We start from the raw sequence: 57671 nt of genomic DNA on the forward strand, positions 1-57671 counted from the left end.
TGTCCCCACGGGGCAGGATCAGCGAGCACCGCCCTCCCCCTGGATGAGCGCGGCACTGTCGAATATGCGGTGCACATCGATGCCCAGGAACCCCGCGATCCACTCCAATTCGGAGACGTCGAAGGGCTCCGAGGCATCGAGGCGTCGCAGCAGTGCTTCAGGACTCATCCCCAGCATCGCCGCGACCTCAGTCGGCGTTGCTTCATGGCTTGCCAATTCCCGGCGTACCGCTTCGGCGACCGCCGCTACCCAATTCCCCTTGTGAACATTTGCGGGCACATTGAGTATGCTTGCACACATTTGTAAGCAAAATGATCCGAGATCGTGAAATCGCGGTAGGCGGTCGCTCTCGGGGACCTGAGTACGCTTGAGACATGGCACAACCAGGCAAACGCCGCTCCACCCTCGGGCCGACCCCGTTCGCCAGGCACCTCGGCTCCTACCTGTGGTCACTGGTCAGAGCGGAGAACGGCGACCGGTCGGGCCGGTGGCTCGCCGCCCGCACCGATCGGTCGAACGGGTACTGGGAGAAGATCCTGAATCTCCGTCAGGCCATGACCACGAACGATATCGCCATCGTGGCCGAGCTGTTCGGCGTCTCGCCCTACCAGTTCGTGCACGAGGCCAGGGAGTGGGACGGCGAAGCGCAGGAGCGCTCTCATGCTCCCGTCGTCCCTCTCGCCTCTAAGAACGTCGGAGGCTCCACGCATACTGAAGAGCACCAGGACCGCGAGCCCCGCGTCGCCTTCCGCGACGACAGCGGCTCGGGCGAGCTCATCGACGAATAGGAGCCCCGATGGATCCCCTCGACCGTTACGCGCAGCAGTTAGGGGTGACCATCGAGTGCACGCCCGACCTCGACCCGGATTTTCCAGGCGACTACTCCCATCGCAGCCGTCACGTGCGCATTCTCGACGGCATGACGGCGGTCAAGACGCGCACCGTGCTCGCGCACGAGCTCGGTCACGCCAGCTATGGCGACGAACCCAGCCCGTGCCTCCGCACTGCCGAGTCGCTCGAGCGCCGAGCCGACGAGTGGGCGGCGCACTTCCTCATCGACGCGGAAGAGTACCGTCTCGCGGAGCAGCGCTTCGGCAGCAATGTGGTGTGGCTGGCACAGGAGCTCAGCGTCATGCCGCGTCTGGTGCGCGCCTACCGGCGAACCCTGAGACGCGTCGGCGACAGCGTGTGCGTCGACCCCGGCATCACGTCCGCGATCCCGCGGAGTCGATACGAAGCGGAACCCTGAGCAGCAGCCTTCGACGCGATTCGAGAGCCGCGTCAGCGGGCTGCGAGGGCGGCACGCGGGCTGGGGTTCAGAGCCCCGTCTGCGCGGTCGATCAGGCGCAGCAGGATCCGCCGCAGCAGGAGCCGCCGACCTCGCCCGAGTTCAGGAGATTGAGGATCTCCCTCGACTCGGCGTCGGCGAATCCCGCCGCTCCCCCGACCCCGGCCTCGCCCGAACCCGCCTCGGGGTCGAGCTCGGCCGCGATCTCCGCTTCGACGGCTGCGCTCGCGATCGACTGCTGCTTCTCACTCATCATGGTTCCTTTCAAGCCTGGTCGGCGTGGTGGTTCTCGGGTGCCTCTGCGGCACCGGTGCTCGTGTCGGCACCGGCGTTCGGGCCCACACCGGCACCCGGGCCGTCGGCGCTAGCGCGGAACCCGAGCACCTGCTCGAACGCCCCCGCGAAGGCCTCGCTGCTCTGCGCCCCCGAGACGCCGTACTTCTGATCGATCAGGAAGAAGGGCACCCCGCTCACCCCGAGCATACGGGCACGCGCGATGTCGCGCTCGACGGCCTGCCCGTACCCCTCGTCGTCGAGCGCCGCGCGCACCGCATCCGGGTCGAGCCCCACCTCGGCGCCGAGCCGGGCGAGAGTGCCGGGATCCGACATATCCTCACCCTCCGCGAAGTACGCGCGGAAGAGGCGCTCCTGCATCTCCGTCTGCAAACCCGACTCCGCTGCGAGGTGCAGCACCCGATGCGCCCGAGCGGTGTTCGTATGCCTCACTCGCGAGAAGTCGAACTCGATGCCCTCGGCCGCCGCGAGCTCCGTCATCTGGGCGAGCATCTGCTCCACCTGCGCGGCGGGCATACCCTTGTGCCGCACCAGGAAGTCGACCTCGCTGCCCGAGAAGTCGAGCGGCGTGTCGGGGGCGAGTTCGAAGCTGTGCCCCTCGACCTCGAACTCGACATCGGGACGCCGGGCACGGAATGCCGCGACACCGGCCTCGAAACGATGCTTGCCGATATAGCACCACGGGCAGGCGATGTCGGACCAGATGTCGACGCGGATCGTCTCACTCATGCTCGCCTCAACCACCTTCGACGGCTCATTATTCCTTGCGCTCCCCACAAAGCACCGCGGCGGCGGATCGGGGTCTCCGATCCGCCGCCGGTCCCTCCCGATTCGCCGGGAGCCATGCCGCAGCGAGGCCGTCGCGGCGCTACCGGTTCGAGGCAGAAGCCTGCTCCTCGTGCTCCAGATCGCCGCTCGGCTGATGCAGGAGGTAGCGCTCGCGCGAATCGTCGAGCTCATCGAGCCATCTGGTGTGGTGCTCGACGGCCATAGTGCCGGTCATCACCGAGCGATGCGCTTTGTCGCGGTAGGTGAGGATGTCGCGCTTCTTATCCTGCTTCCACGCGAGGAAGATCTCGACCACCGCGTCGAGATCGAACATCGGGTAATCGGTCGCCTCGATGAGATCTCGGATGTAGTCGGCCTGGAAGCGCACCGCCGCGGGGTCGTCTTCGAGGGCTTCATGCCGTCGCAGCCACTCCTCCATGTGCGCGACGCGCTCCTCCGGCGAGGGCAGCTCTGCACGACCGAGGATGAGGTCGCGCGCGTACCAAGCCTGAGCATCGAACATGTTGAAGGTGAACCACTGATCCTGCGCCCCGAGGTAGTACAGGTGCGGGTTGCCCTGCCACACCACACCGCGGTAGAGGCCGATCGGGTACAGGTTGTTCGGCGAATCGATGCGCATCTCGTTCGGCAGGAACGGGTAGTGGTGCAGGTAACCGGTGCAGAGCACGACCGCATCGAACTCTCGGCACTGCCCGTCGACGAACGAGACCTCGGCACCGTCGAAACGGAGGATCTCGGGAACCTCGTCCACCCCGTCGGGCCAGGCGAAGCCCTGCGGCCGGGAGCGGTAGCTCATCGTGACGTGTCGGGCACCCATCTTGTGCGCCTGCACCCCGATGTCCTCGGCCGAGTACGAGCCCCCGATGAGCAGCACACGCTGTCCGGCGAGGCGCTCGGCGCCGCGGAACTCGTGAGCATGGATGACCTCGCCCGGGAACGTCTCGATCCCGTCGAAGTTCGGTACGTTCGGGTACGAGAAGTGCCCCGTCGCGACGATGACCTCATCGAACACCTCGCGCGATGTGCGCCTGTTCCGCAGGTCCTCGACAGTGAGGGTGAACCGCTCGGCGGTCTCGTCGTAGTCGATCCAGCGCACTGCGTGGGCGAACCGCACCAGGTCCTTCACCCCCGACTGCGAGGCCCGTCCGTCGATGTAGTCCCACAGCACCTCGCGCGGCGGGTACGACGAGATCGGCCGACCGAAGTGCTCGTCGAACGTGTACTCGGCGAACTCCAGGGCCTCCTTGGGCCCGTTCGACCAGAGGTTCCTGTACATGCTCGAGTGAACCGGCTCACCGTAGTGATCGGTGCCGGTACGCCAGGTGAAGTTCCACTGGCCGCCCCAGTCGTCCTGCTTCTCATAGCAGATGATTTCGGGGATCTGCTCCCCCTGGCTCTCCGCTGCCGCGAAGGCCCGCATGGCCGCCATTCCGCTCGGCCCAGCTCCGATGATCGCTATTCTTTTCTGCTGCACATAGGCCTTTCCACCCTCAGGAATCTCCCTCGGGCATCCGTGAGTATGTTCGTTCGGGTAACAAACACCGCGCAGCGTGGAAACGCGCTCGACACTCTGCGCAGGCTCCCCCTCACACTTTGGCCACATGTGCGTGAAGAGTCAAGTTGGCCGGGGCGACCCCGTTCGCCTCACCGATCCTCCCCGGCCCTCACCGGTCCCGTCCGCCCCAGCCCACCTGCCGATGTAGACCTCTCGCACGGTTGTAGATATCTCGCGCGGTACGGGAGGTCTACAACGGCACAGGAGGCCTACAATGGCGAACGGATCATTTAAGACCGATCCCGGGCTGGTGAGCCCGGCGCGGATCGCGGGAAAACGCTCCGCGTTTTCCCCTAAACGATCCGCGCCCCAGGAACCGGGCCGGTGACGGTGAGCGCCCGCACCCCCGCGCGGTTCAACACGCCGCGCAGCTCGGCGGCCTCCTGAGCATTTCCTACGAGGAACGCGACCGTGGGCCCCGATCCCGAGACGATACCCGCACGAGCGCCCCGCGACTCCCCCAGCTCGAGCAGCTCGGTCAACTCCGGAGCGAGCTTGAGGGCCGCGACCTGCAGATCGTTATGCATCGCATCGGCGAGCGAATCGGCATCCCCGACGCGCACAGCCTGCAGTACTGCAGTGTCGACCTTCACCTGATCGGGCTGCCTGCCGAGGTCGCGCACGTGCGCGTCCCGGTGCCGGTCGAGCATGCGGTACACCACAGGGGTGCTGAGACCCGCGTCGGAGAGGGCGAGCACCCAGTGGAAAGTTCCCTTCGCGAGCGCGGGGCTGAGCTCATCACCGCGACCGGTGCCGACTGCCGTGCCGCCCTCCAGCGCGAACGGAACGTCGGCCCCGAGTTCGGCGGCGATCGGCAGCAACCCAGGTCGCCCCAGATCCGTGCCCCACAGCTCGTCACACGCGACCAGGGTTGCAGCAGCGTCAGCGGATCCCCCGCCCATGCCGCCGGCGATCGGCACGCGCTTGAACACCGTCAGGTCGACACCGCCCGAGTACCCCGTGCGCTCGGCGAGCAGCTTCGCCGCCCGAACCGCCAGGTTGGAGCCGTCAGTCGCCAGGCCGCTGCTGTCGATCGGCCCCGTGAAACGCACCGAGAACTCATGAGCCGGAGTCGCGGTCACCTCTTCGAACAGCGAGACCGCCTGATACAGCGAAGCGACATCGTGATAGCCATCGTCCTGCAGCGCGCCCACGCGGAAGAACACGTTGATCTTGCCCGGTGCCCGCACCGTGATCGATCGCCCCCGAATCGCGCTCATGGTTACACGCTAGCGCACGCCGGAGCGCCCGAGATGCACGCGAGCGATCGCAAGGAACTCGTCGATCCCCAGCTGCTCCGCGCGAGCGGTGGAAGCGACTCCTGCGGCTTCGATCGTCGCCACAGCCTCGTCGAGCGGCCCGAGCACCGCCTGCAGCGCCTGACGCAGCATCTTGCGGCGCTGAGCGAAAGCGGCGTTCACCAGTTCGAACACGAGCATGCGCTCGGTCTCGTCGCCCCTCGGCTCTGCAAGCTTCTCATACGCCACCAGCACCGAATCGACGCCGGGCACCGGCCAGAAGATGCGGCGGCTCACATTGCCCGCGATCCGCCACTCCCCGTACCAGGCCGCCTTGGCGCTGGGAGCACCGTACTCCTTCGAACCGGGGCCGGCCGCGATCCGGTATCCGACTTCCGACTGCACCATCACAAGGCCGCTGCGCAGCTCGGGAATCAGCTGGAGCAGGTGCATCAGGATCGGCACCGAGACGTTGTAGGGCAGGTTGGCGACGAGCACGGTCGGCATCGGAGAACCGTCGTGCTTCGCCGCTTCGCCGGTGGCCGGATCGCCCGACCCGGCGAGTGCGCGCAGGAGGACCGCGCGGCTCAGGTCGAGGGCGTCGGTGTTGACCACCCGCAGGCGCGGGGCTCGCTCGTCGGCGAAGATGCCCGGCTGCATCGCGCGGGCGGTGGCGAGCAGCTCGTCCGCGAGGCGGCGGTCGATCTCGATCGCAGTGACATCGGCGCCTACCTCGGTGATCCCGAGAGTGAGCGAGCCGAGACCCGGGCCGACCTCGATCACGCGGTCGCCCGCCTCGACGCCGGCGAGCCGCACGATCTTGCGCACTGTGTTGGGGTCGATCACGAAGTTCTGGCCGAGCTTCTTCGTGGGCGAGACCTCGAGTCGCGCCGCGAGCTCGCGGACCTCGTTGGGCCCGAGCAATCGGCCGCCCGCCCCGACGGAATCGGGCGACGCCGACTCAGTCATCGCTGTCCTCGTCCCAGGACCCGTAGACCCGCTCGGTATTCGCGGCGATGCGCGCGCACACGTCATCGAGCGGCTCCTCGAGCGTTTCCGCCATGCGACGCACGGTGTGGGGCAGCAGGTAAGGCGCATTCGGCCGCCCGCGGAACGGTTCGGGCGTGAGGAAGGGAGCGTCGGTCTCGGCGAGCACCAGCTCGGGACGAGCGACGGCGAGCGCCTCGCGCAGCGCGGGGGCGTTCTTGAAGGTCGAGGTACCCGAGAACGACATGTACCAGCCGTGCTCGTTGCAGATGCGCGCGAGGCGCGCATCGCCCGAGAAGCAGTGGAACACCGTGCGCTCGGGCGCGCCGACCCGCAGCAGCGTCGCGACGACCTCGTCGTGGGCGTCGCGATCGTGGATCTGCAGAGCGATCCCGTTGGCTTTCGCGATCTCGATGTGGGTCTCGAACGACTCGATCTGAGCGGCCCTGCCGTCTTCGCCGGTGCGGAAGAAGTCGAGACCGGTCTCGCCGACCGCGCGCACCCGAGGCTGACCGGCGAGGCGGGCGATCTCAGAGAGGTGAGAGCTCAGCAGTCCCTCTGCGAAGAGGCGGGGCGCCTCGTTCGGGTGGAGCGCGACTGCGGCGAGCACGCGCCGGTCGCCCGCCGCGAGCTCGGCGCTCCACCGACTCGTCTCGAGGTCGGTGCCGACCTGCACGATGCCGCGCACGCCCACCGCCGCCGCCCGGTCCAGCGAGTCGAGCGGTTCGAGCTGGTCGACCCCGTCTTCGAACTCGAGGTGGGCGTGGTTGTCGTAGACCGGGGCCGGCAGCGGCTCGGGACTCTCGGGCCGTGTCGTGTCGCGCGATCCGCCGTCCTTCCGCTTGCGCAGGCCGCCAGTGGGCGCCTGCGCATCGCGCTGCGCGGGATCGGTACTCACTTGTCGGCCTCGATGCGCGGGAACAGCGGGGGAAGCTCGTGCTGCTCGGTTCCGGCGGCGAGCCGGCCCCAGCGGCCGGCCTCGCGGATCGGCTGCTCGGAGAGCGCGCCCAGAGCCGCCTCCGCGCCGAGCGCGGTCCACAGCTTCGTCGCCGCCTGCGGGATCACCGGTGCGAGCAGCTCGGCGAGCACGCGCAGGCCCTCGGTCGTCGTGTAGAGCACGGCGCCCAGGCGATCGCGCTGCTCGGGATCCTTGGCGAGCGCCCACGGCTGCTGCTCGGTGATGTAACCGTTGAGGGCGTCGACCAGCTCCCACACCGCGGCGATCGCCTCGTGGATCGCGAAGGCTTCGATCCGCGCATCGGCGCGCGCGGACACGTCCGCCGCAAGGTCGCGGATGGCGACGTCGTCGGCGTACTCCGCCGCGCCGGACGCGACCTCGGGCACGCGGCCTTCGAAGTACTTCTTGTTCATCGCGAGCACGCGGCTGGCGAGGTTGCCGAAGCCGTTGGCCAGTTCGGCCTGGTAGCGAGCCGCCAGATCCTCCCAACTGAAGGAGCCGTCATGGCCGAACGAGATCGCCCGCATGAAGTAGTAGCGGAACGCATCCGAACCGAAGGTGTCGGTGATCTCGTTCGGCGCGATGCCGGTGAGCTTCGACTTCGACATCTTCTCGCCGCCGACGAGCAACCAGCCGTGCGCGAACACGTGCTCGGGCACCTCGAGCCCGGCCGCCATGAGCATGGCCGGCCAGATCACCGCGTGGAAGCGCAGAATGTCCTTGCCGACGATGTGGGTTGCGGGCCAGCGCCGCTCGAACTGCTCGGGATCGGCGCCGTAACCGGTCGCGGTGACGTAGTTGAGCAGCGCGTCGAACCACACGTAGGTGACGTGCGAGGAGTCCCAGGGAATCGGGATGCCCCAGTCGAACGAGGTGCGGGAGATGCTCAGATCCTCGAGCCCCTGCTGCACGAACGCGATCACCTCGTTGCGGGCGCTCGCGGGCTGCACGAAATCGGGGCGCTCCTCGTAGAGCGCCAGCAGCCGATCCTGGAACGCGCTCATCTTGAAGAAGTAGTTCTTCTCCTGCAGCAGCTCGAGCGGCTTCGAATGGATCGCGCAGACCTTCTCGCCCTCGAAGGCGCCCTCGCCGTCGACGATCTCGCTCTTCGGTTTGAACTCCTCGCAGCCCACGCAGTACAGCGCCTCGAACTCGCCGGCGTAGACGTGGCCGTCGTCGTAGAGCTTCTGCAGGAACTTCGCGACACCCTCCTCGTGGCGCGCATCGGTCGTGCGGATGAAGTCGTCGTTGGAGAGGTCGACGGTGTCGAGCAGCGGCTTCCACGCCGATTCGACGAGCCGATCCGCCCACTCCTTCGGAGCTACGCCGTTGGCGGTCGCGGTGCGCAGGATCTTCTGACCGTGCTCGTCGGTACCCGTGAGGAACCACGTGTCGTCGCCCGCCTGCCGATGCCAGCGCGCCAGCACGTCAGCCGCCACCTCGGTGTACGCGTGCCCGATGTGCGGAGCGTCGTTGACGTAGAAGATGGGGGTCGTGATGAAGAACGAGGAGGGCTGTGCCCGGTGGTCGAGTGCCATGGGTTCCATTGTATTCGGAACGACTGACACGCTCGTCCGTGTTACCCACGGGCCGCGATCCCCCAGCCTGCCGGAGTAAGATCGAGTGCATGAGCGAAGAAGCGACCGCCACCGAATCGTCCGTCCCTCAGAAGCGTCTCGTCGTCACCGAGATCCCCGGTCCCCGCTCACGAGAGATCCATGAGCGCCGCCGCGCGGTCGTTCCGCCCGGGGTTCACAGTGTGCTGCCGGTCTACGTCGAGCGCTCGCACGATTCGATCATCGTCGACGTCGACGGCAACCACCTCATCGACGTCTGCGGCGGCATCGGCGTGACCACCATCGGTCACACCGACGGGTCCGTCGTCGCTGCGGCGACCGAGCAGCTGAACAAGGTCACGCACACCCTGTTCACCATGACCCCGTACGAGCCGTACGTGCAGGTCGCCGAGCACCTCGCCAAGCACGTGCCCGGATCCACCCCCGAGAACCCCTACAAGACCCTGCTCATGAACTCGGGCGCCGAGGCCGTCGAGAACGGCGTCAAGATCGCCCGCAAGCACACCGGCCGCCCCGGCGTGGCCGTGCTCGAGCACGCCTACCACGGCCGCACGATGCTGACCTCGACCATGAACCACAAGGCAGCGCCCTACGCACTCGGCTACGGACCGCGCGCCGGCGATGTCTACAAGGCGCCCAACTCGTACCCGCTGCACGACGGCCTGAGCGGCTCCGACGCGGCGGCTCGCACGATCGCGCACCTCGAGAAGATCGCGGCAGCCGAGGATCTGGCCTGCCTCGTCGTCGAGCCGATCCAGGGCGAGGGCGGCTTCATCGTGCCCGCCGATGGCTACCTGCCCGCGCTCGCGCAGTGGTGTCGCGAGAACGGCATCGTCTTCATCGCCGACGAGGTGCAGGCCGGTATGGCACGCACCGGCACCGTCTTCTCGATCGAGCAGTTCGGGGTCGAGCCCGACATCGTGCTCTCGGCGAAGGGCATCGCGGGCGGCCTGCCGCTCGCCGGCATCACCGGCCGCGCCGAAATCATGGACAAGTCGCAGCCCGGCGGGCTCGGCGGCACCTTCGGCGGCAACCCGGTGTCGTGCGCCGCGGCGGTCGCGGTGTTCGAGCAGATCGAGCAGGAGGGTCTGCTCGCCGAGGCGAAGCGGATCGAGGCCACCTTCACCGCGGGCCTGAACAAGCTCGCGAAGAAGTACGACAGCATCGCCGAGGTGCGCGGCCGCGGTGCGATGCTCGCTATCGAGCTCGTGAAGCCCGGCACCCTCGAGCCCGACGCCGCGCTCGTCTCGCACGTCATCGACTTCGCGGCGAAACAGGGGGTCGTACTGCTGAGCACCGGTATCTACAACCAGGGCATCCGCTTCCTGCCCTCGCTGAAGATGACCGACGAGCTCATCGAGGACGTCATCGGCGTGCTCGACAGGGCATTCGCAGCCGCGTAGCTCCCGCCCCGGCTGACTTCCGTTCTGCACATCGAAAGGCGGATATTGCATGAGGATCCGTGGATCCTCATGCAATATCCGCCTTTCGAGTGTGACGGGCCTCCGACCCGGGGCGAGAACCGGCCCGCTCCTCCAAGCCCTATGCAGTGATCTCGAGGCCTGAAGCCTCGAAGCTGCCCGTATCCACCACATCGCCGACGGCGTGCACGTCGATCACGATCACCGTCACGTTGTCGCGTCCCGCGTTGTCGAGGGCCTGCTGCACGAGCGTCCGCGCCGCCTCCTCCGCTGTCGGCTGCGAGGCCAGGTAGTGCTGAATGCCGATGTCCGTGAGCTCCTTGATGAGCCCGTCGGAGCAGATGAGGAGGCGCTGGCCGGGGATGAGGGCGAGCGACGTGTAGTCGGGGATGGGCGGCTCGTTGAACCCGACCGCCCGGGTGATCACATTGGCGTGAGGGTGCACCTCCGCCTCCTCCTCGCTGATCGCACCCGTGTCGATGAGGTGCTGCACGACGGAGTGATCCACGGTGATCTGGCTGAGAGCGCCCTTGAAGTACTGGTAGACACGTGAATCGCCGATGTTGAAGACCCGCCAGGTCGGCTCGTCCTCGGTGCTCAAGCACACGCCCGTCACGGTCGTGCCCGCCCCCAGCTCGGTCTCCCCCGCATCGAGTTCGATGTCGTCGACCGCGTCGCCGAGCACCTCATCGATGTCGTGCTCCGTGACGTTCGCGGTACCCCCGAGCTCCGCGAGGCGCCGCACCACGGCTGCGGAGGCGATCTCGCCGGCCGAGTGCCCGCCCATCCCGTCGGCGACGGCGAAGATCGGCGGGATCGTGACGTAGCTGTCCTGATTCGTATCGCGTCGTCGTCCGACGTCGGTCAGCCCGAACCACGAGAGCTCGATCTCGAGGTCGCAATCCTTGCGGTAGCGCAGACGACGCCGCGATGCATTCTCACCGCGCGCGGTCACTGCTTCCACCTCCGAGACACCCGAGTATCCTACCGCGCTCCGGTGGCCGCCGACGACCCGGGAGCGGGTGCCCCGAGCTCCGTGACCAGCGTGACGGTGCCCGAACTCGCGTCGAGACTCATCTCGAGGTCTTCGTCGGCTGCCCAGGCGAGAAGCTCATCCGCGGAGTCGATGTCGGCTCCGGATCGGGCGAGACGACGCACCAGGTCGCCCTTCGCAGCCTTGTTGAAGTGGTTGAGGGCGCGTACCTCGCCGTCGGCGCCGCGCTGCACGACCTGCAGGAAGAAGCCCGCGCCAGACGGCAGCGGGGCGAGCGCGACGTAGTCCTTCGACCGGAGATCGAGCACGAACCCCGCCCGGTTCCACTCGAGTCGCGCGTGGGCCTGCGCCCAGAGGCGCTTGAGCGGTGCGCCGAGGGCGGGCAGGCGCGAGCCGGCGGAGAGACGATATGCGGGGATCGGATCGCCCGCCCCCACCAGGCCGAGCAACGCTGATTGCACGAGCACGTGCTCCGAGAGCCACTCGCGCGCCGCCTCGTCGAGCGAGGCCACGTCGAGCGCGTCGTAGAGCACCCCCGTGTAGCGTTCGATCGCGGGCATCACGCCGCTCTCGTGCAGGCGCAGGTTGTGCTGCAGTTCGGAGCGGTTCTTCACTCCCAGTTTGAGGGCCTTCGCCGCGGCCTCCTCGTCGCCGCGGCTCAGCTCCTCGAGGGCCTCGCGCACTCTGCGTCGCACCAGGCGCATCTCCTCGTGCTGGTGTCCGTGCAGGGCCCCCGGCTGCAGCACGCCCTCGCCGCCGACGCGTTTCGTCTCGGAGGGCGGCAGCAGAATCAGCATGAAGGTCTCCTGTTCTGATTCGCACGGGCATAGCGGAGCCTCCGCCGCGAACCGGAGTCGGGGCCGGAACGGGTGACGACAGACGAGAGGCCGGAGCCGCTCACGAAGAGCGGATCCGGCCTCGACGTCGGAGGGAGGGATTAAACGATCTGGCGCGGTGGCGCCAGCAGCAATCGTGGAAAAACGCTGGCGCGTTTTTCTCTAAACGATCTGGCGCGGTGGCGCCAGCGTCGATCGTAGAAAACGCGATGCGTCTTCTTTAAACGATCGACGCCCTTCCCGCGACGATGGTCACGGTGTCGTGATCGACCGAGAGGAAACCCCCCTCGGCGTCGACCGCGATCTTCTCGCCGCCGGCGGTGGTGACCCGCACCTCACCCTGCGCGAGCAGGGCGAGCAGCGGCTCGTGCCCACCGAGGATGCCGATCTCGCCCTCGACCGTCTTCGCGACGACCTGGGCGGCTTCGCCGGCCCAGACCTCGTTATCGGCCGAGACGACACTCACGTTGAGCGCCATGGCTTAGGCCAGTTCCTTCTGCATCTTGGCCCAGTTCTCCTCGACGTCGGAGATACCGCCCACGTTGAAGAAGGCCTGCTCCGCGACGTGGTCGAACTCGCCCTTGCAGATCGCGTCGAAGGACTCGATCGTCTCGGTGAGCGGCACCGTGGAGCCCTCGACACCGGTGAACTTCTTCGCCATGTAGGTGTTCTGCGAGAGGAACTGCTGGATGCGACGTGCGCGCGCCACGGTGATCTTGTCCTCTTCGGAGAGCTCGTCGACACCGAGGATCGCGATGATCTCCTGCAGCTCCTTGTTCTTCTGCAGGATCGCCTTGACCGTGGTGGCCACCCGGTAGTGGTCCTCGCCCAAGTAGCGGGGGTCCATGATGCGGCTGGTCGAGGTCAGCGGGTCGATCGCGGGGTACAGACCCTTCGAGGCGATCTCGCGCGAGAGCTCGGTGGTCGCGTCGAGGTGCGCGAAGGTCGTCGCCGGGGCCGGGTCGGTGTAGTCGTCCGCGGGCACGTAGATGGCCTGCAGCGAGGTGATCGAGTGGCCTCGGGTCGAGGTGATGCGCTCCTGGAGGATGCCCATCTCGTCCGCGAGGTTCGGCTGGTAGCCCACCGCGGAAGGCATGCGGCCGAGCAGCGTCGAGACCTCGGAGCCCGCCTGCGTGAAGCGGAAGATGTTGTCGATGAAGAGCAGCACGTCCTGCTTCTGCACATCGCGGAAGTACTCCGCCATGGTCAGCGCCGACAGGGCGACACGGAGACGGGTCCCCGGGGGCTCGTCCATCTGGCCGAACACGAGGGCGGTCTTGTCGAAGACGCCCGCCTCGTCCATCTCGTGGATGAGGTCGTTGCCCTCACGGGTGCGCTCGCCCACACCGGCGAACACGGAGACGCCGCCGTGATCCTGCGCCACGCGCTGGATCATCTCCTGGATCAGAACGGTCTTGCCGACGCCGGCGCCGCCGAACAGGCCGATCTTGCCGCCCTGCACGTAGGGGGTGAGGAGGTCGATCGACTTGATGCCGGTCTCGAAGAGCTGAGTCTTCGACTCGAGCTGATCGAAGGCGGGCGGCGTGCGGTGAATGCTCCAGCGCTCGTTCACCTCGATGGTCTCGCCCTCGGGGAGGTTGAGCACGTTGCCGGTGACGTCGAACACCTTGCCCTTGGTGACGTCGCCGACGGGCACGGTGATCGAGTCACCGGTGTCGACAACCTCCTGGCCGCGCACGAGGCCGTCGGTCGGCTTCAGTGCGATGGCGCGGACGAGGTTGTCACCGAGGTGCTGAGCGACCTCGAGCACGAGCTTGAAGGGCTCGGCGCCCTCGCCCATGTTCACGGTGGTCTCGAGAGCGTTGTAGACGGCGGGGATCGCGTCGTGCGGGAACTCGATATCGACGACGGGGCCGGTCACTCGAGCGATCCGCCCGACGACCTTCGTTGCGGCCTCAGTCGCCACTGCGGCGGTTTCGGTCATGTTTCTCTCTCTTCGTGCTTTCTAGCTCGACAGCGCGTCGGCGCCGCCTACGATCTCGGAAATCTGCTGGGTGATCTCGGCCTGGCGAGCGTTGTTCGCGAGGCGCGTGTAATCGCGGATCAGCGCGTCGGCGTTGTCGCTCGCCGACTTCATCGCCTTCTGCGTGGCCGCGTGCTTGGCGGCGGCCGATTCCAGCATGGCGTTGAAGATGCGCGACTCGATGTAGGCCGGCAGCAGCTGGTCGAGCACCGTGTCTGCATCGGGCTCGAACTCGTACAGCGCTTCGGGTGCGTCGGTCGCCTCTGCGACACCCTCGACGACCTGCAGCGGGAGCAGGCGGTGCACCTCGGGGACCTGGCTCACCATGCTGATGAGCCGGTTGTAGACGAGGTGGATCTCCTGCGCGCCGCCCTCTTCGGCCGGGCGGGCGAAGATCTCGAGCAGAGACTCCGCGACCTCCTTCGCCGTCTCGAAGGCGGGGTTCTCGGTGTCGCCGGTCCACACGCGCTCCGACGGGCGACGACGGAAGGAGAAGTACCCCTGGGCCTTGCGGCCGATCAGGTAGTACACGACTTCCTTGCCCTCGTCGTGGAGCAGCTCGGTGAGCTCCTCCGCCTCGCGCAGCACCTGCGAGTTGAAGGCGCCCGCGAGACCGCGGTCAGAGGTGAAGATCACCACTGCGGCGCGCTCGACCTTGTCGGCCTCGACGAGCAGCGGGTGGGCGGTGTTCGAGTGCGTGGCGACGGCGGACACCGCCCGGGTGATCGCGGTGGCGTACGGCGTCGACGCCTCGACGCGGGCCTTCGCCTTCTGAATGCGAGAGGCTGCGATCAGCTCCATCGCACGGGTGATCTTCTTGGTCGTCTGGGCAGAACGAATCTTCTGCCGGTAGACCCGAAGTTGCGCTCCCATGTCTCTCCTGTACTGGTCGGGGCTGGCTGGTCGAGATAGTTCGGGATCGGCGGGGGCTTGCGCCCCCGCCTGGATCCGTCGCTACTTCTTGACGACCAGCTGCTCCTGCTTGATCTCTGCCTCGTCGAGCGCGTCGAACTGCTCGTTCAGGCTCTTCCCGGACGAGGTGCGGAACTCGCTCTTGAACTTCTCGATCTGCGCGGTGATCTCGGCGACGGTGTCGTCGTCGAGCACGTTGGTCGCGCGGAGCGTGTTCAGCGCCTCGGAGTTGCGGCCGAGGTAGTCGAGGAACTCGCGCTCGAAGCGCAGGATGTCCTCGACCGGGACCTCGTCGAGGAACCCGTTGGTACCGGCCCAGATCGACACGGTCTGCTCCTCGACCGGGTACGGGGTGTACTGCGGCTGCTTGAGCAGCTCGGTGAGGCGGGCGCCTCGCTCGAGCTGACGGCGGCTGGCAGCGTCGAGATCGGATGCGAACATCGCGAACGCCTCGAGCGCGCGGTACTGGGCGAGCTCGAGCTTGAGGGTGCCGGAGACCTTCTTGATCGACTTCACCTGCGCGTCGCCGCCGACTCGCGACACCGAGATGCCCACATCGACCGCGGGGCGCTGGTTCGCGTTGAAGAGGTCGGACTGGAGGAAGATCTGGCCGTCGGTGATCGAGATCACGTTGGTCGGGATGTAGGCCGAAACGTCGTTGGCCTTCGTCTCGATGATCGGCAGACCGGTCATCGATCCCGCGCCCAGCTCGTCCGAGAGCTTCGCGCAGCGCTCGAGCAGGCGGGAGTGCAGGTAGAAGACGTCACCCGGGTAGGCCTCGCGCCCCGGCGGGCGGCGCAGCAGCAGCGACACGGCGCGGTAGGCCTCGGCCTGCTTCGAGAGATCGTCGAAGATGATGAGCACGTGCTTGCCGTCGTACATCCAGTGCTGGCCGATGGCGGAGCCGGTGTAGGGAGCCAGGTACTTGAAGCCCGCGGGATCGGAGGCGGGCGAGGCGACGATGGTGGTGTACTCCATCGCACCCGCGTCCTCCAGCGCGCCCTTCACCGAGGCGATGGTCGAGCCCTTCTGGCCGATCGCGACGTAGATGCAGCGCACCTGCTTGGTGACGTCGCCCGACTCCCAGTTGGCCTTCTGGTTGATGATGGTGTCGATCGCGATCGCGGTCTTGCCGGTCTGGCGGTCGCCGATGATGAGCTGGCGCTGGCCGCGACCGACCGGGATCATGGCGTCGATCGCCTTGATGCCCGTCTGCAGCGGCTCGTGCACCGACTTGCGAGCCATGACGCCGGGAGCCTGCAGCTCGAGCGCGCGGCGGCCCTCGATGCCGGAGATCTCGCCGAGGCCGTCGATCGGGTTGCCGAGGGGGTCGACCACGCGGCCGAGGTAGCCCTCGCCCACGGGCACCGAGAGCACCTCGCCGGTGCGGGTGACCTGCTGGCCCTCTTCGATGCCGGTGAACTCGCCGAGCACGACGACACCGATCTCGTTCTCCTCGAGGTTCTGGGCGAGGCCCAGGGTGCCGTCTGCGAAGCGCACCAGTTCGTTCGCCATTACGCCGGGGAGGCCCTCGACGTGGGCGATGCCGTCTGCGGCGTCGACCACCGTGCCGACCTCGGTCTTCTCCGCCTGGGCCGGCTCGTACGACGCTGCGAAGTCATTCAGCGCGTCGCGGATCTCGTCCGGGCTGATTGAGAGTTCTGCCATTTCGTTTCCTCTGTCTGATCCGGAAGCGCCGCCCCCGGGGTGAAAAGTTGTGCCCTATGCTGCGAGCTGCTGTCGAAGGTCGTCGAGGCGAGCGCGAACGCTGCCGTCGATCACGTCGTCGGCGATCTGAATGCGCACACCGCCGATGAGCTCGGGATCGATGACGGTGGTGATCTTCACCGGACGACCGGCGGACTGCTCGAGTGCCCGAGCGAGCCGCTCCTGCTGTGCAGCCGAGAGCGGTGCCGCAACCGTGACGGTCGCGAGATCGCTGCCGTTCTGGTCGGCGGCGATACGAGCGGCGCTGCGGAGCGAGGCGTCGAGCCTGCGGCCGCGCGGGTTCGCGACGAGGTGGCTGACGACCGAGACCGCGGAGGCCGACGTCTTGCCGGCGAGCAGGCGCTGCACGAGCGCGACCTTGCCCGTCGGGTCGACGAGCTTGCTGCCCAGGCTGAGCTGCAGCTCGTGGTTGCGGTCGACCAGATCGGCGACCGCGAGCAGTTCGTCGGAGAGCGCCGGGTTGGCGAGGCCCTCGGCGCGGAGGCCGAGCTCCTCGACGCCCGAGACGAACTCGTCGACGTTCGACCAGCGCGCCTGGACGGCGGCGGTGAGCACGGAGCGCGCGTCAGCGGTCAGCCCGCCGAAGAGCCGTGCGACGATCTGCCCCTTGCCCTCGGCGCTCGCCGAGGCGTCGCCGAGCGCCGAGGCGAGTGCGGGGCTCTCGGCGATCCGATCCGCCGCCAGCAGCAGTTCGCCGCCGGTGGCCGGGTCGATTCCCGCCCGCAGCGCGGTGCGCGCCTGGGCCAGTGCTTCGCGTGACGCGCTTCCCATCAGTTCGCCGCCTTCTCGGATGCTTCGAGGTCAGCGAGGAAGCGATCGACGAGCGCCGACGCCTTCTGGTCGTCGGCGAGGCTCTCACCGACCACGCTGGAAGCGAGACCGAGGGCCAGCGAGCCGACGTCCTTGCGCAGCGAGACGACGGCGCTCTGGCGCTCCGCCTCGATCTGCGCCTGAGCCGCCTGCGCGATGCGGGCCTGCTCGGCGATGGCCTCTTCGCGGGCCTTGGCGCGGATCTTGTCGCCATCGGCGCGGGCGTCCTCGCGGATCACACCGGCCTCTTCGCGAGCGCTGGCGAGCTGCGCGGTGTACTCCTGCAGCGCCGCCTCCGCCTTCGCCTGGGCCTCATCGGCCTTGGCGATGTTGCCCTCGATGGCCTCTGCGCGAGCATCGAGCATCGCCTGCATCTTGGGAAGGAAGACCTTCCAGAATGCGATGAGCAGGATGACGAAGATGACTGCCGACCATACGATGTCGTACGTCGCGGGGAGCAGCGGGTTGTGGTCCGCGGTCTCAGCAGCAACAACGATTGTGTTGATCATCGCTGCCTCCTCTCATGTCAGTTACGAAACGTGTTGTAGAAGAACGTTTCTTAGTAGCCGAACATGTAGGCGGTGCCGATGCCCACGAACGCGAGAGCCTCGGTGAACGCGATACCGATCCACATCAGCACCTGCAGACGGCCGGCGAGCTCGGGCTGGCGAGCGACGCCCTCGATCGTCTTGCCGACGACGATGCCCACGCCGATGGCGGGGCCGATGGCGGCGAGACCGTAACCGACGGTGGCGATGCTACCCGAAACTTGAGCGAGAACAGACACAGTATGTGTTTCCTTCCGTGTGTTGAGTACGGCGGTTGCCGAACCCGGGTTGGTTTAGTGCTCTTCAGCCAGCGCGAGCTGGATGTAGACAGCGGTGAGAAGCGTGAAGACGTAGGCCTGCAGCACGGCGACGAGGATCTCGAAGAGCGTGAACGCGAAGCCGAAGCCGAAGGTGAAGACGCCGAGCACCGGGAAGAACCCGCCGGCGTAGAGGATGAAGAAGTTGGTCGCCGCGAAGAAGAGCACGAGCAGCATGTGGCCGACCATCATGTTCATCAGCAGACGCAGCGTGAGCGTGACGGGGCGGATCACGAAGGTCGAGATGAACTCGATGGGCGTGACGATGATGTAGATCGGCTTGGGTACGCCCGCGGGGAAGAGCGAGTTCTTGAAGAAGTTCTTCGGGCTCTTCTTGATGCCCGCGTAGATGAAGGTCACGTAGGAGACGACGGCGAGCACGAGCGGCGTGCCGATCACGGCGGTGCCGGCGACGTTGAGGCCCGGCACGATGCCGGTGACGTTGAACGCCAGGATCATGAAGAACATCGCGCACAGGATCGGCAGGAAGCGACGGCCGTCGACCTTGCCGAGCAGATCCTCGGCGATGTTGACGCGCACGAAGTCGAGCGCCATCTCGGTGAGCGACTGACCGCGGGTCGGGATCACGCGCATCTTGCGCGTGCCCAGCCAGAAGAGCAGCAGCACGAGGAGCGCCATGATCACACGGATGATCATGATGCGGTTCATCTCGAAGGGGGTGCCCTCGAAGAGCACGGCGTCGGGGAAGAACTCCGCGATCGACGGCGGATGGAATTCACCCTCTTCCGCGGTAAAGACAGTAGGGGCCACGAGTTGCACAGCGTTAGCGAACAGCGCCATTCTCCTGATTCGGGGTGCAGATCGAAACTGCACAGCGGCGAACGATGGTCGTGCCCCCAGGGCCCGCAGGCATACGCATAGCGCGTCCAGGCTGGGAACTCTTCAATCCTAGCAAGGTTTTCGACTCAGGTGAAACCGAACGGGCAGCTCTACGACCGCCGCAGCCTCACACCGATCCGGAGATGATCGGGATGCGGGATCGGGTCACCACGATCACGTCCAGCACGAGCGATGCCAGCACGCTGGCGATCAGCCCGAAGAAGAGGATGTTCGTATCCAGCCAGGGCTGACCGCGCAGCAGCAGCACGGAAACGATGAACGCGATGAACTTCAGCAGCCAGCAGCCCAGCACGATCCCGAAGAAAACTCCGATGTACACGGGGCTCTCGACGAACCGATTGGCGAAGGCGATGCTGCCGATCGTCAGCAACAGGAAGAACCCGCCCATCGCGGTGCCGATGAGCCCGCCGACGACGCCTTCTCCCCCGGAGACCAGCCAGCCGATACCCGCGAAGACCGCCATGAGCACGATCGTCGCGATGATCCCCCACCGCAGCGCCCGCAGCAGAACCGGCTGCGATGCCGGCATGGGCCGGGGGCCCTGGTCGGGCGTCTCCTGCGGCTCGGGCTGGGTTGCGTCGCTCACTCGAGGATCCTCTCATCCGGTTCCGCCCCGGCCGTGCGCTCGGTGCTCGGGGCGTCGACGGGTGTTCCCCGCCTCGGCAACGCTATCAAGTCGCGCTGTGCGAATCGTGCGCGCACCCGCACCGCGGGGAAGAGCAGCAGCAGCACGCAGGCGATCCCGCCCACCACGAGCACCACGACCGGCAGTACCCAGCTCTGCAGCGTGAACACCAGCAGCACGGCGACCGACAGCACCGCGGTGCCGAGGTAGAAGATGAACACCGCCTGCAGCGGCGAGTGCCCCATGTCGAGCAGCCGGTGGTGCAGGTGCTGCCGATCCGCGGTGAACGGGCTCTTGCCCGCCTTCAGGCGCCGCACGACCGCCAGCGAGAAATCGGCGAGCGGCAGGGCCAGCACCGCGATGGGGAGGATGATCGGGATGTAGCTCGCCAGCACGAGCTTCTGATCGAGCGCCGCCGGGTTGATCTGTCCCGTCACCGACACGGTCGAGGTCGCCATGAGCAGTCCGACGAGCAGGGCCCCCGTGTCGCCCATGAACATGCGTGCGCGATGCCAGTTGAACGGCAGGAAGCCGACGCAGATCCCGACCACCACGATACCGATGAAACTCGCGAAGACCACGGAGTCGACACGGCCGCTCTGCTCGTTCAGCAGACGCGTGTAGATGAAGAAGAGCGAGTTGGCGATGATGGCGACGCCCGCCACGAGCCCGTCGAGGCCGTCCACGAAGTTGACGGCGTTCATCACCAGCGTGATCAGGAACACCGTGATCACGAAGTTGGCCGCGGGCGAACCCACCACCAGGGTGTCGCCGAAGGGCAGCGAGACGATCTGCACCCCGTTCCACGCGAGCAGTCCGGCCGCGGCGAGCTGCGCCGCGAGCTTCACCATCCAGTCGAGGTCGAGCAGATCGTCGAGGATCCCGACGGCGGCGATCAGCGCGCACGCGCCCAGGAGGGCCCACATCTCCGGACCACGGGTGAACAGCCCCGAGAACTCGGGCTGCGCGCCCGCCACCGCGAAGGAGGCGAGGATCCCGATGAACATCGCGATGCCACCGAGACGGGGTGTCGGCGTGCGATGCACGTCGCGCTCGCGCACCTCGGGGGCGAGCCGGTAGCGCCTGCTCAGCCGCAGCACCGCGTACGACGCCGCCGCCGTCACGAGCACGGCGACGGCGGCGACTACGAGGTAGGGCGCCATTTCGATCCCCGGCTCAGTCGGCGAAGGTCGCCTGCGGCAGCACCTCGGCGAGCGCCTCTCGACTCACCCCGCCCTCTCTCAGGATGCGCAGCTGCCCGCCCTCCTCCGTGAGACCGGTGGCGTCGATGATCGTCGACGCCACTCCGTCGCCGGGCGTCTCGCCGGCCTCCAGGTAGACCTCCACCGAGTCGCCGAGCATCTCGTGCGCGGCCGCGGCGGTGCGGGCCGCGGGCTGGCCGGTGAGGTTCGCCGATGAGACCGCCAGCGGGCCCGTCTCCTGCAGCAGCTCGAGAGCGAGCGGCTGATCCGGAATCCGCAGCGCGACCGTGCCCCCCGTCTCGCCGAGATCCCAGCTCAGCGAGGGGTTGGCCTGCGTGATGATCGTGAGCGGGCCGGGCCAGAAGGCCTCTGCGAGGGCCGTGAGCGGCGCCGTGACCTCCGCAGCGAGGGCGGAGAGCGTGCTCGTGTTCGGGATCAGCACGGGCGGGGGCGACTGCCTGCCGCGACCCTTCGCATCGAGCAGCCGCTGCACGGCCTCCGGCGTGAACGCGTCGGCGGCGACGCCGTAGACGGTATCGGTCGGCAGCACGACGAGCTGCCCGCTGCCGAGCGCGCGCCGCGCCGTGCGGGTGCCGGTCAGCAGTTGGGAGCTATCGGAACAATCGAACACCTCGGCCATAACGGACCATCTTACTCCGGGAGCCCCACCGGAGCCTGGGCGCCAGTGTGCCAGGGCGCCAGGGCGCCCGGGCACTGCGTGCCTGCGTCCCCACTCCGCGAGGGGGCGCCAACTGCTCAGATGTATCGAGTTCCGAACAGTCCCTCCGAGATACGGATCTCGCATGCCTGATCGCGATCAGACGTGCGAAAGTCGTATCTCGGCACGCGTTCCCGGCGGTTTCGCCCCTTCGACGAGTTCAGACGCAGCACAGGCTGAGGGGGCGGAGCCCCGCCCCCTCAGCGACGGGCCAGCGTCGCGCGATCCCGGCCCGTGAGGTCGGGGCGGGTGACGGCCTCGCGCCAGCCGTCGGCTGTCAGCAGCTGCCGGATCGCCGCCCCCTGCGTCTCGGCGTGCTCCAGCACGAGCAGGCCGTCCGGGCGCAGAAGGTCTCGGCCGATCCTGCTGATCACGCGGATCAGGTCGAGGCCGTCCGCACCGCTGTAGAGGGCGAGCCCCGGGTCGTGATCGCGAACCTCGGGATCCCGGAGCACCATGTCTTGCGGCACGTACGGCGGATTGGAGACGAGCACGGCGACCCGGCCGGCCAGGGGTTCGAAGATGCGGCGGAGCTCGGATCCGCCCGGTTCGATCCCGTCGGGCGAATCCTGGTCACCCTCGCATGACTCGGGGAGGATCGGATCGAGCTCGGTGACGTCGCCGCGCAACAGCTCGACGCGATCCTCGCCCCACTCGCGCACATTGCGGTCCGCCCAGGCCAGCGCCTCAGCGCTCTTCTCGACCGCCCAGACCCGCGCCTCGCTCACTTCGTGCGCCAGCGCGAGCGCGAGCGCTCCGCTGCCGGTGCAGAGGTCGACGGCCAAGGGCTCGGGATCAGGCAGCCGCCGCAGTTCGTCGATGGCGAACTGCGCCACCGTCTCGGTCTCGGGGCGCGGCACGAACACCCCGGGCCCCACCGAGAGCTCGATGCCTCGGAAGGGTGCCCGTCCGGTGAGGTGCTGCAGCGGCACGCGGCGGGCGCGCTCCCCGGCGAGCTCGGTCAGCGCGGCGAGTTCATCCGGAGCGAGGTCCCGCCCCATCACGGCAAGCGCCTGCACCCGCCCTCGCGACACCCCGAGCACGTGCCCGACGAGCAGCTCAGCATCGGTCGCCGGATCCTCGATCCCCGCCGCCGCGAATCGCTCCCGCAGTTCGTCCAGCACCCCGCGGATCCCCCGCGGCTCGTTCCTCGCCTCACTCACTCCCCAACCCTAACCGTCGCCGTAACAGAGCGACGCATCCATAACGCCTTGCACACCCTCGGATAACTGCACGCTATAGTTTTGGGTGGCTTCGTCCCCCGACTCTCTGGAGGAGATCACACTCATGGCACGCACCTACGACAACATCACTCAAGCCTTCGGCAACACCCCCCTCGTGCGCCTCAACCGCGTCACCGACGGCGCCGAGGCCGAGGTCTACGCCAAGCTCGAGTTCTACAACCCCGCCGGCAGCGTCAAGGATCGGATCGGCATCGCGATCATCGACGCGGCCGAGGAGTCCGGCGCCCTGCAGCCCGGCGGCACCATCGTCGAGGGCACGAGCGGCAACACCGGCATCGCACTCGCCTTCGTGGGCGCGGCGCGCGGCTACCGCGTGATCCTGACCATGCCTGAGACCATGAGCATCGAGCGCCGCAAGCTGCTCGCCGCCTACGGTGCCGAGATCGTGCTCACCGAGGGGCCCCTCGGCATGAAGGGCGCCGTCGCGAAGGCCGAGGAGATCGCCGCCTCGACGCCGGGCGCCGTGCTCGCCCAGCAGTTCGCGAACCCCGCGAACCCCGCGATCCACCGCACGACCACCGGCCCCGAGATCTGGAACGACACCGACGGCCAGGTCGACATCCTCGTCTCCGGCATCGGCACCGGCGGCACGATCACCGGCGCCGGCGGCTACCTCAAGGAGCAGAACCCCGAGGTCAAGGTCATCGCGGTCGAGCCGATCGACTCTCCGCTGCTCACCGAGGGCAAGGCAGGCCCCCACAAGATCCAGGGCCTCGGAGCGAACTTCGTACCCGACATCCTCGACCGCGAGGTCTACGACGAGGTGATCGACGTCAGCCTCGCCGACTCGATCGCGAAGGCCCGCGCGCTCGGCACCGATGAGGGCATCCTCGCGGGCATCTCGGGCGGCGCGGCGGTGTGGGCGGCGACCGAGGTCGCGAAGCGCCCGGAGAACGCCGGCAAGAAGATCGTGGTCGTGGTGCCCGACTTCGGCGAGCGCTACTTCTCGACCGTGCTCTACGAGGATCTGAACGTCTGATCTCCATCAGTCCGGGCCCGCGCGGGAATCAACCGCGCGGGCCCGGTGTTGTATCCCAGCAGCCGACCAGCCCGACCAGGAGGGACGCCAGTGAGCTTCTTCGGCCGCATCCGCGAGGACATCCGAGCCGCCAAGGCCGGCGACCCCGCCGCCCGCAGCGGCATCTCGGTGCTCCTCATCTACTCCGGTCTGCATGCCGTCTGGTGGCACCGCGCCTCGCACGCGATGTGGCTCCGGGGTATGCGATTCCTCCCCCGCGCTCTGTCCCAACTCGCGCGCTTCTTCACCGGGATCGAGATCCACCCCGGCGCGACGATCGGCCGACGCCTCTTCATCGACCACGGCATGGGCGTCGTGATCGGGGAGACCGCGGTCGTGGGCGACGACGTGCTCATCTACCACGGCGTCACCCTCGGCGGCACCGGGCACAGCCGCGGCAAGCGGCACCCCACCATCGGCGACCGCGTGGTCATCGGCGCCGGGGCGAAGGTGCTCGGCGATATCGAGCTCGGCCACGACAGCGCGGTGGGGTCGAACGCCGTCGTCGTGCGCTCCGCGCCGCCGTGGACCACGCTCACGGGCATCCCGGCCCAGGGGCGCCCGCGGCGCGGCGCCCCCGTCGCCGAGACCCCGGATCTCGCGGACTTCTACGTGATCTGAGCCCGGTTCGGCATCGGCGCCGGACCGTTCAGCGCAGTCGGCGCCCGTGCTCCTCCATCCACCGCTTGGTGCGGCGCTGCTCGATGAAGATCATGGCGATCCCACCCACCCAGAACGGGATCTGCACGGCGAACGCCACCTTGAAGGCTCCCAGGGAGTAGTGGTCGGGCGATCCTGCGCCCTGCAGATCGAGCACGAAGCCGATGAGCAGGATCACGAACAGCGAGGCGATGAATCCGCCCATATTCACGAGGCCGGTGCCGAAGCCCGCGAAGCTGCGGGGCGTGTGCGAGCGGGCGACCTCGAAGGCGATCATCGATGCCGGGCCGCCGAACGGCATCACGATCATCAGCGCGACCAGCAGCCACATCGGCGGCGGCCCCGGCCACAGCAGCACGGTGCCCCAGACCGCCATGATGGCCGCGGTGATGCCGACGTTCATGTAGACGCGGCGCTCGACGAAGCGCGAACTCAGCGGGCCGAGCAGCAGGCCGGCCGTCATCGAGGCGAGCACGACGATGTTGAGCAGGCCGCTCGCGGTCGCCCCGTCGAGGCCCGCGCCTCCCGTGAGGAACGGCGTGCCCCACAGCAGGATGAACGCGTTCAGGGCGAACGGAGACGAGAAGTGCACCCAGAACGCGAGCCGCACCCCCGGCAGCGCGAGCAGGCGACGCAGCTTGCGCCAGAACCCCAGACCCGGCACCCGCGTCGCGGTGATGACGGGAAGCATCCCGGTCTCCGGCGGCGGCATCGCGAACGCACCGGTCGCCTCACCCGCACCCAGCGAGCGCGCTTCGCGACTCAGTCGACCGATACGCCCGGTGAGCCGCTCGACCGGCGTGCCCTCCCCCGGCGCGTTCCGCAGCACGAAGCAGCCGAGGATCATGACGAGCAGGCCGACCGCGGCCACGCCCAGGAACCCCGTCGTCCACCCGAATCCCGCAACGACGAGCGCGAGCGGGGTCACCGACACCAGTTGACCCGCCTGACCGATGAGGCCCGTCAGCTGGCTCACGACGGGTAGCTGCCGCACCGAGAACCACTCCGGCAGCAGGCGCATCACACTGATGAAGGTGCAGGCGTCGCCCGCGCCCACGAACACGCGGGCGAGGATCGCGAGCCACACATCCGAGACGGTCGCCATGATGCTCTGCCCCACGACCATGAGCAGGCCGCCGCTGAGGATCATCGCCGTCGCACCGAAGCGGTCGAGCAGCGTGCCGACCGGGATCTGCAGACCGGCGTAGACGATGAGCTGGATCACCGGGAACGCCGACAGCGTGGTCGCGTCGATGTCGAAGTGGTGCTGGGCGGCGGGGCCGAGCGCCGCGAGCGAGGAGCGGTTGATGATCGCGACGGCGTAGGCCAACGCGGCCACGCCCCACACCACCCATGGGAGAAGTGGCCGTGCCGTGCGCATAGGCTCAACTCTACTCTTCCCGTGGTGCTCGGTACCTGGCCGACGCGACGTCCGACCGCGCGCGTGCGTCGGCCGTTTCGGCGGGCGCCCAGCGGAAACGCTCGGCGAAGCGCGCGAACCACGGCATGCGGGTCAGGGTCGCGAACAGCAGGTAGCCGAGCAGGCCTCCCACCACGTTTGAGAGGAGATCGCTGGTATCGGCGATGTGCCCTCCACCGAAGAGTTCCTGCACCGCGAACTGCGTCATCTCGATGCCGAGGCTCGTGGCCGTGACCGCGATCAGCACCCTCCACCAGGACGGCTTCGCGAACATCAGCGCGAAGAGGATCCCGAGCGGCACGAACACCAGCACATTGGTCACTGCATCCTCGAGCTCGTAGTTGACGAACGGGACGAACACGACGCCGGCCGTCCACGGCTGCGTACCGGGGATGACGTGGACGTAGATCGGGAACACGGTGTTCGCCGCGATCCCCGCCGCATACACTCCGAGCGCCGCCGCCACCGCGGCACGCGGGACGGTGAAACGGCGCTTCACCACGAGACGCCGCACCAGCAGTCCGAAGATCACCGCCCCCAGAGGAATGACGACGGGCAGCACGGGCACCTGCTCGAAAGGATCGCTCACGACCCTCGACGCTACCCTCCGAGAGTTGTGCGATCACCCGGCTTGCCGGGTGATCGTTTCGCTGGCGCCGGTCAGCCGCGCGGAGGCAGCGGCGGTCCGTCCGGGAAGTCGCTGCGGGTGAGGTCGAGGAGGAGCCCGTCTTCGAGGTGCCCGCCGGGCCGCACCTGGTAGTCGCGCATCACCCCGACGCGCCGGAAGCCGAGCCGCTCGTAACTGCGGATCGCGCCCTCGTTGTGCACATTGGGATCGAGCGTGACACGGCTGATCCCCGCCGCGAACTCTTCGCGGATCGCCAGGGCGAGCACCTCCTCGCCGATGCGCCGACCGCGGAAGCGCGTACCGATGAAGAGGTGCATGACCGTGGTCGGGTACTCGGGATCCTCGCCGCGCAGCACGTACATCGCGCCGGCGCACACTCCCCCGACCTCGATGATGCGGGTCGCGGCGGCCTCGATGAACTCCTCGCGCACGCGCTCGGGGGCGTAGCCGACCCACCACTCGGCCACCTCGGGTTCCCGCAGGATCGCGAGGAGCGGATCCTCGTCGGAACTCTGCGGCGCCCGCAGCGTGACGAGCGGGCCTACGATGGGAGCAGTGATCGCGATAGCGGATGTCATGCTCTCAGCGTAGCCCGCCCGTCGCTCGTCGCGACCGACGGAGCGCCGCTGCTGCTGGAAGGCCGCTGCTGCCGGACCGGCTGCTACTGCCTGGCTGCTACTGCCCGAGCTGCTTCAGCCGGTCTTCCTCGTCCATGCGGATGCACGACTCGATCACGGGATCGAGCGCGCCGTTCATGACGTGATCGAGGTTGTACGCCTTGTAGCCCGTGCGGTGGTCGGCGATGCGATTCTCGGGGAAGTTGTACGTGCGGATGCGCTCCGAGCGATCCATGGTGCGGATCTGGCTGGATCGGTGCGCCGACGCCTCCGCCGCCGCCTCCTCAGCCTGCTTCGCGAGCAGGCGGGCGCGCAGCACGCGCATGGCTGCTTCGCGGTTCTGCAGCTGCGACTTCTCGTTCTGCATGGCGACCACGATGCCGGTGGGCAGGTGCGTGATGCGCACCGCGGAGTCGGTGGTGTTCACCGACTGCCCGCCGGGGCCCGATGAGCGGTACACGTCGATCTTGAGGTCGTTCTGGTTGATCTCGACCTCCTCGGGCTCGTCGACCTCGGGGTACACGAGCACGCCCGTGGTGGAGGTGTGGATGCGCCCCTGCGACTCGGTGACCGGCACGCGCTGCACGCGGTGCACGCCGCCCTCGTACTTGAGGTGCGCCCACACGCCCTGCGAGGGGTCGCTCGCGTTCGACTTGATCGCGACCTGCACGTTCTTGTACCCGCCGAGGTCGCTCTCGTCCTTCTCGAGGATCTCGCTCTTCCACCCCTTCGACTCCGCGTAGTGCATGTACATGCGCAGCAGATCGGCGCCGAAGAGCGCGGACTCCGCACCACCCTCGCCGCCCTTGATCTCGAGGATCACGTCGCGGGCGTCGTCGGGGTCGCGCGGGATCAGCAGTCGGCGCACCTTCTCCTGGGCCTCTGCGAGGCCCTCCTCGAGACCCGGGATCTCCTCGGCGAAGGCGTCGTCCTCCTTCGCCAGCTCGCGTGCGGCCTGCAGATCGTCGCCGAGCTGCTGCCACTGTTCGTAGGCGGCCTTGATCTTGCTGAGCTCAGCGTAGCGCCGGTTGACGCGCTTGGCGCGACCCGCATCGGCGTGCAGCGCGGGATCGGCCAGCTCCTCCTGCAGTCGGGCGTGCTCGGAGAGCAGCGCCTCCACCTGTTCGAACATCAGGCGCGGCTCCGCTGGACCTCTGCGAGCAGTGCGGCGTTGGAGGCGGTGGCGCGCAGGCGCGCAGCGATCTCGTCGGCCGCGTCGTCATCGGACGCGATGCGCTCCCGCAGCGCGGAGAGTGCCGCGGCCTCGGCCGCGCCGAGCATCGCCTCGGCATTGCGGGTGAGCGAGGCCTCGAGATCCACTGCGGGGACCGTGCCGGGCAGGCTCTTCTCGAAACGGACCTCGCTGTTGGCGACGGCGCGCACCTCGCGCAGCAGCAGCTTGTCGGCGTCGACTCCGGTCTTCGTCTGCGCCGTGGCGAGCACGGTGAGGGAGCCGCCGTTCTCGACGTTGCGGGCCGCTGCGAGCAGACGCTTGATCTGGCCGAGCGCGAACTCGTCGATCTCGTCGAAGGCGGGGCGCGCCGAGGCGTGCTGCGCCTGCGCGTAAGCGCGCGCGAAGCGGTTCAGGGAGTCCACGAGCACCACGACGTCGTGCCCGAGCTCGACGAGGCGCTTCGCGCGATCGATGGCGAGCTCGGCGACGGTGGCCTGATCCTCGGCGGGACGATCGAAGCTCGCCGCGACGACCTCGCCCGAGATCGTGCGCTGCAGGTGGGTGATCTCCTCGGGCTGCGCATTCGCGAGCACGACCATCAGGTGAGCGTCGGGCCGGTTGGCGCTGATCGCCTGCGCGAGTTCCGAGAGCACTCCGACACCGTGAGCGGAGGCCGGCAGCACCAGCAGACCGCGCTGGCCGAGGCCGATGGGCGCCGCGATGTCGATGGCGCGCCCGAGCAGCCGATCCGGCGTGGTTTCGAGCGACAGGCGCTCCTGGGGGAACACCGGGGTGAGGTCCGCGATGTCGACGCGCTTCTCGTTCTCATCGACGGTGCGTCCGTTGACGGTGTCGACCTTCACGATGGCGTTGTACTTCTGGCGGCCGCCGCCCTCGCCCTCGCGGGGCTGACGGATCGCGCCGACGACCGCGTCACCGCGGCGCAGGCCGTACTTCTTCACCTGGCCGAGCGAGACGTAGACATCGCTCGTGCCCGGGAGGTAACCGCTCGTGCGCACGAAGGCGTAGTTATCGAGCACGTCGAGGATTCCCGCGACGGGCAGCAGCACGTCGTCCTCGGTGATCTCGGGCTCGAGATCGTCGTTCTGGCCGCGGCGCTTGCGATCGCGCTGGCGGGTGCGGGTGGAGCGCGACGCGTTCTCGCCCTTGCCCTGACCGTTCTTGTCGCCGCCCTGGCTCTGGCCGCGCCCCTTGGAGTCATCGTTCTGCTCGGCCGCCTCCGCCGCCTCGCCGTTCTCGTTCTTCTGCCCGCGGGTGCGACGGCCGCGGCCGCGGCCGTTGCCCTCACCCTCGGCGTCGGACTTCGCAGCGTCGGACTTTGCAGCGTCCGCCTTGGCAGCCTCCTCCTTGGCGGGTTCCTCGGCCGACTCGTTCTGGGGAGCTTCGTTCTGGGACTGCTTGCCGCGTCCCTTGGCCTTCGCCTTGCCGCCGGTAGCCTGCTCCGCGCTCTTCTCGGCGGGCTGCTCCTCCGTCGCCTCGGTCTCCGCCTGAGGCTTCGACTCGGCGGCCTGCGCACGGCGCGAACGACCGCGTTTGGCGGGAGCCGCAGCAGTCTCGGCGTTCTCAGCGGCCGAGCTATCGCTCTCGCCCGCGGGGGCCTCGGAGGCGATCGCGGCATCGGTAGCGGGCGCCTCAGCGGCCGCCTCGGCAGGAGCTTCTTCCGCGGCCTTCTTCCGGCTGCGCGAAGCACGCTTCTTCGGCGCCTCGGCAGGAACCTCTCCGGCGTCCGCTGCATCCGGCTCCGCGGGGGTCTTCGCTGCCGCAGGCTCCGCAGGCGCGTCGGCGGCCGGCGTCTCAGCGGGAGCCTCCTCTGCGACCTTCTTCCGGCTGCGCGAAGCACGCTTCTTCGGCGCCTCGGCAGGAGCCTCCGCAGCGGGAGCGGCAGGAGCCTCGGCAGCGGGAGCGGCGACCTCGGCAGGAGCACCAGCCTCCGCAGGAGCAGCGGCCTCCGCAGGAGCAGCGGCGCCCGCCGCCTGCGTCTCCGCGGGGGCGGCCTCGCTGACGGTTCCCGCAGCGGTGCTCACGCGACGCGAGGCGCGGCGCCGCACGGGCGCGGTCTCCTCAGCTGCGGGGGCAGAGTTCGTCTCTTCGACGTTCGATTCCATCGTTCTTCCTCTCGGAACGCGCGGGTTCGGCGGCCACAAACGGCCCTCCCGCGGTGGTGCACAGACTGTGCTTCGGGATCACCGGACCTGTCGTCTCGGTGAGGGAATGATCCACCGGCCACGAGCGAGGAGCGAGAACGCGATGCGCACCGACTGCTCGCCCGCATGATTGCTAGGCGGGGATCGCCTCCACTGTAGCACCCTTCGTGTCGACGGCGAGGATCAGCGCCTGCCAATCGCTGTGCTCCGCTTCGACGAGGTCGACCGCTCGCAGTCGGTCCGCCGGCCCGTTCGAGAGCACCAGGATCGAGGGCCCCGCCCCCGACACGACTGCCGGATGCCCCGCCTCGCGCAGCTCGCCGATCAGATCCCGGGTCGCGGGCATCGCATCGCCCCGGTAGTTCTGATGCAGCCGATCCTCCGTCGCCTCGAGCAGCAGCTCGGGGCTCTGCGTGAGCGCGGCGATCAGTAGCGCGGAGCGCGAGACGTTGAACACCGCGTCCTCGTGAGGCACCTGCTTCGGCTGCAGGCTGCGCGCGAGCTCGGTCGACATCGTGAAGCTGGGCACGAGCACCAGCGGTGCCACACCGCGGTGCACCATGAGCCGCTTGAACCGCGGCCCTTCCGGGGTGGTCCACGCGATGGTGAGACCGCCGAAGAGCGCGGGTGCGACATTGTCGGGGTGCCCCTCGAGCTCGGTCGCGAACGCGAGCAGTTGCTCCTCGCTCAGCTCGACCGGGTCGACGGGGTCGCTCTGCAGCAACCCCGCGGCGACCATCACACCGGCGACGATCGCCGAGCCCGAGGAGCCCATGCCGCGACCGTGCGGAATGCGGTTGTGCGCCGTGAGCTCGAGGCCGGGCACGGCGCGGCCCAGCCGCTCGAAGACGTGCGCCGCCGAGCGCACGACCAGGTTGGAGGCATCGGTCGACACCTCCCCCTCACCGACGCCGGTGACGTGCACCGTGGCGCCCGGTGCCTCGCGGGTCACCGCGGTCAACTCGTCGCCGTAGGCGAGGGCGATGCCCAGCGTGTCGAAGCCCGGCCCCAGGTTCGCGCTGGTCGCCGGCACGCGGACGCGCACGGCGCGCTGAGCGCTGGAGCCGCTCACGCGTTGCCCTCGAGACGCAGCACGCTGGTGACCTCGATGACCATCTCGGAGGAGCGAAGCGCCTCCACGGTCGCCGCGAGGTCGGCCTCCCGGGCGACGTGGGTGCCGATGACGAGCGCGGCGCGAGCCGCCTGATCGCCTGCGCCCTGCGCTGCGGTCTGCTCGACGCTCGCGGCCGACACGCCGTGCTCGGCGAGAATACCGGCGATCGCCGCGAGCACGCCCGGCTCGTCCCGCACCTCGAGCATCACCTGATAGGCGGTATTGACCTCGCCCACCGGAAGGATCGGGAGGTCGGCGTGCTGCGATCCGGCGATGCCCGGGCCGCCCGCGACGTGGCGCCGGGCAGCGGAGACGAGGTCGCCCAGCACGGCCGACGCGGTCTCCGCGCCCCCGGCTCCGGCTCCGTAGAACATAAGCTCCCCCGCGGCCTCGGCTTCGACGAACACCGCGTTCTTGCCCTCGTGCACGGCGGCGAGCGGGTGGTCTCGGCGGATGAGCGCCGGGTAGACGCGCGCCGAGACGCCGTCGACGCCCTCCGAGGAGGTGAGCCGCTCGGCGATCGCGAGCAGCTTGATCACGTAGCCCGCGTTCTTCGCGGCCTCGATCTGCTCGGCTGTGATGCCCGTGATGCCCTCGCGGTACACGGCTTCGACGGGCACCTCGGTGTGGAAGGCGATGCTCGCGAGGATCGTCGCCTTCTGCGCCGCGTCGTAGCCCTCGACGTCGAGGGTCGGGTCCGCCTCGAGATAGCCGAGTTCGCTCGCGACGCGCGCCGCGTCCTCCGCACTGTCTCCGAAGCGGTCCATGCGGTCGAGGATGTAGTTGGTCGAGCCATTGACGATCCCGAGCACGCTCGTGATGTGGTCGCCGGCGAGGCTCTCGCGCAGCGGGCGCAGGATCGGGATGGCCGCGGCGACAGCGGCCTCGTACGACAGCTGCGCGCCGACCTGCTCGGCGGCGTCGGAGAGCTCGGGCCCGTGGGCGGCGATCAGCGCCTTGTTGGCGGTGACCACGTCGGCGCCGCCCTGCAGCGCCTGCAGGATCAGAGACCGCGCCGGTTCGATGCCGCCCATGAGCTCGATCACGATGTCGGCGCCCTGCACGAGGCGCTCTGCGTCGGTGGTGAAGAGCTCCGCGGGGAGTTCGACGTCGCGCTTCGCTTCGACGCTGCGCACTGCGATCCCGGCCAGAACGAGGCGCGCGCCGACGCGCGCGGCGAGCTCGTCGCCGTGCTCGAGGATGAGCCGGGCCACCTGTGCGCCGACCGAGCCGCAGCCCAGCAGCGCGACCCTCAGATCACGGTACTCGTTCACTTCGTATCTCCGTTTCGTTCGAGAATGCTTCTGTTCGACTGTCAAGGTTCGGAGGCCGCCGGCCCGTGAGAGCAGTCTGCGGGCGACCTCCGACATTCATGGTGAGGGGGTCGTGACGACGCTCTTCGCGAGCAGCTCGTCCTCGGTCTCACCGCGCACGATGATGCGCGAGGCTCCCTCGCGCACCGCGACCACCGGGGGTCGAGGCACGTAGTTGTAGTTGCTCGCGAGCGACCAGCAGTAGGCTCCCGTGGCCGCCACGGCGAGCGTGTCGCCCGGACGCACGTCGCCGGGCAGCACGTCGCGCTGCACCACGACATCGCCCGATTCGCAGTGCTTGCCGACCACGCGCACGAGCGCCGGATCGGCATCGCTCGATCGATTCGCCAGGCGCACCTGGTAGTCGGCGCCGTAGAGGGCGGGGCGGGCGTTGTCGCTCATGCCGCCGTCGACGCTCACGTAGAGGCGCGAGGAGCAGCCGAGGTCCGCGGGATCGGCAGCCGCGTCCGAACCGGCGAGCGCCACCTCCTTGGTTGTTCCGACGGTGTAGAGCGTCACCCCCGACTGACCGATGATCGAGCGCCCCGGCTCGAACGCGAGCTTCGGCACCGCGACGCCGAACTCCCGGGCGCTCGCGGCGACGATGTCGGCCAGCTCCCGCGCGATATCGGCGATCCTCGGCGCCTCATCGGCCTGCTCGCTCGTGTAGGCGATGCCGAAACCGCCGCCGAGGTTCAACTCGGGGATCGGTGCGCCGACGAGCCGCTCGAGCTCGGGGTAGACGCCGAGCAACCTCCGAGCCGACTCGCGGAAACCGTCGGTCGCGAAGATCTGGGAGCCGATATGGCAGTGCAGGCCGACGAACTCGAGGCTCTCGTGGGCGAGGATCGCCTCGACCAGGCGAGGCGCGTCGCCGAGCGGCTGGCCGAACTTCTGATCCTCGTGCGAGGTCGCGAGGAAGTCGTGAGTGGAGGCGTGCACTCCGCTGTTGACCCGCAGACGCACCCGCTGCCGTCGACCGGCCGCGCTCGCGGCCGCGGCGATTCGCTCCGTCTCGATCTCGCTGTCGATGATGATCGTGCCGACTCCGGCATCGACGGCGCGCGTGATCTCGCGCTCGGACTTGTTATTGCCGTGGAAGCCGATCTTTGAGGGATCGACGCCCGCTGCGAGCGCGACGGCGAGCTCACCCCCGCTCGCGACATCGACGGCGAGGCCCTCCTCGTCCATCCAGCGGGCCACCTCGACGCAGAGGAATGCCTTCCCTGCGTAGTAGACGGTGGCCTCCGTGCCGACGCGCGCGGCCTCGCGCTGCAGCGCCTCGCGCACCTCACGAGCGCGATCCCGAGCTGCTTGCTCATCGACGACGTACAGCGGCGAACCGTGCTTCGCTGTGAGCTCGGTGGCCGGGATCCCGGCGAGCTTCAATTCACCGCACCGGCTCCCGCGGCGCGCCGACGGGGGGAACACCCGAGGGTCGACGGCGTTGAGGTCGCTGCCTGGTGCGGCTGTGGTCATGCTTCACTCCTCAGGGATTCTTTCGGATCCGTCGACGCTCGATCAGCCTGACGGCAACCGGCGAGCGGACCCGGATTGGCCCCTGAAGCCTGCGAACGGAGGAACACCTCGGAACGGACCGCTCCAGTTTAGCGGGACGACAGTGCCGATGCTGTATGCGACCGGGATCGACGCCGCAGCGGACTGCCCGCTACTCGCAGCTGCCGGGCTGCTGCTCGGCCGGGTCGGAGAGGATGCGCGGAGCGAGATCCGCGGTGATGGATGCGGATCCCGTACTCGACAGCGAGATCCCCGTGAGCTCCACGCCCGCGGGGAGATTGCCCCGCACGCAGACCGTCTGCGTCTCGAGCAGCGGACGCAAAATGCCCCCGCCGACATCCGCGAGCTGATCGGCGTTCAAGTCGAACCCCGCAGCCGCGGCACCGCGCGGCTCCACCTCGACCTCGCCGTCCTCGGTGACCCTGATTCCGAGAGACGCCGTGATCGGTACCTGCTGACCGAACAGCTCGAGAGTGCGGCCGACGACGAGCGAACCGTCGCGCACCTCGCCCGTCTGCGCGACGCCCTGCGTGAGCAGGCTCACCACGGATCCGAGCTGCTCCTTGTCGACCCTCAGCTCCGCGGTACCGTCACGGATTTCACCCTGGGTCGGATCGAACGGCACGAAGCTCGCCCGCACCGTCCCATCAGCGGAGACGCCCTCGAGCAGGGGCGCGTCGGGCACCGTCACAGTCACCCCGCCGATCCCGCCGCGCAAAGCGTTCAGCAGTGAAGAACCCGACAGCGAGACCTCGACGGGATGATCCGGCGTGAGACCGAGCCCCTCGCGCACCGAGTCGGCGACGATCCCGGGCGAGATCGCGCGGAGCACCAACTCCACCGCACCGCCCAGCACCGCGATCGCGAGGATCGCGCTGAGAATCCGGAGCCACCACCGGGGCTTGCGTTCGGCCTTCACGTCGATCGCAGGCCTACAGTCGCTCGGGAGCGGAGACGCCGAGCAGATCGAGGCCGTTGCGCAGCACCTGGCCGGCCGCGTCGTTCAGCCAGAGCCGGGTGCGGTGCAGATCCTCGACGGGCTCCTCACCCATCGGGATCACGCGGCAGTTGTCGTACCAGCGGTGGTACGCGGCGGCGAGCTCCTCGAGGAAGCGCGCCACGCGATGCGGCTCGCGCAGCTCGGCGGCGCCGGCCACGATGCCCGGGTACTGCTGCAGCTTGCCGAGCAGGTCGGTCTCGGTCTGATGCGTGAGCAGCTCGGGTGCGAAGGCGCTGCGATCCACACCGGCCGCTGCCGCGTTGCGGTCGACCGCGCAGGTGCGGGCGTGCGCGTACTGCACGTAGAAGACCGGGTTGTCATTGGTGCGGCTGCGCAGCTTCTCGCCATCGAGGGAGAGCGGCGAATCGGCGGGATAGCGCGCGAGCCAGTAGCGCAGCGCGTCGCTGCCCAACCACTCGAGCAGATCGTCGAGCTCGATGATGTTGCCCGCCCGCTTCGAGAGGCGCGCGCCGTTGAGGTTAACGAGCTGGCCGATGAGCACGGTGACGTCGGTCTCGATGTTGTCGCCCGCGGCGCCGGCGATCGCGGTGAGACGCCCGATGTAGCCGTGGTGGTCGGCGCCCAGCAGGTAGATCTTCTCGCCGAAGCCGCGGTCCATCTTCGAGAGGTAGTAGGCGGCGTCGGCGGCGAAGTAGGTATAAATGCCGTTGCCGCGGGTGAACACGCGATCCTTGTCGTCGCCGAATGCGGTCGTGCGCACCCACACCGCGTCGTCCTCGTCGTAGACGTGGCCCTGCTCGCGCAGCCGGTCGATCGCGGCCTCGATGGGGCTCGGCTCGCCGTTCTCGCCCTGTGCATGCAGCGTGCGCTCCGAGAAGAACACGTCGAAATGCACGTTGAAGCGCTCGAGCGAATCCTTGATCTCAGCGAGCTGCAACTGGTAGGCGAGCTCCTGGGCCTGCTCGAGAGCGGCCTCGCGGTCGCTCTCGGCGAGTTCGGCGAGATCCGGGATCCGCTCGCGCACCTGCGCGCCGAGCGACTGGATGTACTCGCCGGGGTAGGCGTCCTCCGGGGCCTCCTCGCCGAGCGCGGCCGCCAGCACGGAGCGGCCGAACTTGTTCATCTGCGCGCCCGCGTCGTTGATGTAGTACTCGCTCGTCACATCCGCGCCCGCGGCGCGCAGCACCCGCGCCGTCGAGTCGCCGAGAGCCGCCCAGCGGGTGTGGCCCATGTGCAGCGGCCCGGTGGGGTTGGCGCTCACGAACTCGAGGTTGATCCGCTGGCCCGCGAGCACATCGCTGCGGCCGTAGGCCTCGCCCTGCTCGACCACGCGACGAGCGGTCTCACCCGCGCTCGCGGCGTCGAGGGTGATGTTGATGAAGCCGGGGCCGGCGACCTCGGCCTTCGCCACACCCTCGATCGCCCCAGCGCGCTCGACGATCTCCTCGGCGAGTTCGCGAGGGTTCGTGCCGATCCGCTTCGCGAACTTCATCGCAGCGTTCGAGGCCCAGTCGCCGTGATCCCGGTTCTTCGGGCGCTCCACCTGCGTGTCCTGCTCGGTGACCTCGATATCGGCACCGCGAGCGGCGACGATGTCGGTCAGGATGCGGGCGAGGGCGAGGGCGAGTTCTTGTGGCGTCACAAGCGACCAGTCTACTCCGCCCGCCTGCGGGGGCGAATTCACTGAGAAATACGGAAGGCCCGGCCAGAAACTCGTTCTGACCGGGCCTTCTCTGTTGCTTTCGTGCCCCCGGAGGGATTCGAACCCCCGACCTACGGTACCGGAAACCGGCGCTCTATCCCCTGAGCTACGGAGGCGAGCACTGGCAACGCCGACTAGCCTAGCGCACTTCCGGGGGTGCGCCGTGCCACCCCGGGGTCTCCTTCAGCGGGGACGCAGGACGGGAGTGAGCAGCCGGCACGCATCTTCACCCGGCACAATGGATTCTGCGATCCGGATCGATCGCGAGAACGTCGATCGAAACCCCGAAGGAGAACCACCATGTGCCAGCGAGTGACCTGCCAGAGCTGCAACAAGCCGACCTGGGTGGGCTGCGGCGAGCACGTCGAGGAGGCCCTGGCCGGGGTGCCCCAGGCCGAGCGTTGCCGCTGCAGCGACTGATCGCGGCGCCCGGCGTCCTCCGCGGCGCTGGCTGATTGCGGCGCCCGCGCTGCAGCTCTGACGGCGTGCGTGGGTTGACGACAGCGCAGTCGGTCGGGGAACGTGACGCTCGCCGACTACCGATCGTCGAGGGCCTCGCCCCGGCGATCAACGAGGCCCCAGGTCGCCCCGGCCGCGACCACGAAGAACACCGCGAACACCGCGAAGGTGAGCCCGGCCCCGCCCGCAGCCAGCATGAGCGGCACCAGCAGCGGAGCGACGATCGAGGCGATGCGCCCCACACCCGCGGCCCAACCCGCCCCCGTACCCCGCAGCGAGGTCGGGTAGATCTCGGGGGTGACCGCGTAGAGCGCGCCCCAGGCTCCGAGGTTGAAGAAGGAGAGCGCCATGCCCGAGGCGATGATCGCACCCTCCGCGTGGACCGTGCCGAAGATCACGGCCGAAACCGCTGACCCCATGAGGAAGAGCGACAGCGTCAGCCGCCTGCCCCACACCTCGATGAGCCACGCCGCGACCGCGTAGCCGGGGAGCTGCGCGAGCGTGATGATCAGCGTGAATCCGAACGAGCGCACGAGGTCGAAGCCGGCGTCGACGAGGATGCTCGGGATCCAGATGAAAGCGCCGTAGTAGGCGAAGTTCACGCAGAACCAGACCAGCCAGATCGAGGCCGTGCGCAGTCGGAACTCCGCCGACCAGAGTCCGCCGAGCCGTGAGCGAGCGCCGAGCCGATGCGCCGGTTCGCGCGCTTCAACCGGTTCGGCATGCCCACCGGGCTCGGCATGCGAACCGGGCTCGACAGCCTGACCGGCCCTGACCGCAGACGACTCGAACTCGCCCACGATCCGCTCGGCTTCGGCCGCACGCCCGCGTCCGGCCAGCCACCGCGGCGACTCTGGCAGGCCCCAGCGCACGATCAACGCGTACACGGCGGGGATCGCCCCGAGCGCGAAAGCCCAGCGCCACCCGTTCTCCGAGGCCGGCACCACGAAGTAGCCGATCAGCGCCGCAGCGGTCCACCCCACAGCCCAGAAGGCCTCGAGGATCACGATGAGCCGGCCGCGGATGCGCGCCGGCGCGAACTCACTCACATAGGTGGACGCCACGGGCAGCTCGGCGCCGAGCCCCAGCCCGACGAAGAACCGCAGTACGAGCAGCAGAGCGATACCGCCTACGAGTGCGCTCGCCCCCGTGGCCGCGCCGTAGACCAGCAGCGTGAGCGCGAACACCTGGCGCCGGCCGAACCGGTCGGCGAGCAGACCGCCGAGGCTCGCGCCGATCGCCATGCCCAGGAAGCCGATCGAGGCGATCAGGCCGCTCTCCCCCTTCGAGATGCCCCAGTGCTCGACCAGCGCCGCGATGATGAACGAGATGAGGCCGACATCCATGGCGTCGAGCGCCCACCCGAGGCCCGATCCCGTGAGCACGCGCCCGTGCTTGCGGGTGAAGGGCAGCGCGTCGAGACGCTGCGACAGGGAGGGATGGGTTTCGCTCATGGTTCACATGTTAGAGCGGGCCTCCGCCATTCAATGGGAGCGGGCCCCGGACATTCATACGCGGAGGTAGTTCAAGTCCCGGATCTGGCGCCCCTTCTCGGCGCCCTTCTGCTCGAAGGCGGTGAGCACGCGTCCGTCGAAGCGATCCGCCCACTCCCCCTCGAAACCGCGCTCGAAGCCGTCGGCGGCATCGAGCACCTCGCGCATCTGCACGGCGTAGTCCTCCCAGTCGGTCGCGAGTCGCAGCACGCCCCCGGGCTTCAGCGCGCGGTGCGCGATGCACGCGAAGTCGGCGCTGACGAGTCGCCGCTTCTTGTGGCGCTCCTTCTTCCAGGGATCGGGGAAGAACACCCAGATCTCGTCGACCGAACCCGCCGGCAGATACTTCTCGAGCAGCTCGGGCGCGTTGACCTCGGCGAGGCGGAGGTTGTCGAGCTTCGCGAGCTCGGCGCGGATCATGGTGCGGGCGAGCCCGGCACGGAACACTTCGATGGCGAGGAAGTCGGTGTCGCGACGGTGCTCGGCGGCGTGCAGGATCGCGTGGCCCTGTCCGGATCCGACCTCGACCACGAGCGGCGCCTTCCTGCCGAAGATCTGCTCGGGATCGCCCGTCACCCCGTCGGCCACGCTCGTCGCGGCCGGCCCGTGCGCGATGTCGAGCACGTACTTCTCGCGGTACTCCTCCCACGCCCGCGTCTGCGAGGGCGTCATGCGCCCGCTGCGGCGCACGAAAGACACCGGCTTATCGCGGAAGGTGGTGGGGTCGAAACTCTTGTGAGGCAGGGGCTGCTGGTCGGTCACCCGTCTACGGTAGCCCACGGTCGGCGATCCCGGATTCTCCCCGCATCCGCATCGCGAGAACGACTGACCGCGAACAGTCCTGCGGCGGTACCATGGGTAGAACACTTCGAAGCGGAGGGAACGACCCATGTCCAGACGACTTCTCCTGGTGAACGGCCCGAACCTCAACCTGCTCGGCACGCGCGAACCCGAGATCTACGGCGAGGAGACCCTCGAAGACGTCGAGGCGCTCGTCTCACGCATCGCGTCCGACTTCGGCTTCGAGGTGCGCGCGATCCAGAGCAACCACGAGGGCGAGCTCATCGACGCCATCCACGCGGCCCGCGAGGACTGCACCGCGATCATCATCAACCCCGGAGCCTTCACGCATACCTCGATCGCGCTGCGCGACGCGCTGACAGGGGTCGCGCTTCCCGTCGCCGAGGTGCACATCTCCAACGTGCACGCGCGCGAGGAGTTCCGCAGCCATTCCTATATCTCGGGCATCGCGCAGTGCGTGATCGTGGGCTGCGGGGTGCAGGGCTACGAGTTCGCGGTGCGACGACTGGCGGCGCTGACGGCGGGCTGATCCGGACGTCTCCCGCGCGGGCGGTGGCTTGAGGATCGAGGCGGCCCATTCCTATCGAACCAGCCCGAAAGTTGCGTGAATCGTAGGCCGGCTCGATAAGAATGGGCTGTCTCACTCGAGCGAGCAGCGGGATCGGGCCCACAATCCGTTACGGCACCGTCACGAACACATCGAACAGCTGCGGATTGTGGGCGTGGACCAATACCGCGAACACGACCGCGTCGAACAGCAGGTGCACCGTCACGACATAGGCGAGCGAGTGCGTGCGCAGGAAGATGTACCCCTGCACGAGCGCGAACGGGATCGTGAGCAGCGGCCCCCAGGCGCGGTAGCCGAGCTCCCAGAGGAACGACACGAAGACCACGGCCTGCAGCAGGTTCGCGGTCCACGCCGGGAAGTGCCGCAGCAGCACGGCGAATACGGTGCAGATGAAGAAGAGCTCGTCCCAGATGCCGACCGCTCCGACGCCGACGAAGAGTCGGGCGATGAGGTCGGCGTCATCGACGTCGGGCCAGTTGAGGTAGACACCCGAGCTGATGAAGTACCAGGGCAGGATCAGCCAGCCCAGCACGAGCACCGCCGCGAGCCATGACCAGTGCAGCAGGCCCCAGCGCCTGCCCCCGCCACCTCTCGCTTCGCTCCGTAGGCTGCCGCCGTGTGCGGCACCGCGGGCGCGCCCGCGCCAGGGGAACCCGGTCGCGCGATCCCGATACACCCACCGGGAGACGACGTACGGCACCGCGACCGCCCCGCCGAGGGCGAGCGTGAACTTCACCATCGACCAGTCGTCGAGCTCGGCTGCGAGCGGGATGCTGCGCACGATCGCGAGGCCGATCGCGATGAGCGAGAGGTCGCGCAGCAGACTCGGCGGGCGCGGTGCGGATCGGGATCCCGATCCGGATCCCGATCCCAGCGCGGCTCCCGCGGGTCCGGATCCCGCCCATGGTCCCGATCCCGCAGCCGATCCTCGCTCAGCGCCCGTGACCGCCACGCCCCGCGACCCCGTCCATGCGACGAGCAACCCCGCGGCCAGCAGGGCGAAGCCGAGCAACGGCAGTTCGAGCACGAAGAACGCCGGGGCCGCGAGCACGACGAGGAGCGCCGCGGCCAGGCTCAGCGGCTCGATCGCCCGCGAGCGTGCCGGCTGCACCGATCCTCCCCCTGCGTTCACCCTCCCAGCGTAACGGCGCTCCGTCCCCTGGGTCATGTCGCAGTCACGTCGCCGGCTCGCCCGAGACCCGGGCACCCTGCTCGAGATACGGATCTCGCAGCTCCTTCCGCGTCCAAGGGTGCGAAATTCGTATCTCGAGGAGGATCGGGGCCGGATCCTGCGTTCGCTTCGACCAGCTCAGGGTGCGATCGACCCGCCCCTCGAGAGGCCGCGCCGAAAGGTCGAAAAGGGCTCCGATCCACGTGGATCGGAGCCCTTTTCGACCTGTCAGGCGGACCGCCGCAGACGCAACCAGCCCCCGCCGCAGACGCAACCAGCCCGCCGCAGCCCGCGCGCCCCTCAGCTCACCGACGCGAGCTGCTTGGCACGGCGCCGCTCGACCACCTTGCCGCGCACGGCGAACGCGATCACGAGCAGCAGCAGGGCGTAGAGGGTGATCGGAATCGGCCCCTGCACCAGCACCGAGAAGTCGCCGTTCGCACTCATCGCGGCGTCGCGCAGACTCGTCTCGGCGAGCGGGCCGAGCACCATGCCGATGATGAGCGGCGCGAGCGGGAAGTCGACGGCGCGCATCACGAAGCCGACGAGGCCGACCGCGAGCAGCAGCATGAGGTCGAAGGTCTTGCCCGAGGTGGCGTAGATGCCGAGGGCGCAGACCATCGTGATGCCCGCGTACAGGTAGGGTCGCGGGATCAGCAGCAGCTTCGCCCACACCATCGCGAACGGCAGGTTGAGGATCAGCAGCACGATCATCGCGATGAAGAAGCTCGCGAGCAGCGCCCACACCAGCTCGGACGAGCGCTCGAACAGCAGCGGGCCCGGCTGCAGCCCGTACTGGCGGAAGGCCGCGAGCATGATGGCCGCGGTCGCCGAGATCGGCAGGCCGAGGGCGAGCAGCGCGCCCATCGCCATGCCCGTCGTCGAGTTGCCCGCGGCCTCGGGGGCTGCGAGACCGCGGATCGCGCCCTTGCCGAACTGCGGGTTCTTGCGGCGCGCATCGAGCTTCTTCTCGAGGCCGAAGGCCAGGAAGGTCGGGATCTCCGACCCGCCGGCGGGCACGACGCCGAAGGGCATGCCGATCGCCGTACCGCGCAGCCAGGCCGGCAGCGCTTCGCGGAACTCGCGGCCCGACAGCCACGGGCGGCCCTTGGGCCTGATGAGCTTGCCGCCGCCGATGTGCCGCTCGAGGCACGCGACGTAGATGACCTCGCCGAGAGCCAGCACCGCCACCGTCACCGTCACGAGGGAGACTCCGTCGAAGAGGTTGGGCGAGTCCATCGTGAAGCGGGGCGCACCCGAGATGCCGTCGACGCCGATCACCGCGATCCCGAGCCCGATGAAGAGCGACGAGAGGCCCTTCACGGGGTTGTCGGTGACCACCGATGAGGTCGCGACGAAGGCGAAGAGCGCGAGCGCGAAGAACTCGGCGGGGCCGAACTGCGTCGAGAAGTCGGCGAGCGCAGGCGCCATGAAGACGACCGCGATCGACGCGAGGAAGCCTCCGACGAACGCGCCGATCGCCGCAGTGGCAAGCGCTTGGGCGGCTCTGCCGTCGAGCGCCATCTTGTGTCCCTCGAACGTCGAGGCGATCGCCGAGGCCTGCCCGGGCATGTTCATGAGGATGCTCATCGTCGAGTCTCCGAAGAGCCCGCCGAAGTACACTCCGGAGAACATGATGAAGGCCGCAGTGGGCTCGAGTGCGAAGGTCATGGGCAGCAGCAGCGCGACCGCCATCGACGATCCGAGGCCGGGCATGACGCCGACCGCGGTGCCGAGCAGGCAGCCGATCACCACCCAGAGCAGGTTCTGCCAGGTGAGGGCTCCCGCGAAACCCTCTGCCAGGAGTTGCAGCGTATCCATGTCAGAACCCCCAACCGAGGATGCCGGACGGCAGCGTGAGGCCGAGCAGCATGTCGAACGCGATGTAGGCGAGCGAGCTCGCGGTCAGACCGACGACGAGGTTGAAGATCGGTCGTTCGGACCCGAAGGCGCGTGCCACGCACCAGAACAGCAGCGCGGCCCCGACGATCCATCCCAGGAAGGGCAGCAGCAGCGCGAATCCGATGAACGAGCCGACGATCCACGCCATGGAGCGCCAGTCGATACCGACTCGTTTCGAGGCCTGCGCTTCGAGCGCGGCGATCTCCTCGTCGGTGAGCAGCTCGATCTCCGCGGCCGAGCGCTCGACGGACGCGGCGGCCTCGGCGCGATCCCGCAGGGCCCGCACGACCAGCAGCACTGCGAACAGGTAGAGCCCCGCGGAGATGATCGACGGGAAGAACCGGGGTCCGGGGAAGACAACGCCCTCGGGTACCCGCATCGTGAGGATGCCGATGAGCAGATAGGTGGCGAAGGCGACGAGGATCGCCGGCATGACGAGCTGCTTGAGCAGCGCGGCGCCGGGATTCTCCCGCCCGATCTCGAGCTCTTCGCCCATGACCGCCGAGACGGCGGTGGGATTGTTCGAGTGCGTCATTGCCCCATCTCCCTGTACAGCTGCGCGATGCGTTCGTGCTCCTCCCCGAGGAACTCTTCGAGTTCGTCGCCGGTGAGCAGCTTCTCGGTCCAGTGGTAGCGCTCCATCGCACCGTCCCACTCGGGGGTCTCGACGGTCTCGAGCACCAGGTCGACGAGCGCCTCGCGGTCGTCGTCGCTCAAACCCGCCGGCGCGGAGAGCGAGCGCCAGTTGGTGAGGGTGATGTCGTAGCCCTGCTCGCGGGCGGTCGGGATATCGATACCGTCGACCCGCTCGGGGGCGACCAGCGCGAGCGCGCGGAGACGGCCCGACTCGATCTGATCGATGTTGTCGGGGTAACCGCCCGCTGCCGCCGCGACGGTGCCGTTGAGCATGGCCTGGATCGCCTCGCCGCCGCCGTCGGACGGGATGTAGGTGAGGTCGACCGGATCGATGCCCGCGGCGAGCGCGAGATCGGTGATCACGAGCTGGTCGAAGGATCCGCCGCCCGACCACGGCAGGGCTTTCGGATCGTCGCGCCAGGCCTCGACCAGGTCGCCGAGGGTCTCGTAGGGCGAGTCGGCCGGCACGACGATGACGTCGTACTCCTCGACGATGGTCGCGAGCGGCGTGACGTCGTCGAGGGTCGCGGCCGAGTCGAACTGGATCGTCGCTGCGAGCAGGCCGGTGCCGCCGACCATGATGTTGTTCGGCTGTCCCGAGAGCACCGAGAGGTTTCCGAGCGCGATGGTGCCGCCGGCGCCGGGCATGTTGACCACCTGCACGTTGTTCACGATGCCGTTCGCCTTCATGGCCTGCTGCATCTCGCGGGCCACGCCGTCCCATCCGCCACCGGCGGCTGCGGGCGCGATGACGGTCATCGAATTGCGGATGTCGGATCCGAGCGCCGCCGAGCTGATCGACCCGTACGAGGCGAAGCCGACGGCGGCCACCGCGATGGCCCCGCCGATCACCCTCCCGATGACTCTGCCCGTGCGCTTCCCCGTCCGCTGTTCCGGGGGCGGTGCCTGAGCGGGCTCCGCTGATGCTGCCGTCATTGATTTCACTCCTCTGTGCAGACTCCGTTGTCATCTGACGTAGTCACTAGAATGTACAGACGGTCCGGCCGGTTCACCCCGGCACCGGGCCTTTGTGCTCATTGATGCTCACGATCCGAGCCGCGGACTCCGAGGAGGTGGCCTGGTGTCGACACGGGTGAGACCCGTCGCGATGCGAATCGCGATCCTGCTGCTGCCGAGCCTCATCGTGCTCGCTTCGGTGGGCATCACCACGGCCATAGCCGTGTCGGTGCAGGAGCGGAGCCTGCGCACCGCGACGGGCGAGCGGGTGAGGGAGGTGGCGGTCACGCTCGCCGAGCTGAGCCAGGTGCGGGAGGCGCTGAGGATCGCGACGGCCGATCCCGAGAGCGGCCGTGAGCGCGCCACTGCGGAGTTGCAGCCGCTGGCCGATGTGGTGGAGCACGCCTCGGGCGTCGACTACATCGTCATCACCGATGCATCCGGGATCCGGATCACCCACCCCACCCCGGCCGAGCGCGGCAGGCCCGTGTCGACGGACTCGTCCAGGGTGCTCGCGGGCGAGGAGTTCCTCGGAACCGAGACCGGAACTCTCGGAACGACGCTGCGCGCGAAGGTGCCGGTGCGCGAGGGCGGAGACGGGAGCAGGGTGATCGGCACCCTCTCGGTGGGCATCCTCGAGTCGCACATCTCGGCCGAGCACGACGAGTCCCTGGGGCAGCTGCTGCCGTGGGCGCTCGGCGCGCTGGTGCTGGGGACCCTGGCGAGCTCGCTGCTCGCGGCGGGCCTGGAGCGACGGTTCCGCCGTCTCGCCGACGCCGCCCGCGAGCACGAGCGGGTGCGGCGCACGGCGGCGGCGCTCCGCGAGCAGACCCACGAGTTCCACACGCGCCTGCACGTGATCCACGGCCTCGTCTCGCACGGCGATGTGCAAGAGGCGCTCGACTACATCGATGACGCCGCCCCCGTGCTCACCGAGGGCGGTGGCGACGGAGTGCTGCCCGGGCAGCCGCTGCTGCGCGCGACCGTCGAGGCGCTGCGGGCCGAACTCGGGGCGCTCGGGGCGCGGATCGAGACGCGGATCGAGGTCTCCGAGGAGATCGATCGCGATGCCGTGCTCGTGATCGCGAATCTCTGCCGCAACGCCGGCGAGGCGGGTGCCTCACGCGTGCGCTGCTCGCTCGTGCAGCGCTCCCGGCGCCTGTTCGGTGCGGTGGACGACGACGGTCCGGGCGTGGACCCCCGAGCCGCGGAGCGGATCTTCACCCGCGGGTACTCCTCGAAGCCCGACCCTTCGGGGGTCGGCCGCGGGCTCGGGCTGGACCTCGTGCGGCGAACAGTCGCTTCGCGGGGCGGATCGGTCGAGCTCGGGAGGTCGGAGTGGGGCGGTGCCCGCTTCTCGTTCGAGATGGACATGATGAAGAGCGGAGGGCGCGATCATGGCAGCTAAGCCGATCCGCGTGCTCGTCGTCGACGACGATCCGGGCGCACGCTCCCTGCACGGGCGCTTCGTCTCGGGCACGCCCGGATTCGCGCTGGCCGGCACGGTCGGGCTGGGCGAGGCCGCGATCGACCGCGGACTGCGCGGGGGCGTCGACCTGATCCTGCTCGACATGCGCCTCCCCGACATCAGCGGCATCGAGGTCCTGCACCAGCTGCGCACATTCGGATCGCGGTCCCCCGATGTACTCGTGATCAGTTCGTCCCGGGATCAGATCACCGTGCGCCAGGCGCTCGCGGCGCACGTCGTCGGGTATCTGGTGAAGCCCTTCACGCAGGAGGCCCTGCAGGAGCGGTTGCGGGTCTACCGTGCCGAACGGCGGGCGCGCGAGCACAACGAGCGGGAACGGCCCCTCGGCCAGGGCGAGATCGACCGGCTGCTCTCGACGGGTAGGATCCGGCTGCCGGCCGCATCGGCGCGCAGCTCGCGGAGAGCCGCCGGATCCGCGCCTCCCCTGCCCTCGACGACCCCGCCCAGACTGCCGAAGGGGCTCTCCGAGGTGACGCTCACGCGCGTCGTCGAAGCCCTCGACCCCGTCTCCGCGATCTCGGCCGCGGAGCTCGCCGAGCGCTGCACGATCTCCCGGGCGACCGCGCGGCGCTACCTCGACTACCTCGTCTCGGAGGGCACCATCGACCTGGCGCATCGCTACGGCAAGCGCGGTCGACCGGAGGTGCTCTACCGGCTGGCCCCCTCCCCCGTCGGGGACGATCAGGAATGAAGAAGTGCGATGTCGGCGGCTCGCGCTAATCTTTCCCCATGACCGACGAGCACGCCGCACCGCAGCCTTCGACCCACCCTGCCGACAGCCACGATCGCATCCGCGTGCAAGGCGCCCGCGAGCACAACCTGAAGAACGTGAGCGTCGACCTGCCGAAGCGCAGGCTCACCGTCTTCACCGGTGTCTCCGGCTCCGGCAAGAGCTCGCTCGTGTTCAGCACGATCGCCGCCGAGTCCCAGCGCCTCATCAACGAGACGTACAGCGCGTTCGTGCAGGGGTTCATGCCCTCGCAGTCGCGACCCGACGTCGACGTGCTCGAGGGGCTCACGACCGCGATCATCGTCGACCAGGAGCGCATGGGGGCGAACCCCCGCTCGACCGTGGGCACCGCGACCGATGTGAACGCCATGCTCCGCATCGTCTTCTCGCGACTCGGGCGGCCGCACATCGGCTCTCCCAACGCGTTCTCCTTCAACGTGGCGTCGGTGAGCGGGGCGGGGGCCGTCACGCTCGAGAAGGGCGGCAAGAAGGTCAAGGAGCGCCGCAGCTTCGAAGTGCTGGGCGGCATGTGCGCGACCTGCGAGGGGCGGGGCACCGTGAGCGACTTCGCGCTCGACGAGCTCTACGACGCCGACAAGTCGCTGTCGGAGGGCGCGCTGAAGGTGCCCGGCTACAGCATGGACGGCTGGTGGGGGCGCCTCTTCTCCGATCTCTTCGACATGGACAAGCCGATCCGCGACTTCACCGAGCAGGAGCTCGACGATCTGCTGCGCAAGGAACCGACCAAGATCAAGGTCGAGGGGGTGAACCTCACCTACGAGGGCCTCATCCCCCGCATTCAGAAGTCGATGCTCTCGAAGGATCGCGAGGCCATGCAGCCTCATATCCGGGCGTTCGTGGATCGGGCGATCGTCTTCCGCCCCTGCCCCGAGTGCGACGGCACGCGTCTCAACGCCACGGCCCGATCCTCGAAGATCGACGGCCGGTCGATCGCCGACGTGTGCGCGATGCAGATCTCGGACCTCGCCGAGTGGGTGCGGAGCATCCACGATCCCGGCATGGCGCCGCTCATCGGCAAGCTCAGCGATACGCTCGACTCCTTCGTGCAGATCGGTCTCGGCTACCTCAGCCTCGACCGGCCGACGGGCACGCTCTCGGGCGGCGAGTCCCAGCGCACCAAGATGATCCGCCACCTCGGATCCCCCATCACCGACGCCACCTACGTGTTCGACGAGCCATCCGTCGGCCTGCACCCGCACGACATCCAGCGTATGAACCAGCTGCTGCTCAAGCTGCGCGACAAGGGCAACACGGTGCTGGTGGTCGAGCACAAGCCCGAGATGATCGCGATCGCAGACCACGTCGTCGATCTCGGCCCCCGGGCCGGCACGAACGGCGGCGAGATCTGCTTCGAGGGCACGGTCGAGGCGCTGCGCGCCTCGGAGACCCTCACCGGCAAGCACCTCGACGACCGGGCGCAGCTCAAGGAGAGCGTGCGCTCGGCGACCGGCTCCATCGAGGTGCGCGGGGCGGATCACCACAACCTGCAGAACGTCGACGTGGACGTGCCGCTCGGCGTGCTGTGCGCGGTCACGGGCGTCGCCGGCTCGGGCAAGAGCTCGCTCATCCACGGCTACGTCTCGAACCGCGAGGGGGTCGTCGCCGTCGATCAGGGGGCGATCAAGGGTTCGCGCCGCTCCAACCCCGCCACGTACACGGGCCTGCTCGATCCCGTGCGCACCGCCTTCGCGAAGGCGAACGGCGTCAAGCCCGCGCTCTTCAGCGCCAACTCCGAAGGCGCATGCCCCGAGTGCAAGGGCGCGGGCATCATCTACACCGATCTCGGCATGATGGCCACGATGGAGAGCGTCTGCCAGGTCTGCGACGGCAAGCGATACGATTCCGAGGTGCTGCAGTACACCCTCGGCGGCAAGAACATCGCCGAGGTGCTCGACCTGTCGATGTCGGAGGCTCGCGAGTTCTTCTCGGGGCGCTCCGACGCCGGTGCTGAGGCGAAGATCCCGAAGGCCGCCAAGATCCTCGACCGCCTCGTCGACGTCGGCATCGGCTACCTGAAGCTCGGGCAGCCGCTCTCGACGCTCTCGGGCGGCGAGCGGCAGCGCCTCAAGCTCGCCATCCACATGATCGACGACGCCGAGGTCTACGTGCTCGACGAGCCCACCACCGGCCTGCATCTCGCGGACGTCGAGCAGCTGCTCGAACTTCTCGATCGCCTCGTCGACGCCGGCAAGAGCGTGATCGTGATCGAGCATCACCAGGCCGTCATGGCGCACGCCGACTGGATCATCGACATCGGGCCCGGGGCCGGCCAGCAGGGCGGCACGATCGTGTTCGAGGGTTCGCCGCGCGAGCTGGTCGAGGCGAGGTCGACGCTCACGGGCGAGCACCTGGCCGAGTACGTGGCGGGCTGACCGGACCGTGGCCCTCCCGCTCTGGCGGGCTATCGTTCCGTCGGACCCCGGCGCGCCGCCTTGTCCCGATACATCTCGCCATCGGCGTTGGCGATCGCGTGGGAAAGCTCCTCGTCGGCCCGCCACTCGACGAGGCCCCACGACCAGGGGTGCGAGGAGTGCCCGTTGAGGCGCTCCATGACGCCGCGCCCCGTCTCGGCGTCGGTGTCGGGCAGCACGACCACGAACTCGTCGCCGCCGAGCCGCGCGATGATGTCGCTCTCGCGCAACCGCGTCTTCCACTGCCCCGCCAGAGCGCGCAGCACGTGGTCGCCGGCGCTGTGGCCCCGGGTGTCGTTGATCTGCTTGAAACGATCGAGATCGATCATCGCGACGCTGATCGGGCGCTCATTCCGGCTGGCGCGCGCACGCTCGACGTAGGCGCGGTCGAGGAGGCCCTTCCGGTTCAGCAGGCCGGTCAGGCTGTCGACATGGGTCTCGCTCCTGAATCGTTTCCGAGCGTAGATCCCTGCTTCAAGACAGACCCAGACGAAGACCATGGTCTTGAGCAGGTTCCTCCCCCCGTAGAAGACGTCGGTTCCCGTGTGCCCCAGCACAGCGGCGGAGAGCACGGCCAGTAGCACGCCGGCCTCCATGACCCGCGCCGCGAGCGGGCGCAAGAAGACGCCGAGGTAGAGCGCCAGCACCGGCAGCTGGATCAAGGATCCGATGGTGTTGGTCGGCACGCGCAGCAGGGTGAAATCGAGCACCATCATGACGCCATTGGCGGTGGCGACCGCGAGGGCCGGCCAGAATCCGAGCCTGTCGCCCAGCACGAGAAACACGAAGGCGGCGACGGCTGACAGGAGCATGAGCGCGACCGCGATCGGGTAGCCGAGCCGAGGTCCGCCCGGCAGGAACAGGTCGGAGAACAGCAGCACGGTGAACACTGAGCAGAGGGTCGCCGTAGCGATCGAGTACATCGTGCTCCGCTTGCGAATCCACGCGAGCACGCCTTCAGCATCTCCCGATCTGACCACCCGCACCCCTCACACAGCTGTATATCAACTCCAGTCTATGTGACCGCATGATTCTTCGCGGCGAGCTCATTGCACGCGCGGATCAGAGTGTGCAGAGATCCGATCGCGCGCGGCTTCGGCACGAACGAGATCCGGGCCAGCTCGAGGCGATCCCGATCCGCCGCCTCCTCGGGCGCAGGATCGGCGAGCTCGATGCGTCCGCTCTCGATCAGGTCGGCGAAGCGCTCGTTCAGCTCCGCGATCTGCTGCTCGTTCGGAGCCGTGCGCAGCCGCAGCACGAGACGGTCGTACCGCACCCCCGCCGCAGGCGGCGCCGGCCTACCGGGGCTCGCCCCTGCCGAGCCGCGATCCGGCACCCAGCGCAGAGAATCGTAGTTGCTCCAAAATCCCGCGATCTCCGAGACCGCGGCATCGACCGAGTCGGTGATGAGCACCCGGTCGAGATCACCGGCCGACACCATGCCGTACTCGGCGAGCTGCTCCCGCACGAACCCTTCGAATCCGCGCCAGAATGTACCTCCGGGACGGTCGAGCAGCACGATCGGCGTGGGCGCCATCTTGCCCGTCTGCTGCAGCGTCAGCAGCTCGAAGGTCTCGTCGAGCGTACCGAACCCGCCCGGCAGGCAGACGAAACCGCTCGACTCCTTGACCAGCATGAGCTTGCGCGTGAAGAAGTACTTCATCGCGACGTGGTTGCCGTCCTGGTTGATCATGTCGTTCGGCTTCTCCTCGAAGGGCAGCCGGATCGAGACGCCCAGCGATTGCGCCGGGCCCGCACCCCTCGCCGCGGCCTCCATGATGCCCGGCCCCGCGCCGGTCACCAGCATCCAGCCGAGTTCGGCCAGGCCCTCTGCCACGGCCTCGGCCTGCTCCCAGAGAGGATCCCCGAGTCGCGTGCGGGCCGAGCCGAAGATCGTGACCTTGGGGGTGCCGTCGTGGGCCGCGAAGATGCGGAACGCGCGTCGCATCTCCGTCAGGGCCGCCGCCGACAGCTTGAGATTCGCACGGTTCGTGCCGTCCTGCCCGAGACCGACGCTCGTCTCGACCAGCTGGGTGATCAGCTTGCGCTGCCCTCGCACTCCGGCCTCGTCGAGCAGCTCGGCGATCCGCCCCCGCAGCGCGTCCAGTTCCTCTTCCGCTCGCCCCTCAGTCATGCTCTCGAGTCTAGAGGTCGCGAGGCGCGGCTCAGGTCTCGAGCATCCTCGCGAGATTGGCGAGCGACGATGCAAGGCCGACCGCGTGCTCCGCCGCGGAGATCCCCGATGGTACGTTCTCCGCCCGGATCTCGACCCGGCTGCTGTTCGGGCCTCCGGTTCCGGCCGACACTCGCCACGTCATCCGCATGGTGCCGCGGTAAGCCGGATCGGGCGACTCGAAGTCGATATCCTGCACCACGCGCTCACCGGGAACGAGTTCGACGAAGCGCGCCTCCACCGCATCGGTGCCGTCGCCGCGCTTGCCGGGCGAAGCGGCGGGATCCTTATAGCTCAGCACCATCCGGTACGAGCCGCCCGGCCGCGCATCGAACCGCTCGAAGGTGGCGCGCATGCCGGCCGGCGGCAACCAGACGAGCAGTGCGTCGGGGTCGACGAACGCGGCGTAGACGCGGTTCGGCGCAACGGCGACCTCGCGGGCGGCGGTGTCTGTGCGCGGCATGATGCGGGCCTCAGACCGTGATGACCTCGGGCGCGCCCGTGCCGGCCGTGTGGCCCATCTCGTCGGCGATCCGGTTCGCCTCCTCGATGAGCGTGGCGACGATCTCGCCCTCGGGGACGGTCTTGATGACCTCGCCCTTCACGAAGATCTGACCCTTGCCGTTGCCGCTCGCCACACCGAGATCGGCCTCGCGGGCCTCACCCGGACCGTTGACGACGCAGCCCATCACCGCCACCCGCAGCGGCACGCTCATGCCCTCGAGGCCCTTCGTGACCTCATCGGCGAGCGTGTACACATCGACCTGAGCACGGCCGCACGAGGGGCACGACACGATCTCGAGCTTGCGCTCGCGCAGGTTGAGCGACTGCAGGATCTGCAGGCCGACCTTCACCTCCTCGACGGGAGGCGCCGAGAGCGAGACGCGGATCGTGTCGCCGATGCCCTCGGAGAGCAGGATGCCGAACGCGGTGGCGCTCTTGATGGTGCCCTGGAAGGCGGGCCCGGCCTCGGTCACACCGAGGTGCAGCGGCCAGTCGCCGCGCTCGGCGAGCTGACGGTAGGCCTTCACCATGACGATCGGGTCGTTGTGCTTGACCGAGATCTTGAAATCGTGGAAGTCGTGCTCCTCGAAGAGCGATGCCTCCCAGACCGCGCTCTCGACGAGCGCCTCGGGGGTGGCCTTGCCGTACTTCTGCAGCAGACGAGGATCGAGCGAGCCGGCATTCACGCCGATGCGGATTGAAACTCCCGCAGCCTTGGCGCGCCTCGCGATCTCACCGACCTGATCATCGAATTTGCGGATGTTACCGGGGTTGACGCGCACTGCCGCGCAGCCGGCGTCGATGGCCGCGTAGACGTAGTTCGGCTGGAAGTGGATGTCGGCGATCACCGGGATCTGGCTCTTCTTCGCGATGATGGGCAGCGCCTCGGCGTCGTCGCGCGACGGGCAGGCCACACGCACGATGTCGCACCCCGACGCCGTCAGCTCGGCGATCTGCTGCAGGGTCGCGTTGATATCGGTGGTGGGCGTCGTGGTCATCGACTGCACCGAGACGGGGGCGTCGCCGCCCACCATCACCGAACCGACCTTGATCTGCCGGGACTTGCGCCTGGGGGCGAGGACCTCGGGGACCTTCGGCATTCCTAGATTCACTGCTGCCACGCACGAGAGTCTACCGCTGCCCGCTGTGCGCCGCCCGATGATGAGCTCGAGCGGGGTGGGCTCCGCGGGCCTCAGTAGTTTGGCGCGGCGGGCAGCCCGAAGTACTCCTCGAGATTCTTGATCCCGCGCTCGTGCATGTCGCCTGCCACCTGCGTACCGATGTATCGGAAGTGCCAGGGCTCGTAGATGAAACCGACCACCGGCCCCTGACCGGCGTCGTAGCGCAGGATGAAACCGAAGCGGTGCGCGTTCTCGCGCAGCCACTGCCCCGTTGCCGTTTCGCCGAAGCAGCTCTCGAACGCGCATCCTGAGCCGTCGTCGAGGTCGACGGCCAGCCCCGTCTGATGCTCGGAGTGCCCCGGTCTGGCCGAATAGGCCTCGGCGGCCGCGACGCCGTCGCGCGCGGCGTAGCTCTCGAACAACGACACCTGCAGGCCGTAGCTGCGGTAGGCGCTCGTGATCGTGAACGGCAGCCCCGCAGCCGAGGCCTCGGCGTACATCGATTCGAGCGCGGTCGCGGCTTCGGCGCGCACCGGTTGTCCGTTGGTGTTCGGGATCCCGGCGGGCATGCGCAGGTCGCCCGGTTCCCAGGAGATCGGGTTCAGCGGCCGCTGCTTGTTCACCACGACCGTGATCGAGGCGGGGTCACCGGAGTCCGCTCCTGCTCGGGCTTCCTCCTGCGCCTTCTCGGCTTCCTCGGCAGCAGCGGCCATGGCCGCGTCGTGCTCGGTTCTCACCGTCTCGAACGCGGCGGTGAGAGCCGCCGCGGACGCGGCTGCGTCCGGGAGCGCGGCAGCGACCACGGCTCCGCTCGCTTCTTCGAGTGCCTGTCTCGCCTCCGGCGAGGCCTCCGTCAGAGACTCCGCCTGCTGGGCCGCCGCCGCGGCCAGAGCCTCCACTGCAGTGTCGGCGGCGCTCACGACCGCTGACCGCTGCTCGGTCACGACGGCAAGGGAGGCCTCGGCGGTCCGCTCCTCACCGGCGCGCTCCTCGAGCGCCGCTTCGATCTCTTGAGCGGCGGCCCTGAACTCGTCGGGGCTCCGGGGATCGCTGCTCCGCACCGGGCTCTCGCTCTCGACCGCGACGTCGTGCTGCTCGGCCGCCTCTCGCGCTGAGGCCACGGCCCCGTCGAGCGCGGTCTTCGCCTCCGTTCCGACCAGGGGCTCCGGCAGCGCCTCGGAGAGCGCCTGCGCCGCGGCCGTCTCACTGTCGAGGCCGTCGAGTGCTTCACTCAGACGAGCATGGGCAGCATCCTCCGTCGACGCATCCCAGCGCTCGACTGCCGCCCGGTACTCCTCTCGGGCGCCTCGCTCATCGATCCAGCGGACCGTCCCGGCAACGCCCACCGCCAGGACGAGCACGGCGGCGAGCGTCGCAAGGCCCCAGACCCAGTTCCGGCGTCTGCTCCGGCGCGGGCGCGGCTCCGATTCGGGGTCGAGCACGGACGGGGTGTTGCTCTGCTCGTTCACGCGATCCAGTCTAAGAGCAGCCGCGAGCGCCCTCACCCGAAGAACGAGACCGGTTTCACGATGTCGGCGTACATGAGCAGCAGCGACATGGCGCCGAGCGCGACCACCACCACGAAGGTCACCGGAACCATGCGAGCGGTGTCGACGGGGCCCGGATCCGGTTTGCGCCGGATCCGCGCGATCCCGCGCTTCGCGCCCTCGTACAGCGCGCCGGCGACGTGACCGCCGTCGAGCGGCATGAGCGGCACTAGGTTGAAGACGAAGAGAGCGACGTTGAGGGATCCCAGCAGCCCGATGACACCCGACGCGCGCGTGGCGATCGGGGCTTCGTCGAGACTCACGATCTCGCCCGCGAGCCGACCCACGCCGACCACGCTCATGGGTCCGTTCGGGTCTCGCTCCTCTGCTCCGAACGCGGCGTTCCAGATGTCGACCATGCGCTGCGGCAATCGCACGATCACCCCGGCGACCTGCTGCACGTTCTCGCCGACGAACGCAGGCACGGCGGTGACGGGTTGCGAGACGGTCTCGGTCGCGGCGATGGCTCCGATCATGCCGACCGTCTCGGTGACCGGGTCGCCCTGCGCATCGAGCACGGGCTGTCCCGCTCCGTCGACGACGATGCGGGCGTTCGGCTGCGGCGTCAGGGAGAGTGCGCGCTCGGCCCCGTCGCGCTCGATCAGCACGCGGAGGCTCTGCCCCGGAGCGTCCGCGACGATACCGCGGAACTGTTCCCAGCTGTCGATGCTCGTCCCGTTCACCTCCAGGATCCGGTCGCCGGGCAGCATCCCCGCAGCGGCCGCGGGGGCCGCCGGGTCGCCCTGCTTGCACGACGTCGCGGTGCTGCCCACGGGCAGCAGGCACTCGCTCACGCTGCCGAGCGTGGTGCTCGACTGCGGCACGCCGAATCCCACGAGCACGATGCCGAAGAACACGAACGCCAGCACGAGGTTCATGAGGGGTCCGCCGAGCATGATCACGATCTTCTTCCAGACCGGCAGGCGGTAGAAGGAGCGGTGATCCTCGCCCGCGGCGATCGTCTCACCGCTCGCGATCCGGGCGTCGTCGACCATCCCCGCGATGCCGCGACGCGCCTCGCCCGGGTGGGAGCCGGCGGGCGTCTCGGTGGTGGTCGTCGCGGCGGGCTCGGGATCCCCGATCCGCTCGATCTCCGCGACCGCATCGCTCGTACCGGATCGATGACCGAGCGCCGGTCGCTCCTCCACCACGGTGTTGAGGAAGCCGGTCGTCGATTCGCGCGCCGCATCCCCCGGCTTCTGAGGCGGATACATGCCGATCATCGCGACATAACCGCCGAGCGGGATCGCTTTGACTCCGTACTCCGTCTCGCCCTTCTTGCGCGACCAGAGGGTCTTGCCGAAGCCGACCATGTACTGCGTCACCTTCACGCCGAACAGCTTCGCGGGCAGCAGATGGCCGATCTCGTGCAGGCCGATCGAGACCGCGAGCCCGACCAGCACGATCAGGATCCCGAGCACGTACAGCAGCACCTCAATCACCCGCTCAGGCTACTGCGCCGCGCTGTGGAATCTCGGGGAGCCGCGGGCTTTCCCCGCGCCCCGCTGCCCCCGCGCCCCGCACCACGCCGCGCCCGCACCCCGCGCCCGCGGTCGTCTCATTCGCCGCGCACAGATCGACGTTCAAACACATCGAGTCCCGCAAAATCTGTGTTTGAAGGCCAATCTGTGCCTGAAGGCAATCGATGCCGCACGCTAGCACCGATGCCGCCGGCCAGCGGGAACCAGCAGGATCAGCGAGCGGGAACCGGCAGGATCAGCGGGCGGATCGCGCCGCGATCACCTTCTCGGCTCGATCGCGCGCCCAGCGCTCCGCCTCCGCGAGCGATTCGAGGGTGAGCTGCTCGGGCGCGCTGTGCGCCTCGAGCACGTCGCGCACCGTGTCGACGATGTCGAGGAAGCCGATGCGGCCCGTGTGGAACGCCTCGACCGCCTCCTCGTTCGCGGCGTTGTAGACCGCCGGGTAGGTGCGCCGCGCCCGGCCGACCTCCTTCGCGAGATCGACGGCGGGGAACGCCTCGGTGTCGAGCGGCTCGAACTCCCAGGAGGTCGCGCGGGTCCAGTCGAGCGGTGCCCCGACGTTGCCGACCCGGTTCGGCCAGCTGAGGCCGAGCGCGATCGGCAGCCGCATATCGGGCGGGGAGGCCTGCGCGATCGTCGAGCCGTCGATGAACTCGACCATGGAGTGCACGATCGACTGCGGGTGCACGACCACGTCGATGTCGCCGTAGGAGACGCCGAAGAGCAGGTGCGCCTCGATCACCTCGAGCCCCTTGTTGACGAGGGTGGCCGAGTTGGTGGTGACGACGCGCCCCATGTTCCAGGTGGGGTGCGCGAGCGCCTGCTCCGGGGTCACGTCGCGCAGCGAGTCGCGGCTGCGGCCGCGGAAGGGCCCGCCGGACGCGGTGAGCACGAGCCGCCGCACCTCGTCGGAGCTGCCCGACCGCAGCGCCTGGGCGATCGCCGAGTGCTCGGAGTCGACCGGTACGATCTGTCCGGGTTTCGCGAGCCCGGTGACGAGGTCTCCGCCGACGATGAGAGACTCCTTGTTG

54 protein-coding genes and 1 tRNA gene (1 of these 55 only partly in view) are annotated in these 57671 nt (G+C 68.7%); 9 read left to right on the plus strand and 46 right to left on the minus strand.

All coding sequences use genetic code 11. From position 1 onward, the window contains the following. Positions 1–18 precede the first annotated feature (18 nt). A complete protein-coding gene (locus AC0KXF_RS08525) occupies positions 19–168 on the minus strand; it encodes a hypothetical protein (RefSeq protein WP_473108771.1) in 150 nt (49 codons plus the stop codon). A gap of 206 nt (positions 169–374) precedes the next feature. On the opposite strand from AC0KXF_RS08525, the gene AC0KXF_RS08530 reads away from it, so the two are divergent. Next, positions 375–788 carry a hypothetical protein gene (locus tag AC0KXF_RS08530; protein WP_473108772.1) on the plus strand — a complete coding sequence of 138 codons (414 nt, stop codon included), beginning with the start codon at positions 375–377 and terminating at the stop codon, positions 786–788. Positions 789–796: 8 nt separating this feature from the next. Further along, positions 797–1249: an ImmA/IrrE family metallo-endopeptidase gene (locus AC0KXF_RS08535; protein ID WP_473108773.1), complete on the plus strand. Its 453-nt coding sequence runs from the start codon at positions 797–799 to the stop codon at positions 1247–1249. Positions 1250–1340: 91 nt separating this feature from the next. Here the strand turns inward: AC0KXF_RS08535 and AC0KXF_RS08540 are convergent, their stop codons facing one another. From AC0KXF_RS08540 to metG, 7 genes are all read right to left on the minus strand, one after another. Beyond that, complete coding sequence (locus AC0KXF_RS08540; protein WP_473108774.1) at positions 1341–1541, minus strand: hypothetical protein; 201 nt, start codon at positions 1539–1541, stop codon at positions 1341–1343. An 11-nt stretch (positions 1542–1552) separates the two neighbouring features. Beyond that, positions 1553–2311 (minus strand): DsbA family oxidoreductase, encoded by a 759-nt coding sequence (locus AC0KXF_RS08545; RefSeq protein WP_473108775.1) that lies wholly within the window; start codon positions 2309–2311, stop codon positions 1553–1555. Between the two features lie 139 nt (positions 2312–2450). Continuing rightward, positions 2451–3845: an NAD(P)-binding domain-containing protein gene (locus AC0KXF_RS08550; protein ID WP_473108776.1), complete on the minus strand. Its 1395-nt coding sequence runs from the start codon at positions 3843–3845 to the stop codon at positions 2451–2453. Positions 3846–4219: 374 nt separating this feature from the next. Next, entirely contained in the window at positions 4220–5146 is a 927-nt protein-coding gene (locus tag AC0KXF_RS08555; protein ID WP_473108777.1) for a 4-(cytidine 5'-diphospho)-2-C-methyl-D-erythritol kinase, read from the minus strand. A gap of 9 nt (positions 5147–5155) precedes the next feature. Beyond that, on the minus strand, positions 5156–6133 hold the full coding sequence (rsmA, locus tag AC0KXF_RS08560) for a 16S rRNA (adenine(1518)-N(6)/adenine(1519)-N(6))-dimethyltransferase RsmA (protein WP_473108778.1): 978 nt from the start codon (positions 6131–6133) through the stop codon (positions 5156–5158). After that, positions 6126–7049: a TatD family hydrolase gene (locus AC0KXF_RS08565; protein WP_473108779.1), complete on the minus strand. Its 924-nt coding sequence runs from the start codon at positions 7047–7049 to the stop codon at positions 6126–6128. The genes rsmA and AC0KXF_RS08565 overlap by 8 nt, the downstream gene beginning before the upstream one ends. Continuing rightward, positions 7046–8647: a methionine--tRNA ligase gene (gene metG / locus AC0KXF_RS08570; protein WP_473108780.1), complete on the minus strand. Its 1602-nt coding sequence runs from the start codon at positions 8645–8647 to the stop codon at positions 7046–7048. Before metG ends, AC0KXF_RS08565 begins: the two co-directional genes overlap by 4 nt. Positions 8648–8736: 89 nt before the next feature. On the opposite strand from metG, the gene AC0KXF_RS08575 reads away from it, so the two are divergent. Continuing rightward, positions 8737–10089 carry an aminotransferase class III-fold pyridoxal phosphate-dependent enzyme gene (locus tag AC0KXF_RS08575; protein WP_473108781.1) on the plus strand — a complete coding sequence of 451 codons (1353 nt, stop codon included), beginning with the start codon at positions 8737–8739 and terminating at the stop codon, positions 10087–10089. A 139-nt stretch (positions 10090–10228) separates the two neighbouring features. On the opposite strand, the gene AC0KXF_RS08580 is transcribed toward AC0KXF_RS08575, so the two are convergent. From AC0KXF_RS08580 to prmC, 14 genes are all read right to left on the minus strand, one after another. Then, the gene (locus tag AC0KXF_RS08580; protein ID WP_473108782.1) at positions 10229–11062 is read right to left on the minus strand and encodes a PP2C family protein-serine/threonine phosphatase; all 834 of its coding nucleotides are present in this window, start codon (positions 11060–11062) and stop codon (positions 10229–10231) included. Positions 11063–11091: 29 nt separating this feature from the next. Further along, positions 11092–11898 (minus strand): YaaA family protein, encoded by an 807-nt coding sequence (locus AC0KXF_RS08585; protein WP_473108783.1) that lies wholly within the window; start codon positions 11896–11898, stop codon positions 11092–11094. Positions 11899–12157: 259 nt separating this feature from the next. Then, the gene (locus AC0KXF_RS08590; RefSeq protein WP_473108784.1) at positions 12158–12415 is read right to left on the minus strand and encodes a F0F1 ATP synthase subunit epsilon; all 258 of its coding nucleotides are present in this window, start codon (positions 12413–12415) and stop codon (positions 12158–12160) included. Between the two features lie 3 nt (positions 12416–12418). Beyond that, entirely contained in the window at positions 12419–13882 is a 1464-nt protein-coding gene (gene atpD / locus AC0KXF_RS08595; RefSeq protein WP_223043422.1) for a F0F1 ATP synthase subunit beta, read from the minus strand. Between the two features lie 21 nt (positions 13883–13903). Continuing rightward, complete coding sequence (locus AC0KXF_RS08600; RefSeq protein ID WP_473108785.1) at positions 13904–14794, minus strand: F0F1 ATP synthase subunit gamma; 891 nt, start codon at positions 14792–14794, stop codon at positions 13904–13906. An 81-nt stretch (positions 14795–14875) separates the two neighbouring features. Beyond that, positions 14876–16501: a F0F1 ATP synthase subunit alpha gene (gene atpA / locus AC0KXF_RS08605; protein WP_473108786.1), complete on the minus strand. Its 1626-nt coding sequence runs from the start codon at positions 16499–16501 to the stop codon at positions 14876–14878. A 54-nt stretch (positions 16502–16555) separates the two neighbouring features. Next, positions 16556–17332 (minus strand): F0F1 ATP synthase subunit delta, encoded by a 777-nt coding sequence (locus AC0KXF_RS08610; RefSeq protein ID WP_223043419.1) that lies wholly within the window; start codon positions 17330–17332, stop codon positions 16556–16558. Next, the gene (locus AC0KXF_RS08615; RefSeq protein ID WP_223043418.1) at positions 17332–17880 is read right to left on the minus strand and encodes a F0F1 ATP synthase subunit B; all 549 of its coding nucleotides are present in this window, start codon (positions 17878–17880) and stop codon (positions 17332–17334) included. The genes AC0KXF_RS08610 and AC0KXF_RS08615 overlap by 1 nt, the downstream gene beginning before the upstream one ends. A 50-nt stretch (positions 17881–17930) precedes the next feature. Next, positions 17931–18158, minus strand: coding sequence for an ATP synthase F0 subunit C (gene atpE, locus AC0KXF_RS08620; RefSeq protein WP_017883370.1), 228 nt, complete (start codon positions 18156–18158; stop codon positions 17931–17933). Positions 18159–18212: 54 nt separating this feature from the next. Further along, complete coding sequence (gene atpB, locus AC0KXF_RS08625) at positions 18213–19037, minus strand: F0F1 ATP synthase subunit A (RefSeq protein WP_223043417.1); 825 nt, start codon at positions 19035–19037, stop codon at positions 18213–18215. Positions 19038–19203: 166 nt separating this feature from the next. Continuing rightward, on the minus strand, positions 19204–19683 hold the full coding sequence (locus tag AC0KXF_RS08630) for a 3-oxoacyl-ACP reductase (protein WP_473108787.1): 480 nt from the start codon (positions 19681–19683) through the stop codon (positions 19204–19206). After that, entirely contained in the window at positions 19680–20885 is a 1206-nt protein-coding gene (locus AC0KXF_RS08635; protein WP_473108788.1) for an MraY family glycosyltransferase, read from the minus strand. The genes AC0KXF_RS08630 and AC0KXF_RS08635 overlap by 4 nt, the downstream gene beginning before the upstream one ends. 13 nt (positions 20886–20898) lie before the next feature. Then, on the minus strand, positions 20899–21564 hold the full coding sequence (locus AC0KXF_RS08640; RefSeq protein ID WP_473108789.1) for an L-threonylcarbamoyladenylate synthase: 666 nt from the start codon (positions 21562–21564) through the stop codon (positions 20899–20901). 278 nt (positions 21565–21842) lie between these two features. After that, positions 21843–22805 (minus strand): peptide chain release factor N(5)-glutamine methyltransferase, encoded by a 963-nt coding sequence (prmC, locus tag AC0KXF_RS08645; protein ID WP_473108790.1) that lies wholly within the window; start codon positions 22803–22805, stop codon positions 21843–21845. 124 nt (positions 22806–22929) lie between these two features. Here prmC and cysK point away from each other — a divergent pair, with 124 nt between their 5' ends. Next, complete coding sequence (gene cysK / locus AC0KXF_RS08650; RefSeq protein WP_473108791.1) at positions 22930–23865, plus strand: cysteine synthase A; 936 nt, start codon at positions 22930–22932, stop codon at positions 23863–23865. Between the two features lie 90 nt (positions 23866–23955). After that, positions 23956–24525, plus strand: coding sequence for a serine O-acetyltransferase (cysE, locus tag AC0KXF_RS08655; RefSeq protein WP_473108792.1), 570 nt, complete (start codon positions 23956–23958; stop codon positions 24523–24525). 28 nt (positions 24526–24553) lie between these two features. On the opposite strand, the gene AC0KXF_RS08660 is transcribed toward cysE, so the two are convergent. The 13 genes from AC0KXF_RS08660 to trmB all read right to left on the minus strand — a co-directional run bounded on the left by AC0KXF_RS08660 (position 24554) and on the right by trmB (position 39890). Then, a complete protein-coding gene (locus AC0KXF_RS08660; protein WP_473108793.1) occupies positions 24554–25945 on the minus strand; it encodes an MFS transporter in 1392 nt (463 codons plus the stop codon). 10 nt (positions 25946–25955) lie between these two features. Then, on the minus strand, positions 25956–26573 hold the full coding sequence (locus tag AC0KXF_RS08665) for a VanZ family protein (protein WP_473108794.1): 618 nt from the start codon (positions 26571–26573) through the stop codon (positions 25956–25958). A 71-nt stretch (positions 26574–26644) separates the two neighbouring features. Continuing rightward, positions 26645–27190 carry a GNAT family N-acetyltransferase gene (locus AC0KXF_RS08670; RefSeq protein ID WP_473108795.1) on the minus strand — a complete coding sequence of 182 codons (546 nt, stop codon included), beginning with the start codon at positions 27188–27190 and terminating at the stop codon, positions 26645–26647. Between the two features lie 97 nt (positions 27191–27287). Continuing rightward, entirely contained in the window at positions 27288–28361 is a 1074-nt protein-coding gene (prfA, locus tag AC0KXF_RS08675) for a peptide chain release factor 1 (protein WP_223043407.1), read from the minus strand. After that, the gene (gene rho / locus AC0KXF_RS08680) at positions 28361–30529 is read right to left on the minus strand and encodes a transcription termination factor Rho (RefSeq protein WP_473108796.1); all 2169 of its coding nucleotides are present in this window, start codon (positions 30527–30529) and stop codon (positions 28361–28363) included. The genes prfA and rho overlap by 1 nt, the downstream gene beginning before the upstream one ends. Positions 30530–30701: 172 nt before the next feature. Beyond that, on the minus strand, positions 30702–31640 hold the full coding sequence (gene thrB / locus AC0KXF_RS08685; protein WP_473108797.1) for a homoserine kinase: 939 nt from the start codon (positions 31638–31640) through the stop codon (positions 30702–30704). Continuing rightward, positions 31637–32956, minus strand: a complete 1320-nt coding sequence (locus tag AC0KXF_RS08690; protein WP_473108798.1) for a homoserine dehydrogenase — start codon at positions 32954–32956, stop codon at positions 31637–31639. The genes thrB and AC0KXF_RS08690 overlap by 4 nt, the downstream gene beginning before the upstream one ends. Before the next feature lie 96 nt (positions 32957–33052). Then, positions 33053–34474, minus strand: a complete 1422-nt coding sequence (gene lysA, locus AC0KXF_RS08695; RefSeq protein WP_473108799.1) for a diaminopimelate decarboxylase — start codon at positions 34472–34474, stop codon at positions 33053–33055. Between the two features lie 190 nt (positions 34475–34664). Continuing rightward, positions 34665–35432, minus strand: a complete 768-nt coding sequence (locus AC0KXF_RS08700; protein ID WP_473108800.1) for a hypothetical protein — start codon at positions 35430–35432, stop codon at positions 34665–34667. 13 nt (positions 35433–35445) lie between these two features. After that, positions 35446–37116, minus strand: coding sequence for an arginine--tRNA ligase (gene argS / locus AC0KXF_RS08705; protein ID WP_473108801.1), 1671 nt, complete (start codon positions 37114–37116; stop codon positions 35446–35448). A gap of 103 nt (positions 37117–37219) precedes the next feature. Then, positions 37220–37292, minus strand: a tRNA-Arg gene (locus tag AC0KXF_RS08710). 420 nt (positions 37293–37712) lie between these two features. Continuing rightward, complete coding sequence (locus AC0KXF_RS08715; RefSeq protein WP_473108802.1) at positions 37713–39089, minus strand: MFS transporter; 1377 nt, start codon at positions 39087–39089, stop codon at positions 37713–37715. Positions 39090–39143: 54 nt separating this feature from the next. Continuing rightward, positions 39144–39890, minus strand: coding sequence for a tRNA (guanosine(46)-N7)-methyltransferase TrmB (trmB, locus tag AC0KXF_RS08720; RefSeq protein ID WP_473108803.1), 747 nt, complete (start codon positions 39888–39890; stop codon positions 39144–39146). 127 nt (positions 39891–40017) lie between these two features. On the opposite strand from trmB, the gene aroQ reads away from it, so the two are divergent. Continuing rightward, on the plus strand, positions 40018–40458 hold the full coding sequence (aroQ, locus tag AC0KXF_RS08725; RefSeq protein WP_473108804.1) for a type II 3-dehydroquinate dehydratase: 441 nt from the start codon (positions 40018–40020) through the stop codon (positions 40456–40458). Between the two features lie 148 nt (positions 40459–40606). On the opposite strand, the gene AC0KXF_RS08730 is transcribed toward aroQ, so the two are convergent. From AC0KXF_RS08730 to AC0KXF_RS08745, 4 genes are all read right to left on the minus strand, one after another. Beyond that, positions 40607–41629, minus strand: coding sequence for a CPBP family intramembrane glutamic endopeptidase (locus tag AC0KXF_RS08730; protein ID WP_473108805.1), 1023 nt, complete (start codon positions 41627–41629; stop codon positions 40607–40609). Positions 41630–41968: 339 nt separating this feature from the next. Continuing rightward, a complete protein-coding gene (locus tag AC0KXF_RS08735; protein WP_473108806.1) occupies positions 41969–43489 on the minus strand; it encodes a tripartite tricarboxylate transporter permease in 1521 nt (506 codons plus the stop codon). Between the two features lies 1 nt (position 43490). Next, the gene (locus tag AC0KXF_RS08740) at positions 43491–44105 is read right to left on the minus strand and encodes a tripartite tricarboxylate transporter TctB family protein (protein ID WP_473108807.1); all 615 of its coding nucleotides are present in this window, start codon (positions 44103–44105) and stop codon (positions 43491–43493) included. After that, positions 44102–45142, minus strand: coding sequence for a tripartite tricarboxylate transporter substrate binding protein (locus tag AC0KXF_RS08745; RefSeq protein WP_473108808.1), 1041 nt, complete (start codon positions 45140–45142; stop codon positions 44102–44104). Before AC0KXF_RS08745 ends, AC0KXF_RS08740 begins: the two co-directional genes overlap by 4 nt. A 145-nt stretch (positions 45143–45287) precedes the next feature. Between AC0KXF_RS08745 and AC0KXF_RS08750 the strand changes: the two genes are divergently transcribed. From AC0KXF_RS08750 to AC0KXF_RS08760, 3 genes are read left to right on the plus strand one after another with little or no spacing between them, the layout of a single operon-like run. Continuing rightward, positions 45288–46571 (plus strand): ATP-binding protein, encoded by a 1284-nt coding sequence (locus tag AC0KXF_RS08750; RefSeq protein ID WP_473108809.1) that lies wholly within the window; start codon positions 45288–45290, stop codon positions 46569–46571. Then, positions 46561–47343 carry a response regulator gene (locus AC0KXF_RS08755; RefSeq protein ID WP_473108810.1) on the plus strand — a complete coding sequence of 261 codons (783 nt, stop codon included), beginning with the start codon at positions 46561–46563 and terminating at the stop codon, positions 47341–47343. The genes AC0KXF_RS08750 and AC0KXF_RS08755 overlap by 11 nt, the downstream gene beginning before the upstream one ends. Before the next feature lie 38 nt (positions 47344–47381). Further along, a complete protein-coding gene (locus tag AC0KXF_RS08760; RefSeq protein WP_473108811.1) occupies positions 47382–49775 on the plus strand; it encodes an ATP-binding cassette domain-containing protein in 2394 nt (797 codons plus the stop codon). 29 nt (positions 49776–49804) lie between these two features. On the opposite strand, the gene AC0KXF_RS08765 is transcribed toward AC0KXF_RS08760, so the two are convergent. The 7 genes from AC0KXF_RS08765 to dxr form a co-directional block, all read right to left on the minus strand. Further along, the gene (locus AC0KXF_RS08765) at positions 49805–50767 is read right to left on the minus strand and encodes a GGDEF domain-containing protein (RefSeq protein WP_473108812.1); all 963 of its coding nucleotides are present in this window, start codon (positions 50765–50767) and stop codon (positions 49805–49807) included. A 62-nt stretch (positions 50768–50829) separates the two neighbouring features. Continuing rightward, on the minus strand, positions 50830–51948 hold the full coding sequence (locus AC0KXF_RS08770) for an LOG family protein (RefSeq protein WP_473108813.1): 1119 nt from the start codon (positions 51946–51948) through the stop codon (positions 50830–50832). Positions 51949–51979: 31 nt separating this feature from the next. Then, complete coding sequence (locus AC0KXF_RS08775; protein WP_473108814.1) at positions 51980–52450, minus strand: SRPBCC domain-containing protein; 471 nt, start codon at positions 52448–52450, stop codon at positions 51980–51982. A 10-nt stretch (positions 52451–52460) separates the two neighbouring features. Beyond that, on the minus strand, positions 52461–53591 hold the full coding sequence (gene ispG / locus AC0KXF_RS08780) for a flavodoxin-dependent (E)-4-hydroxy-3-methylbut-2-enyl-diphosphate synthase (protein ID WP_473108851.1): 1131 nt from the start codon (positions 53589–53591) through the stop codon (positions 52461–52463). A gap of 92 nt (positions 53592–53683) precedes the next feature. Further along, entirely contained in the window at positions 53684–55081 is a 1398-nt protein-coding gene (locus tag AC0KXF_RS08785) for a M15 family metallopeptidase (protein WP_473108815.1), read from the minus strand. 32 nt (positions 55082–55113) lie between these two features. Then, on the minus strand, positions 55114–56601 hold the full coding sequence (locus AC0KXF_RS08790; RefSeq protein WP_473108816.1) for a M50 family metallopeptidase: 1488 nt from the start codon (positions 56599–56601) through the stop codon (positions 55114–55116). A gap of 274 nt (positions 56602–56875) precedes the next feature. Then, positions 56876–57671, minus strand: the 3' portion of a protein-coding gene (gene dxr / locus AC0KXF_RS08795) for a 1-deoxy-D-xylulose-5-phosphate reductoisomerase (protein ID WP_473108817.1). It continues 296 nt past the right edge of the window; only the last 796 of its 1092 coding nucleotides appear in the window; its start codon lies off the right edge, out of view; it ends in the stop codon at positions 56876–56878.

This window comes from Leucobacter holotrichiae (assembly GCF_055791005.1).

Excerpts from the sequence above, each read along its gene's own strand:
- AC0KXF_RS08525 (WP_473108771.1), bottom strand. The coding sequence starts at position 168 with ATGAGTCCTGAAGCACTGCTGCGACGCCTCGATGCCTCGGAGCCCTTC.
- AC0KXF_RS08530 (WP_473108772.1), top strand. The coding sequence starts at position 375 with ATGGCACAACCAGGCAAACGCCGCTCCACCCTCGGGCCGACCCCGTTC.
- AC0KXF_RS08535 (WP_473108773.1), top strand. The coding sequence starts at position 797 with ATGGATCCCCTCGACCGTTACGCGCAGCAGTTAGGGGTGACCATCGAG.
- AC0KXF_RS08540 (WP_473108774.1), bottom strand. The coding sequence starts at position 1,541 with ATGAGTGAGAAGCAGCAGTCGATCGCGAGCGCAGCCGTCGAAGCGGAG.
- AC0KXF_RS08545 (WP_473108775.1), bottom strand. The coding sequence starts at position 2,311 with ATGAGTGAGACGATCCGCGTCGACATCTGGTCCGACATCGCCTGCCCG.
- AC0KXF_RS08555 (WP_473108777.1), bottom strand. The coding sequence starts at position 5,146 with ATGAGCGCGATTCGGGGGCGATCGATCACGGTGCGGGCACCGGGCAAG.
- rsmA (WP_473108778.1), bottom strand. The coding sequence starts at position 6,133 with ATGACTGAGTCGGCGTCGCCCGATTCCGTCGGGGCGGGCGGCCGATTG.
- metG (WP_473108780.1), bottom strand. The coding sequence starts at position 8,647 with ATGGCACTCGACCACCGGGCACAGCCCTCCTCGTTCTTCATCACGACC.
- AC0KXF_RS08575 (WP_473108781.1), top strand. The coding sequence starts at position 8,737 with ATGAGCGAAGAAGCGACCGCCACCGAATCGTCCGTCCCTCAGAAGCGT.
- AC0KXF_RS08585 (WP_473108783.1), bottom strand. The coding sequence starts at position 11,898 with ATGCTGATTCTGCTGCCGCCCTCCGAGACGAAACGCGTCGGCGGCGAG.
- AC0KXF_RS08590 (WP_473108784.1), bottom strand. The coding sequence starts at position 12,415 with ATGGCGCTCAACGTGAGTGTCGTCTCGGCCGATAACGAGGTCTGGGCC.
- atpD (WP_223043422.1), bottom strand. The coding sequence starts at position 13,882 with ATGACCGAAACCGCCGCAGTGGCGACTGAGGCCGCAACGAAGGTCGTC.
- AC0KXF_RS08600 (WP_473108785.1), bottom strand. The coding sequence starts at position 14,794 with ATGGGAGCGCAACTTCGGGTCTACCGGCAGAAGATTCGTTCTGCCCAG.
- atpA (WP_473108786.1), bottom strand. The coding sequence starts at position 16,501 with ATGGCAGAACTCTCAATCAGCCCGGACGAGATCCGCGACGCGCTGAAT.
- AC0KXF_RS08610 (WP_223043419.1), bottom strand. The coding sequence starts at position 17,332 with ATGGGAAGCGCGTCACGCGAAGCACTGGCCCAGGCGCGCACCGCGCTG.
- AC0KXF_RS08615 (WP_223043418.1), bottom strand. The coding sequence starts at position 17,880 with ATGATCAACACAATCGTTGTTGCTGCTGAGACCGCGGACCACAACCCG.
- atpB (WP_223043417.1), bottom strand. The coding sequence starts at position 19,037 with ATGGCGCTGTTCGCTAACGCTGTGCAACTCGTGGCCCCTACTGTCTTT.
- AC0KXF_RS08635 (WP_473108788.1), bottom strand. The coding sequence starts at position 20,885 with ATGGCGCCCTACCTCGTAGTCGCCGCCGTCGCCGTGCTCGTGACGGCG.
- AC0KXF_RS08640 (WP_473108789.1), bottom strand. The coding sequence starts at position 21,564 with ATGGCCGAGGTGTTCGATTGTTCCGATAGCTCCCAACTGCTGACCGGC.
- cysK (WP_473108791.1), top strand. The coding sequence starts at position 22,930 with ATGGCACGCACCTACGACAACATCACTCAAGCCTTCGGCAACACCCCC.
- AC0KXF_RS08660 (WP_473108793.1), bottom strand. The coding sequence starts at position 25,945 with ATGCGCACGGCACGGCCACTTCTCCCATGGGTGGTGTGGGGCGTGGCC.
- AC0KXF_RS08670 (WP_473108795.1), bottom strand. The coding sequence starts at position 27,190 with ATGACATCCGCTATCGCGATCACTGCTCCCATCGTAGGCCCGCTCGTC.
- prfA (WP_223043407.1), bottom strand. The coding sequence starts at position 28,361 with ATGTTCGAACAGGTGGAGGCGCTGCTCTCCGAGCACGCCCGACTGCAG.
- rho (WP_473108796.1), bottom strand. The coding sequence starts at position 30,529 with ATGGAATCGAACGTCGAAGAGACGAACTCTGCCCCCGCAGCTGAGGAG.
- lysA (WP_473108799.1), bottom strand. The coding sequence starts at position 34,474 with ATGACCACAGCCGCACCAGGCAGCGACCTCAACGCCGTCGACCCTCGG.
- AC0KXF_RS08715 (WP_473108802.1), bottom strand. The coding sequence starts at position 39,089 with ATGAGCGAAACCCATCCCTCCCTGTCGCAGCGTCTCGACGCGCTGCCC.
- aroQ (WP_473108804.1), top strand. The coding sequence starts at position 40,018 with ATGTCCAGACGACTTCTCCTGGTGAACGGCCCGAACCTCAACCTGCTC.
- AC0KXF_RS08735 (WP_473108806.1), bottom strand. The coding sequence starts at position 43,489 with ATGGATACGCTGCAACTCCTGGCAGAGGGTTTCGCGGGAGCCCTCACC.
- AC0KXF_RS08740 (WP_473108807.1), bottom strand. The coding sequence starts at position 44,105 with ATGACGCACTCGAACAATCCCACCGCCGTCTCGGCGGTCATGGGCGAA.
- AC0KXF_RS08745 (WP_473108808.1), bottom strand. The coding sequence starts at position 45,142 with ATGACGGCAGCATCAGCGGAGCCCGCTCAGGCACCGCCCCCGGAACAG.
- AC0KXF_RS08755 (WP_473108810.1), top strand. The coding sequence starts at position 46,561 with ATGGCAGCTAAGCCGATCCGCGTGCTCGTCGTCGACGACGATCCGGGC.
- AC0KXF_RS08760 (WP_473108811.1), top strand. The coding sequence starts at position 47,382 with ATGACCGACGAGCACGCCGCACCGCAGCCTTCGACCCACCCTGCCGAC.
- AC0KXF_RS08770 (WP_473108813.1), bottom strand. The coding sequence starts at position 51,948 with ATGACTGAGGGGCGAGCGGAAGAGGAACTGGACGCGCTGCGGGGGCGG.
- AC0KXF_RS08775 (WP_473108814.1), bottom strand. The coding sequence starts at position 52,450 with ATGCCGCGCACAGACACCGCCGCCCGCGAGGTCGCCGTTGCGCCGAAC.
- ispG (WP_473108851.1), bottom strand. The coding sequence starts at position 53,591 with ATGCCGAAGGTCCCCGAGGTCCTCGCCCCCAGGCGCAAGTCCCGGCAG.